Below are 54,686 nucleotides of genomic sequence, written 5' to 3' on the forward strand. Positions count from 1 at the left end.
TTTTTCTCATAGCGATCATCCTTTCTTTGATAACACTATTTTACCATACATCATCTCAAAAATATATAGCAGAAATTTAATTTATTCTATACTAGTATCTAACATGAAAAACACTGCATCAAATGCGGTGAACAACGTTGTTTCGTTTATTGGCCAAATGCCTGGAAAGGTAATGGCTAAATTGAGCAATGTGGCAAGTAACGTTAGAAGTTGGGGATTGAATCTTGTAAGTAGCTTCTCCAGCATTGGTCGAAATGTAATTCAAGGTCTTATCAATGGTATTGGAAGCATGGTTTCAAGCCTGTATTCCAGCATTAAAAATGCACTTAGTGGATTGGTAAACAGAGCTAAATCAGCACTTGGTATTCATTCACCTTCCAAAGTATTTGCCGAAGAAATTGGATCTTGGATTCCACCTGGTATTGGCGAAGGAATTAAGGCAGAAATGCCTGAATTAACAAAAGAAACTCAGGCCGAGATGGGAAATCTTACAAAGAAGATGAAAGCGGCTGTAGCTATTGAAACTGGAACTATAAAGATCAAAAAGCAAACAAGCGAGAATTACAAACTTGAAAAAGAAAACGGTCAATCATTTGACGGAAATAAGACGGAAGTAAATATTAGTGGAGATACTCATGTTCATGTAGACTTGGATGGAGAAGAAATCGGACACGCTACTGTTCCTACTGTCGATAAAGACATGGCAAGGATTGATACGCATAAAAAGAGAGGAGGTTAAGTGATGGCGAAAGTTACAGGAGTACATTTTGGAGAGTTCCACACATGGGATAATTGGCATCTGAAAATGAAAAGCATGAAAATAGGATTGCCAAAGGTAAAAACCGAATATCTGACTGTGCCTGGGATGAATGGCTCACTTGACCTCACAGAAGCACAGAATGGTGGAGTAAAATACGAAGATAGAGAGCTTGAATTTGTGTTTGATGCAAGAAATTGCAATTACGCAAATTGGGATATGCTCATAAGCACTATATCTGCAGCTATTCACGGACAGAAAAGACGTATCATTATTGATATTAACCCCGGATATTATTATCTGGGGCGTTGTACTGTCGAAACTAGTAAAACAAATGAAGTCAATGCTGAAATAGTGATTAAGTGTATATGCGAACCATTCAAGATTGATATTGCTGCACTTAATGAGCCTTGGGTATGGGATAGTTTCAGCTTTACTGATGGAGTCATAAGAAAAACTCATGAGGTAGATATTAATAGTGCGACAGGATGGCAGAAAGTAACAATTGATGGATGGATTCATAACGAAGTACTGAAAATTATTACAGATACTCAGATGCTTGTACGTTTCGAAGATCAAGAGTACAGGCTAGAATCTGGGGAAAACCGAATGTACGAAATGGAGATTACAGAAGGAAGAAATGATCTTTACTTCCAAGGAGTAGGAAAAATTATGATTCTGCAGATTGGAGGAATGATCTAATGTATACAGTAAAAGCGTGGATTGGGAACGAATCTTACATAATTCACGACCCCAGAAAAAAGAAACTATTATTAGGTGAACCTTATTTTGAAACTGGCGACAATATTAATGGCCAAGCTGAATTTAAAGTATATCCGGACCATCCATATAGGGACAAAATCAAGCGTCTGACTACAGATATTGTGTTTTACAAAGATGGAAAACCGGAATTTTATGGGCGAGTTCTTTACGATGACGAAGATTTTAATGGTACGAAAAGAATCTTTGTTGAAGGAGAACTTGCCTTTTTATGCGACAGCATACAGCGTCCGAAGGTATATCAAAATTATTCTGTACAAGCTTATCTGCAGGACATTATAAATATTCATAATTCACAGGTTGAACAGCGAAAGCAATTCACTCTAGGGCTTGTGACTGTAACGGATCCGAACAATTCGTTGTACAGATATTCAAATTATGAAGATACCAGAACGATTTTGAAAGATAAGTTATCTAGCCGTTTGGGAGGCCACTTTGTTATCCGGCACGAAAACGGACTTAGAATTTTAGATTACTTGTCAGACGAAACCTACTACAAGAAAAATACTCAAAAAATTGAGTTTGGAAAAAACCTTCTAGATTTTGCTAAAAATATGGACGCATCCGATTTGGCAACGTGCATTATCCCCCTTGGAGCAAAATTAGAAGAGGAAGAACAAGACGAAAATCTTGGAGCAATCAAAGAACAAAGGGTTACCATTGCAAGCATTAACGGCGGAGTGGATTATGTTACTGATGATGCTGCCGTAAAAGAATACGGAAAGATATATAAAACCGTTACGTTTGATGATGTGAAAACACCTGGGACATTAAAGAAAAAAGGTGAAGAGTATCTAAGGTCTACACAGTTTGAAAAAATGGTGTTGAACTTAAAGGCAATAGATTTGAATTTCGTAGATGCTTCTAAGCAAGAGCTAAAAGTAGGAGATAAAATCCGTTGCGTTTCAGCACCTAACGCTATGGACAAGGAGTTCCCTCTTACAAAAAAGAGGATATACATAACTCAGTTTAAAAAGAATACTGTAACACTTGGAGAAGAAGCTAGTGACAATACCTATACATCTTCAAATCGGCAAGAGAGTGCTCAGATTGAAGAACAGATCAATAGCATTCCAAGCAAATCTGAAATCCTGGAAGAAGCGTTAAAAAATGCAAAAGACTTGATTAATTCTCAGGTTGGAAATGGATATGCAATTCATGTTCCTGAAGAATTTATTATTGCTGACGATAAAGACTATAAAAACAAAGCAACAAATCTTTGGCGCTGGGGAATGGGTGGACTTGCTCACTACAGTAACGGCTATTACGGACCTATTGACGGCGTAGCAATCACTATGGACGGAAAGATTAATGGCAAAATGCTACTTGCTGGCTCTGTGACAGCCGAAACGATTGATATAGGCTACCGTACAGAAGTAGAGAGCACAATTACGCAAACTACAACACAATCGAAGCAGGAGGCTATAGCAGCTTCTCAAGAGTATGCAAATAATATCCGTGATGCTGTACAAAAAGAAGTTGATGATGTAGAGCTTATCGTAAGGAATATGAACAATGAGCTTGAGTATATAGCATCCGATGGAATTATTACTGAAGCTGAAAAGGCTGCTATTAACAAGATGCTTCAAACAATCCAGAAAGAGAAGCAAGAAGCGGATCAGCAATATAACGAATTGTATAATAATGCTTACTTGACAGGAAGCGAGTCATCAAACCTGTATCAAAAATACCAGGCATTATACGGAAGCTCTAGTACATCAAAATATAATGTTTTGATACAGAGAATCAATTCTGTACTACAGTCAACAACGGCTCCACAGATACAGTCTAATATGTCTGTTTACAAAACAGCATTTTCAGCATATTCAAGCGCACTTGCTGACTATAAAAGGGCTATTGAAGCCGCTATAAACAAGATTGCTAAAGAGCACGCAATTGAACAAGGGTCAAGAGCTGAACAAAATGCACATAATTATACGGATAATACCGTTAGAGTTGCGAAAGAGACAATTCAAACATCCATAAATAACTTGGAAAATAAGATTAATTTATCCGTAACTAGCGTAAAAGAAGTAGCTGCTAGAAAGAATTATGTAAAAAACGGAGAACAAGAAACACTGCAACAAGGTTCGTTTAGCATATCTGGTCCCGCAAACGTGTCTGTATCTGAATATATGAACATGAAATGCCTTCGAATTGAATTCTACAGTTCCGGAGGTGTAACGATTGAACAGTATCTTGGAGAATTAGAAGCTGGGGAGTACACTATCAGCGTTGCAACAGCTTATCCTAGTAATGGACAGCGACCAAATTATATCGGATACGGTTTTTCTGGAAATAGAACAACTGAATACTACAGTAATTTCAAACCTGAGCAATTCAAAGTATTTAGCAAAAAAGTATCTATTACAAAAGCTACGAAATATGTGTCTAATTACATTTACGGATATTCAGGCAACGTATGTTACATCACAAACATTCGTGTACTGAGAGATATGCAAGAGCTTTTAGATGATCTTGACGCAAGAATCAAGCTTGAAGTTGGGAAAGTTACAACTTCTGTGGAAAATATTTATAAGAACACCATGTATAACTATTGTGCGAATGGTGCTTTCTCCAATGGATATGATGGCTTTGAAGGATGGGATAGAAGTGATTCTTACCAAATTGTTAAGACGAATTTCAATGGAAAGAATTGCGTACAGATGGCAAGCAACTCTTCAACGCAGTATGTGAAATATAGGGTTCAACCGTTTAATAAAGCCGGCCCGATTACGGTGCGTTTTAAGGCTGCATGCGCTAGCGGACATGAAAACGCCAGAATGCAAATAAGAATTGACGGAGGGTATTTCTACACAAATAGTGGAGATCTTTCTACGGCTTGGAAAACATTCGAGTTTAGTGGTAGAGCTACAGCACCTTATTTTGATGTGTACTTATACAGCTATACCACATATTCAACAATTTATATTACCGATGTCGAGATTCTTGGTGGATATGATGGTTATATGTCTAGTGAACTAAGTCTGGTAAAAGATGAAATCAAAGCTGAAGTACAGAGAGCTGGAAATGCGGAGGAACAGCTTAGGGCTTCTATTCGTGTTACCGCTGAAAAAGTACAGAATGTTGTACAAAAAGGAGATATCGCTTCGTACTTGACGCAATATTATGACCGAGTCATTGTTGCATTTAATAATAACAGCAGGTATGTACAGATCAGCGCCGGAGAAATTGCTATTTATGATGCTAGTGTAACATCATCGAAGAAGCGCTCTTCATTTGATAGGAGCGGTAGCCATTTTTGGCGAGATGGTTACGAAATAGGGAACATCGGAACGAACTACTATTCTGGAAATAGTAGTTTAAGAGGGCTTGTGTTCGATTTGGAATATGACGGGTCATATATGACATGGTCTGTTAAGAAAAACCAAAGTGACGGTTATTACACTATGATGTGGGCTTATACGCATAGAGCGATAGGAAACTGGGCTGCTAATAGATTGCATGCAGGATGCGATATAGACTTACACGGATATACTCTAAGAAATCCTAGCTTTGAAGGCGGAGGAATTACCGGAACAATTAATTTTGTGCAAATCAAAGCTATGGATAGAGATGGTACTGTGGCTACTTGGGTAAATGGATGCAGAATGGAGTTCAAAAACGGTATATTAATATCTGGTACATGGAACAGTTAGGAGTGAAAATGATTCATAAATTCCCTAAAGGAGAAAAGCAGAAAATAAAGAATAACAAACAAGCTGAAGAAGTTCATAAAAAAGTGACAAAAACATACACTGAGGAAGAAGTGCTAGCAATACTAAACTTGATTCAAAATTCAGGAGGGACAGAAAATGGAAAATAAAAAAGTGCAAGAATCTATCAGCATGATATATGCTGATGCAAAAACTACCACAACTTTGGCAGTGCGGAACGTAATGAAAGCGTTCCCTCTGCCTGTTTTTATGTTCGAGAATATTCTTGAAAGTATTTTGCTTGAAGTAAGAGGCGAAAAAGACATGGAATTATCTACCGAACTACAAAAATACAAAGAGGAAATTCTTAAGCAGCACGAAGCCGAGATGAAGGAACTTGAGGAAAAGTTTAATGCTGAAAAAGAAGAGCTAATCAGACAGTTTGAAAATCCGGAAGTTGTTATTGAGAGTGAGTGCCATGAAGAGAATCCTGAGTGCGAAGGAGTGGAAGAACAGGAGGTGTAAAGATTGGCTGATATTTCAAAAGAGTTACAACAGCTATTGGAAGCTAAATACGGCGAGGAAGTTCGAGGGGCTTTCAAGTCATGTATGGAAAAGATTAACAAGGATAACGAGGGTTATATTGGAATTAAAAATGAGGTAAATCAAAAGGCTGCTGAAATAAAACAGTATGTAACAGAATTTGATGCAAAATCTGTTGAGACTGAGCAGAATCTTAGTAATCTTACGCAGAAGATTCAGGACGCTGGCAATACCGGAACAGAACTGAAAAAGACAGATGATAATGCGAAGCAGACAAATAAAACGCTCGGAGAGACTATCAATAATGCTAATACAGCAAAAACGGCATTGGAAGAGTCAACCGGTACGGCAAATACAGCAAAGCAAAGCCTAGATGGTTCTGTAGAAAAAGCAACTTCTGAAAAAACAGCTTTGGCAGGGAAAATTGATGAAGCATCGAAGCTGAAAACCGATATGGATACAGCTCAAAATAATCTTGCTGGAATTAAAGAAAAAAATGCTGAAGCTGAAAAGAACATCGAGACATTGGATGCAAAAATCAGGACTGCAACAAGTACCGGAGATATCCTTGGAAAGGTCACTGAGCAGGCCAATCAAGCAAATACACAGTTGGCTGGTACTGTAAAATTATCCGGAGAATCCAAAACTGCATTAGAGGAATCGATTTCTAATGCTGGAACGTCAAAAAGCGAACTTTCACAGAAAATCCTGGATGCAGAAACGGCTATCGGCAATGCGAATTCAGCAAAAACAAACCTTGAAAATGCTGGAGAAGCTGCAAAAAAAGTAGAAGAGGCTGTAAACACAGCTAAACAAAATGCTGAAAATGCAAAAAGCACATTAGAAGGGACGATTACGACATCAGGAGAATCGAAAACAGCCTTGGAAGGCACAATCACAGAATCCGGAACTGCGATTGAAAAGGTAAATGAGGCTATAAAAAATGCTGGAACTGCGAAAGATGCAGCCGATTCGGCTACATTAGAAACAAACAAAGCCACAGAAACAGCTAATACAACAAAGACAGAGCTTGACAACGCTGCCACGCAAGCAAACGAGCTGAAAGTTGCATTAGATAAATCTATGGGGGAAGTTGCTAAGGATGCAACAGGACTTCTGATTCTTACCGTATTGCAAAAGGAGTCTGATTTACTAGGTCAGATTGCAAAGATTGTAGAGGATACGGCTGGCAAGGCTGGAAGTCTTAATGGGTTCGGGCTGAATTTATTAGAGGACGGATCCGTGTCTCTAACCTATACTAACCCAGACACGAACCTACTGGAAGCTAGTGCAATCTTCCCTAAAGATAGTACGGCCAAGAAGTTAGATCAGGCTCTTGGAGAAATTAACGAGAGTCTTAAAATTATAGCACTAAGAGAAGGAGGAAAAGTGTAATGGCATTAGATATTATGACAGATATGACGCTACAAGAAATTCTTGAAAAGGTGCAGTTGCAAAACGCATATCTAGCAGCTATCGCTGGTGCGGATCCGGGAACGGTAACAGTATCTGGATGGCAAAGCGTATCAGAAATTGTAAGGGCTGGGTTGGCGCCTAAAATCTTTAAGATTGGAGATCAGCTCATCTGTCCTTGGACAGACAAAGCAACAGAAAAGGCTTATAGCTGGGTGTGGGATATCGTCCACATGGGACAAGTTACATTGGAAGATGGGAGAGAAGTTCCTGGGATGTATCTGCAGGCGCATTACCTAACACCGTTTACTATTCAATTTGACCATGAAGAAAATGAAAGGGCTACAGAGCCTACTTTTTCTGGGGACTATTCATATTACACGAAAAACCCAGATGGGTCATACAAGTTGGAAGAGGTTGTCGTGGGGCAGCAAATTCCGGCGGAAAAGGAATACTACCATTCGGCAATCAAGGACCCGACAGGAAATATCTGCAGATATGGGTACAGCCGTTGGAGCCACAGCGCATATCGACAGTGGTTAAATTCCGATTCAGCAGATAAAGGAACTTGGTGGAAAGCACAGCATCTTGGGGATGTAGCACCAAATGAATTGAAGAACAGGGCCGGATTCCTTAGTGGATTTGAACAGGACTTCCTCAGCGTAATCAAAAAAGTAAAGATTCGCACACAGCTCAATACGATTACCGATAAGGAAATTGGGACTGACGAGGAAACAGTAGACTTGATGTTTCTTCCATCAAAGGAACAGTTATACGGAACGCTGGAAGGATCTGTCTACAACGATGAGGCATTTGAATATTACAAGCAGGTAGCTGGATTCGAAGCGCCAAACAATGGAAACAGCACTGGAAGAATCAAATACAAGCTAGAGGCTCAGACGTCTGCCGACTGGCAACGGCTGCGTTCCCCGAATCGAGGCTACTCGTACAACACTTGGTATTGCTACGGCGCCGGCAACCTCAACGGCCACGGCACCGCATTCAGCAGCGGTCGGTGCGCCCCGGCTTGCGTAATCGCATAAATCTTTAAAATCCACGCCTCGTAAGAGGTGTGGGATAGAAAGGAACAAAGAAAATGTCAGTACCGGAAGGGAAAAGGACGAAATCAAAATTTGAAGTGATTGTAAAGGCTAGAAATATAGTGGTGCATACAATCAAAATAACATCGAATGAAAAGGTATTTCCGAAGCGGTATCGTTGGAGCTTTACCGGCAAGCTGGTAGATGAAACCGTTGATATGTACAAGAATTTATTCTTTGCAAATTCGATTAGAGTTGTGACTAAAGAAGATAAGATTCTGAGAAGGCAATACCAAGTGAAAGCCCTAGCTCAAACGTATAGTATTCTTGCCATGATTCAGATAGCATACGACCTATTTGGATTGAGTACGGACAGGGTTAAATATTGGACAGAACTTCTAATGGAAGAACAGAAACTTATAAGAGATTGGAGGGACAGCGATTCGTCCCGGTATAGGAATCTTTAAAAAGTGAATATATGGCTGCAAGCTATGAAGCGCTCGGAGGCTGCGTTCCCCGAATCGAGGCAACTCGAACAACACTTGGAATTGCAACAACGCCGGCAACCTCAACAACAACAACGCAATCAACAGCGGTCGGTGCGCCCCGGATTGTGATAACGTGAGAATTAGTAACCTGATAAGGCGAAAACAGTACATATCGCAAGGAGTTTGTAGCCAGCCGTAAGGCGAACAATACTGTTGCGATGCTGTTTACATTTTTGTAAGTACAGCTATAAACGCAACAGAAGGAGAAGAGAAAAATGAATAATGAGCATCTTGAAGTTATAGGGTACGAAGCCTTATACAGATCGATGATGAAATGCAAGAAGGGTGTAATGTGGAAAGACAGTACAGCCCATTTTTGTTTGAATGGACTAACAGAAGTAATGAAGCTGGAACAGTCGTTAATGGATGGAACATATAAAGAACGTCCCGGAAGGACTTTTACAGTATACGAACCTAAGAAAAGAGATATTTTAAGTATCAGCTTTCGGGATCGTATTTACCAAAGGAGTCTGAATGATAATGCGGTTTATCCCATGATGGCGAAATCATTTATCTATGATAACTGTGCGTGCCAAAAGGGAAAAGGAACTGATTTTGCAATGAATAGATTAAATGCACACCTTCAACAGTATTACCGAAAGTGCGGTAAAGATGGATGGGTGCTGCAATGCGACATAAAAGGGTATTATCCCAATATGCCACACGAGGTTGCCAAAAAGAAATTCGCAAAGCACTTGGATGAGTGGACGTTTGCGGAAGTGGAAAAGATTCTTAACAGCTTTGAAGGAGAAGTCGGGTTCAATCCAGGTAGTCAGCTAATACAGATTGCCGGTATATCGGTATTGGACGAAATGGACCATTTCGTTAAAGAGAAGCTAAGAGTTAGACATTACCTGAGATACATGGATGATTTCTTACTGATAAGTGATGACAAAGAATTTCTTCGAAGCTGTTTAGAAAATATAAAAGAATATTTGAAAGAAAGGGGGTTCGAGTTAAATGAAAAAACATCTCTTTACAGGATAAGCCAGGGAATTAAGTTTCTTGGCTTTCGTTTTATCTTGACGGACACCGGAAAGGTTATCCGACTGATAAAAACAGAGAGCGTAAAGCGTGAGCGAAGAAAGCTCAGAAAACTTGTCCGATTAGCAAAGAAAGGCAAATTGACACGGGAGAAAGTAGACCAATGCTACGAATCCTACAAAGCTCACGCAAGAAGAGGAAATACGTGGAAGATGCTAAACAGGCTAGACAAGTTTTATGAAAGCTTATGGAAGGAGGACTGACTATGCAGTGGGTAAGATTAGAAGGAAGCCTACAGGACAAAGTTAAGATTGAAGCTTTGGAGGCACAGCTCGCAGAACAGAAAGAGAGCGTAGAGCTGCTTAATGCTTGCGTGCTTGAAATGTCAGAACTTGTTTATGCGTAAGATTTTTAGAAAAATAGTACGCATTGCAAGAAATTGTATTTTATTAACAACAACATTTTTATTATTTGGAAAGGAAGGAAAGAATATGATGGCAAAATTATGGGCAATTGAAATTATGACACAGGAGACTATGGAAGGAGCAAAAGAGGTTTACGGAAGAGTTCCTCGCCTGCTCAAAGAAAAGGTTAAAACTATCTTGATTGAGTCTGGTATGGAGGAAATCACACAGGAGTAAGATGTCTAAGCTAAAAATCATTGCAAGACTGTGGTCACACATTACAGATCTGCAGCTATATATCGCCGGTAACCGGAAGAAAAGCCTAGAGCAGATTGAGAAAGAGCTGGATCTTACCGAAATGTATTGTAGACCATACGCAGATACAGATGATGTAGAGGAGGCATAATGGAAAGAAGAACTATAAGAGCTGAGCCCGGGAAACTGGGCTCAAAAGGAGGGAAAGAGTGGAAGCGTTTTTGAAAGTTTGCGGAGAACTAAGAGTCGCTAGCGTGGTTGCTGTAATAGCAGCTATTGTTTTCATGGTAAAAATTCTTTCCGTAGTCAGGGATTATCTACATGGAAAGTGGGAAATCGAAAAGCAGAAGAAGGAAAAATTTAATGAGGTGCTTGAGTATGTTGAAAAATACCCTAAATGGCATCAACAGAGCATAGAAATCCGAGATAATCTCGCTGAATCCATTTATTTACTGTCTGAGGAGATGAAGCAAATGAACAACTCCATGCATGAATTAGAAAAGACTAGCCATGAAGGTCTAGCTCTTACGTGGAGATACAGAATTTTGCGTTTTAATGATGAAATCAAGCAAGGAATCAGACATACAGAAGAACATTTCAATCAGATATTGGAAGATATCACGAAATATAATCGTTATTGCAAAGAGCATCCAAAATTCCCAAATGACAAAGCGGTATGCGCCATTGAAAACATAAGACGGGTATATCAGCAGTGTTCAGAAGAAGGCTCGTTCTTGTAAGGCAACTAAATATCGTATAAAGCCTGTTTTTAGGGCTTTTTCGTGTTAGATACATAAATCTACACTTAACTCATTTAAAAGCCACCCAGAAACTATCAGAAGCTCACAGAGCTATTCAAGAGAATCAATCAATATAAAATGTGAGAGGAGAACATAATGGAATTATTAGAATTTTTAAAACAGATACCGGTGCCAGTTTTAATCCTGGTAGCGGTTGTTTTGCTTATCGTAACAATCGTAATCGCAGTTCAGTACCTGAAACAGAAAGGTCTTAATGGAATCCGGGCAGATGTATACCAGCTGATCCTGAAAGCGGAACATATGTACAATGAATCTGGAACCGGGAAACAGAAATTTGAATGGGTAATCCAACAGGCTAGAGGGTTGCTGCCAAAATGGCTCCAGGTGTTTGTGACTGAGAAAGCAATGAAAGAAGTTGTTCAGAAGTGGTTTGTAGGAGTAAAAGATTTGCTGGATGATGGAAAAGTAAATAACTCACAGAAATAATGATTCAAAAGCGGCCGGAGAAATCTGGCTGCTTTTTGGAGGGAAAATGAAGAAAAGAAAATATATTGCATTTTTATGTATCGGGTTGCTTTTCTCATTCCTGCTTTATGGATGCACCGAAGAAACGGGAGAAAAGACTTCAAAAGAAGTCCATGCACTGGAACCTCTGGTGATTGAAACGGAATCACAATACAGGAATAAAAGTGCAAGAGTGCAAATTTACAGAGATGAAGAGCTTGTGTATGAATATGACGGAGTAGTGGAAATAAGTCGGCAGAACGGAAAATATTATGTCATAATCCATACTGCTTCATGCTCGTGTTTTGAAAATGAAGAGGTAGAAGATGAAGAGAGGAATTGATATTTCTTACTGGCAAGGGAAAGTGGATTTTTCCCAAGTAGCCAAAAATGCAGAATTCGTGATTCTCAGGGAAGGGTACCGGAGAACGATAGACAAACGGTTTTTAGAATATGTGCAGGGCTGTAAAGAAAATGGTATTCCGATTCATGGAGTTTACCATTTTTGCTATGCGACTTCAATGGTAGGAGCAAAAGAAGAAGCTGCTTCCTGTATCGCAAATATGCAGAAAGCAGGATTAGGGAAAGACGTAATCGTATTCTTTGATTTTGAATATGACACAGTAAAAAAAGCCGCAGAGCAGGGTATCACGTTAGGAAAGCTGGAATGTATTGCTTTTACAAAAGCGTTTTGTTCCTATGTGGAGAGCCAGGGCTATAAAGCTGGAGTATATACGAACCTGGATTATTACCGGAATATGTACGACAAAGAAACTTTGGATAAGTATGTACTGTGGCTGGCAGATTACACCGGAGGTCCGGATATAACATGCACATACCAGCAGTATACAAGCAAAGGGAACGTTCCGGGAATTAACGGTAACGTAGATATGAACTATTTCTTCGGAGAAGAGAAGGAGGAAAAACCAATGGGAAAAACAGCGCAAGATGTTTTAAATGTTATGAGAAGCTGGCTGGGTTACAGCGAAGCAAACGGAAAGTTCCGGCAGATTATCGACCTGTATAATTCTATAAAACCTCTTCCAAGAGGGTATGCAGTACAGTACCATGATGAATGGTGCGATACGACAGTATCAGCTGCCGGAATCAAGGCAGGGTGTACAGAACTGATCGGAAGGGAATGTGGCTGTGAACAGCACGTTAAGATTTTTCAGGCAATGGGAATCTGGATTGAAGATGGAACGATTACACCGAAGCCTGGGGATATTATTCTTTACAACTGGGATCAGTCTTATCAGCCGAACAATGGATACTCAGATCATATTGGATTTGTGGAAAGTGTTTCTGGTGGACAGATTACCTGTATTGAAGGGAATAAAGGAGAAGCAGTTGCAAGACGTGTCCTCTCTGTTGGAAATGGAAACATCAGAGGATATGCAAGACCGGGATACAGTGGTGTCGGAACTGCTCCAAGCAATCCGGTAACACCGCCATCATCTGGGGGAGGAAGCCTGAATAAAAATGTAGCATGGTATGGAGTGGTAAATACCGGAACACTCAGTGTCCGTACATGGGCTGGCACAGAGAACCCGCAGTTAAAATCTTATCCGACACTTTCACAGGGAACAAAAGTAGGTGTATGTGAAACGGTGAAGGATAAAAATGGAGATCCGTGGTATTATGTGAAAATCACAGGAAGCCAGGGAGAAAAGTATGGATTTGTTTCCGCTGCATACATTACAAAGCAGTCCACAAGTAAACCGAATGACACTACGGAAAAAGATGATGGCGTAATTTCCAAAACGCCTCAGTGGGTTGGAAAAGTAACGGCAGATGTTCTCAATGTCCGTACCTGGGCTGGAACGAACAATCCACTGATTAAGTCGTATCCACAGCTTAGGAATGGCAATTTGGTAGATGTATGCGATGTGGTAAACGCAACAGACGGTTCACGCTGGTACTATGTCCGCATTGCAGGAAAATACTACGGATTTGTACATTCTGCATATATTGAAAGGAATTGATGAATCACGATGATAATAGTGCTTATTTTGTGTATCATTCTCTTAGGGGCAGCCTTGGCGTTTTTCGCCGGTATCCCTAAAAGTAAAGAAGAACAAAGAAAAGATGATGAAGCGCAGATGCATTATTTGAAAGACTGGAAAAATAGAAAGAAGAAATAGCCTTTGAAGGTCAATGGCAAAGCAAGGAATATATCACACACCCTCTGTCGGGAAACCGGCGGAGGGATTTTTTTATTTGTGTGAAAAGTGTTGAGTAAAAAATCATATCTTCATCGCCTCAGTTCTTATTGCTTCGTAAATCCCGAAGTAATCAACTTTTTGGGGACGGAGAGATAGCAAAGAATTAAAAGTTATAGTTTTTTGATTCGGAATCTTTTCGTCTAAAGTCTTTGTTGCAATTACATAAAAATCCCACAATGACAAATCAAGAATGTTTTGAGATTTACTCTTTGCAGTCCATACGCAGAATACATATATATCTGAGTGTCTGCAGTATTTTGAAGCAGAGGAATAGTTTCCACGACCATCTACAGCTTTTGCAGGTGCTACTCTAAAAGAAATTTTTGCAGGACGATTACCGGTCCAAGATTGTATGTATGCAGAAGATTTTACCTCTACACGTATACCTTCTGGGCTAAGTAAATCATATGCATCCATAGAAATGCGACAATTCAAACGTGGAGAATCCTCTTTGCATTGAGAGCTCATTGCCTTCAAAACGATAAATTCCGCAAAGGCTCCACGATTCATATTCTGGATTAGGTCAGAATAAGCCCATGACCAGAAATCAAGTATTGAGCCATCAAGCTCCTTGTTTTTAAAAGTCAGTTTTTCATTACCATCGTACATAATGTCACCTCACGCATTTTTGATAAGCATATCAAAGATGGCTATAAATAACAATCAGGGTAGCCATTTTCAGAGAAAAAAGTTAATTGATTTTTGCGTCCGCCGGACAATCCTATGGACGGTCACTAGGAAAATCCACTGTAACCAGTATCAGTACCATTACCATCATCAGTACCATAATAATAAAAAAGAATATACGCAAAACCGCCGTCTGCGGTGTTGCTTCTGCATATACATCTGAAATGTACAAATTGTACAAAAACGGAAAGCATTTTTTGACGTATCGAGTCCCAGTCGATTCTACAGAAATTTTCAATATCTCCTTCGGAAAAATAATAAAATCAATTTAGAGGCAATTCAGAGGCTTTTAAAGCAAATCAGAAAATAGTTTCTACCTATTATATAAAGCAAATCGTTTATTCGTAAAATATTCCAACAAAAATAAATTTAAAGATTGACATATTACCGAACGGTAAGTTAAGATGATGATAAGATAAAATTACCGGTTGGTAAGGAGGATAAAACCATGAAGAAAGAATATAAAGAAATCAGAAAAATCAATGCGAATTCTCTCCAGAGTCTTTGCATTTCAAAACGCTGGTACACCAGAGGGGACAATGCGGCGTATAACCATTTACTGTATGATCTGGCAGATGATAAAGAAAATATTACCACAGAAGACATTGTAGAAATCGCTCAGGACATCATGGAACACAGCAATACAGATCAGGATTTGACAAGCATCTGCTTTGATGTGGCGAGAATAGCGGCTACATATTTTGAGGAGGTGTAATTGTGAGTGCGCAGAGAACATTCTATCAGGACCGATGGAATCCGGATAAAACATGGGAGGTGGTAAAGCTGGTCGGCGGATACTACCTCCGGCAGTACATTAAAGGAAAACAGTTTGGACGTGGGACTCGGGCCACAAAGAAATATATTCAAAGTATTGGGATTTTTGATTTTGAGAAAAAGGAGGCAGTAATGTGAGCGCAGAAAATAGATACGGCGATTTATACATCTTCGTTCCAGTGATGAAACAGATTATCCGCATTGCGGAAGGAACTGGCGATAATCTTCTTCCAGAAGATATTGAAGAAGGCTATGTTGATTATATTTATTACGAACAGTATGAGTTGAGCCAAGGTTTTCCGGAAATAGATGGCGGACAAGTCTTACTGGAAGAGATGTTCAGAAATAAATTTGGTTGCACAGAAGATGCGATTGAAGATGTGCTTAGTATGGCATATGGGAATTTTAAAATTGATTATGTGATTTTGAAAGGAGAAGAAAATGGAAATCATTAGACCGGCACATACAGAGTATCACGAAGAATTGAACTTAGAATACAGATTCCGGAATGATCCGGAAGCAGGGTTTGCTTTTCCCTGGAAAGATGGAAAGGTAGTTCTCAATAATCTGTCTGAAAAGAATTTTATGTGGTGTTTAGAACATCCGGAAGAGGTGGAAAGTCTTGGGGTGGTTAAGAGAAAAACATCATGTAGCGTTCCGGCACTTGCAAGATGCGAATGTGGAGAAGAGATTTTCTTGGAAGACAGATATTATGGCTGCTGTCAGTGTCCGAATTGCGGGAAATGGTATGCGGTAGCTGGCTATGAAGTGAATCCACCAGACGAATGGGAAGAAGATTTGGAGGAAGACGAATGGTAAAGTGGAGCTTAATGGATTCGACTGGCTGTAAACAGCGGGGAGAAATAGAACTGGCTCAGATTCCCGGTGAACTTCTACGGTTTGAACGTGAAGCAGCAAGGGTTATGAAAAAGACTGGAGCAGATCATGTGCTTTATGGGATAAAAATTTATGGCACAGATGACCGATTGAAAACAGTGCAGTTTTATATGAATCCTATGGAAGACGAAGAATTTTATCGGCTTACAGGTCGAGTGAGAAATGCTATGATTTATGCCCTGCATAATCACAGTAAAAATCCATAGAGAACAAAACGGAATAATATAAACTTTCCGATTGACACCAGAGGTGGGTAAGTTAAGATAAGATTATAGAAAAACTTACCTGTTGGCAAGTTGGAAAGGAGGAAAAACCTTTGAGCAAGAAAAAGAAGCAGAAGAAAAAAGAACTGCTTGAACAACAGCTTCTCAAATACCAGAAAGTTGAATGTGTAACGAACATTATTCTGGCTGTTATCACTATCATTTCTGTGATAGTAACAGCAATTCTTAACTGGTTTAGCTGATTGAACAAACAGTTCTGTGGAGGGGAGCTGGAACTCCCTTCCGTCTGCTTAGTATAGCATAGAGAGGAGCGAAAGTAAATGAGGAAAACGAGAAGGACTTTGGTAGTGTTATTGGTGCTTCTGATTTGCCTGACAGTGCAGAGAGGGCTGAACATCTTGAATGGGATAGCGCTGATAATTGATGCAATCATGATAATTGTTTTAGCAACAGTAGAGTTAAGGAGGAGCAGAGATGGAAAATAATAAGACAATAACAGAGGAACAGTTTAGAGGAGTATGCAAGCAGACTTTACCGCATCTGAAAGAGCTGATTGAAAACCTTCGTGAAATCGGCTTTGATGGAATGACATCCATTACGGTTACTGGTGAAGGCTATATTTCATTGGATGCCTATGATAGTGGATGGAGTATGCTCAAAACAAGCAAAGAGAACGATGCACGAATCAGAAAAGAGTTTGATGAAGCAGTATAGGAGGGAGCAACGTGAAATATTGTATAGCAGTTCAGGAAACTTTGCGTAGGGAAATTGTTGTAGAAGCAGATAGTTTGCAAGATGCCTTAGATCATGTGGAAAATGAATACGACAAAGAAAATATCGTTTTGACGGCAGATGATGCGTGTACAGAACCGGATATTTTTGAAGTGGATTGGCATTCGAAAGAAGAAGTAGAAGAAATGGAGGAAGATTATGACATTAGGAAAAGCGGCGACAAGAAAAGTGAGGACTGGAGGAGGCACTTACAACATCGGTTTCAACGATGGGGATGAAACACAATTTTATGCGTATGATCTGGCAGAACTGTTAGAATGCTGGGTGGGATTTTGTGCAGAAAATGGATTTCAGACAAACAGCGTAGACTATGTGGAAAGGGTGTGTGAGTAATGGAAGAAGTAAAGAAGAGTGGGATTAACCATGTATTGAATATAAGTTTTAGCGTAATTGTGACTCCGGAAGATATAGATGACATTATGATATCAGCCCTGGAAGGTGGAATTACTCATTGGGCAAATTTGGCAAAAGTTCCAGAAGAAAAAAGAGTGGCAGAGTGGGGGCATGAACAGATTGCGAGAGATGGAGAGCTTCACATCCATGTAGTTGAACCGTTCGATCAGGATGATACAGAATGGTACATTCTTACGAAAGAAAAGTTTCTGAATGGTTTGGTAAAATATTTGAAGGAACCAAAGTATTCAGATTGCTTAGAATTTGTGAATCATGAACTAAGAATAGATACCTGCTATGTTGATGCAGATGTGGCAGACACTATTGTCCAATACGCATTATTTGGAGAGATTGTTTATGGGTAACGAGATAAATGGACAAATGAATATTTTTGATTTTATCATCACTTCCGAAGAACCACCGGTGCTGTTATATCCTGGAAATGAAGTTTTCGTTGTGACTAAAGGAGATATAGAGAGGTTCTATGTTGAAGAGAGAAAATCTTGGATTTGCGGTAGTGATAATGAAAACAGAGGATACAGTATATCGAATGGTAGAACATACAATGTTGTCACGAATATGGATATCGGGAGTTGCGCTTTTTTAGAACATGACAGGGCAAAGATGAAAGCGGAAGAATATATAAATAGCCATGATGTAATATTGGCTGATGATATACGGATTGTAAAGACAGTAGCGTATGGATACCGGAGAAAAGTAGATGACAGAGATATGGTGTCATTTTATTGTACTTTAGATAATGGGGAGTTGTACATGAAAGAGTTTATGACCTTTTGCCATATCGTGAAAAATACGAAAAAAGCAATAGAAAAATTTATGAGCCAGCAAGAGTTTGAGTTTGAAGATCCCGTTCGAATAAATTGTATTGTAAATCCGAAAAATATGTATAAATGCAAAGGAACAAATGATTGGCTTTATACAGAAGCGGGATGTGCATACGGGATAGGATAAGCACTCAGGAAGGATGTTGAAAATGTTAGAGGATAAGTATTTAGAGATACTTGAAAAACAAGATTGGTCAGTCAGCAGTTATGCAGATGATGGCAGAGTAGAATTTGAAAAATATTCGCCAGCAGGAGAAGATTTTTCCGTGTGCGTAAATGTTGAAAATTTTCCGGAAGCTGTAATGGAATATTATGAAAGTTTTGATATTGACGATCATGTTGAAATGTGGATAGAAGCAAGAAAAAACGGGGTAAGTGGTGTGCCGCCAACCCGTACCCTTGTAGCAGATGCAGAAGCTATTGATGATATGTTAGAACATCTTGCTTATGCGTTGGTAAACACAGAAGTTCCAGAGCAGAGCACTTGGTATGTTGAAAAATGGTACGATGAAGACCTGATAAATGCTTTAAAGGAAATCGGAGTGACAGTGAGTAAAGAGAACATAGAAAGGCTGAAGCTGGAATGCCTGCATATTTTCGATGATAAATCAGTAAGAAATGAAATGTTAGTAGATAAAGCAAGAGAGATTTTTAACTCTCAGATGCACCGTGAGAATTACGAATTGCCTGACTGTGTTTCAAGCAAAGATACTGAAAACGGAGAAAAGTAATGAAAGAAAAATTATGGCGTTATTGCGAGGAAGGAAAAGAAGAGCGATATACATTAAAAGAACTGGAAGAGTATTTCAGTAAAGAGCCTGGATTGCAAGAACAGAAAAATCAGGGAACGCATTTCTCTGATTGGTTAGGGGAAATGGAGCACATGCAGATATTGATACCGGAGGGATGTTAATGGAAATTAAACCAAGGAAAAAGAGTGATTGCGGCGGAATTATTATGATGCCATTAAAAGTGAATATTCCAGATCCTAATGATAAGTCATGGGAGGAGACAAAGTGCCCAGAATGCGGGGCAGTATGCTGGAAACGTCCTCTCCCAAAAGGATTTAGAGAAGATATGTTTAATGGAAAAATGTGTACTATGTGTGCATTAAAAAGAGGATTAAGGTAACAGGAGGGCAATATGGTAAACTTAGAGTTAGGGACTGTTGATAACGGGAAAAGCATGTCAGAGATTCTGAAAGATGCTTTGGAGGCGAAAGGATATTCACAGAGAAGTTTTGCAAAAAAGCTGGGTTATACGCCCCAAAATTTTTCACAAAGATTGAAAAAGAATTCCTTCACGGCAGAGGAGTGGAGAAATATGGCATATGAACTGGGGTACGAAGTAAAACTTGTAGAGATGGAAAGTGGAGTTGAATTTGAAAGCAGAAGAAAAGGGCATGGGCGGAGAGTACGTCAAGTAATCAATGGCGTGCTGTATGATACTTATAAGGCGGATATGCTGTGCGGAGATTTCTTTAAAGATGGGGCAAGCGAGTATACAGATGGCATGGCCTTTGAATTATATGTAGATTATTTTGGACGCTTTTTTGTTGCAAGATATACAGAGTGGGAAAACGGATCAGACAGTATCACTACGATCGGCAAAGAAGAAGCAGGAAAATTGTATAAGAAGTATGGAGATGGCACGTTGAAAGATAGCATCTTTATTTAGTTTTGATCCACGCTTACCATTTGGTAACTGAATTATAATTTGGGTAACATTATGAAATATGATGGAAATTACCAGACGGTAAGCTAGAATGATGATGTAACATAAAACAACCCCTCATGACGGGCATCATAAGGGGTTACAAAACGAGCTGAAAGCTACGGTTTTGATAATAGCAACGTCAGTATATCATAATCGTAGCTCCGGCGCAACAAGGGAGTGAATATATGCAGAATTTAGAGAGTTGCATCATCAAAATGAATGAAGTATCTGTGCTGATCCGCATGATTGATGACGTGTTTGTGAATGGACGCATGGGATTTTCAGACGATGATGACGGTCGCCAGCTGGAACAAGCATTGAACCTTTTGAGGGAACAGTTCGGGAAGAACCTAAAAGAACTTAGAGAAGTGTATTATGGAGGTGCGGTATGAGCAGATATGAATTTGAAGGAAAGAATTGCATGGTATATGCAGATGAACGTTTTGGAGAAATCCGTATGGTATTAGGCGAAAACGGAGAACGTAGATATGTAGGGATTGATATTGCGGAATGTATGGGATTTGAAGCTCCGCATAAGGCAGTGAAGAGGAGCAATATACCTGGGAAAATGGTAAAAGTTCCGTGGGTATCAGGAAACCGACATGGGGAAACAAATGCAAGGTGCTTTGACAAAAAAGAGGCAGAGAAGTTTATCAGAAATGGTATGCTGCCACCAAAAGGTTTTAAAGATTGGTTTTCAAAAGAAGTAGCCGTAGAAGAGAAAGTAGATACAGGTAAGGTTTCGTTGCAAGATACAGAGCCGAAGAGAGGAGAAGAAACGTTCGCTGGCGATAGCACAGGGGTAACTAAATTATTCACAAGATTAGATGAAATTATTTTAGAAATGTTGATGCTTAAAAAAGAATTGGCGGTAAAATTGGAAAAAACAATGTAAGATATCCGGAGGTTAAGCCTCCGGACTTTTTATACTGAAATGTCAATTTGTAAATTGATTTAGCGAAAATTACAAAAAATATAAATTACACGATTGACAATTACCAATAAGTAAGTTAAGATGATGACAAGATAAAAATTACCAAACGGTAAGAAAAGAGGTAAACACATATGATGATGTCAGAATTTATTGAGCGAGTTGGATTTGAACCGACAGCAGTAGAGTATCAGGAAATCGAAAGAGAGTATATGGGATGCGATGTTGACAAAGACCAGTTCTGTAAGGAATGGAAAAAGAATGGCGGCATCCAGCGGTTAATGAGATTGAGGGCCAGACGAATTGAAGAGCTAGAGGCGGAGCTTATGCAAAAGGATCGTCAGTATGATGAGATGGATACCAGGTATTGCAGCAGAATCAATCAGCTCCGGGCAGATATGAAAGACAAGCTGGACGAAGTGACTACGGAATACAATCGGGAAAAAGAAGAAGTGAGCAGAATGAGCAGACTTTATCAGGAAGCCATGACAGCAAAGAAAGAAGCGGAAGAAAAGTTGGAAACTATCAGGAAAGCGCTTGAAATCCTGGGAGTTGGAAAGGGGGTGGCATAGATGGCAGACAGAAGCAATCACCGACTGAACGAAGAGATTGAGAGCCACATCAGACAGTGGGACGGTACGATTCATGGTCAGATGGTAAAAAATATGTATGAAAATGGCACTAGCTACGAAGGGATCTGCGAGGTTATGCAGATTGACTGCGAAGATTATGAGGAGGTTTAAGAGATGTTTAAGTTAGAAATGAAAACCGGAGGTTCAGCATTCTGTGATCCGTATACTGGAGAAGAAGATGAATGGTATGAGGCTAGAGAAATAGCAAGAATCATGGATAAAGTCAGAGATGATTTGCTAGCAGGATTAGATCACGGAGTAATGATGGATACAAACGGGAACAAAGTGGGAGAATGGAGGAGGTAAGACATGGTAGAAGAGAAAAGATGGAAATTAGGAGAGGATATCGACAGGTATGACAATTTGTTGGATAGTATCTCTTTTGACGAACTTATTGTGACAGTTCACTGTAACTGCCGGGAAATCACTCAAGAGGCTGTAGAAAAAGAGCTGAATAGAATATTTGCAATCCGTATTCAGGATATGCAGTGTCTTTTGGAAAAGAATATTGATGAAATTATCGCAGAAGCAAAGAAAGGAAGGGAATCATAATGGGAAAAACGATGGTAAAAGTAGTAAATCCTTGCGTATGCAGTACATATCATGCAGATGTCTATGCGTATGCAAAAATTGAATATGAAGACGGGGGATTAAGTATCTGCGGAGTTGTTGGACCGAAAAGGAACGGCGATTGTACGGGATCGGCCGGACAATGCGTTGATGAAATTAGAAACGGGAAGCCGACAGAAGATTGGACAAATGAAATGCTCCAGAAATTCTGCGATATTTGGGAGAGATGGCATCTTAACGATATGCGTCCCTATTGTAAACATCAGAGAGAGCTTGGATGGGTTGAACAGTCACAAGAAAAAGTAAAAGTTATGAAATGGGATAGGACGAAAGAAACTTGGGAGAAGGCAAGAGCTGCTGAGAAAAGAGCGGTTGAATGTTTGAAAAAAGGAAAAACTTTCGTTCCAACACCGGAAGAAACAATTTATGCAAATGTCAGTTATGGCGTAACAACTTACAACGATGAATTACCAGAGCATCCGGAGTTTTATGAGTTTAAAGAGAGGGATTGTCTTGGACATTCGAACGTGGAATATAAAACGAGAGGTTGGATATCTCACAAAGAACATCCGCTTGGCATTCTTGGAAAACCTTGCCCGGTATGCGGTTACGAGTACGGAAGTTCATGGATTAAAGAGGAAGTTCCACAAGATGTTATAGACTGGCTGTTTTCTCTTCCGGAATCAAGAACGAAGCCAGCATGGGTTTGAGGAGGTGAATGAAATGAAGAGCTTTAAAAAAGTACTGAAAAGCACTAGAAAACTTTTTAAGCAGCTTTTGAAATTTGCAAATTAGATAATATGGAGGGACCTATGAAAAAGACAGCAAGAGTAATCGTAACGCTGAATTGCAATCGGAGATGCCCGGGGTGCTGTAATATAAACCTTCCGGAACACAGGAAAGTGAGTACAGATGAAGAATTGATGGGATATCAGGAGATTGTCATTACTGGCGGAGAACCTATGCTGATTCCAGGGAAGTTGTTGGAATTTATCAATAGAATGTGGGACAAGGGATACAGAGGAAAGATGTATCTTTACACTTCCTTTTGGAACGGAAAAGGAATCAGCAAAGAAATTCTGAAGGAGTTGGACGGATTCACCTTCACACTTCATGCGGAATGTACCGATGCAGATATCACGGCATTAAAAAACTTGTCGAACAGCGGTGTACTTCAGAATAAGGATTTCAGTAGTCGCCTGATTATCGACAAAAGAGTATATGAAAGATACGATCTATCAAATATCAATTTTTCTAGGTGGGACGTTATCCGCAAGCTAGAGTGGAAAGAAAAATGCGATACAGCAGAAAATGAAGAGTTACTGATTTATGCGTTGTAAATCGGCTTTAATAAGGCTGATTTTTATTTAACACACAAACTTACCGAACGGTAATAAAAATGCAACCAGAGGGCAATCAGAAAGCCCTATGGTATAAATATTTTAATCACAGGAGGAAAAAAGCAATGAGTGAAGTATTGGAAATTTTGAAGGAAGCAGTAAGAATTCTGGAAGCAGAAAAAGAAAGAGAGAAAACGGTGTCCGTAGAAGACCTTAAAGCTGGAGAAATTTTTTCAAAAGGAGGAAGGGAATTTATCGTCCTGAATCAAGAATCTGGGAAAACAAGAATCTGTTTGAATGGATATCACGGAGAAGATATGCAGTTTGATGCAGGAAATTGTCCGGATTACAAAAACTCTGATTTGAAAGAATATTGCGATACAGAAGTGTATGAGGAGTTTTCGGAAATTTTTGGCGAAGACAATATTTGTGACGAAGAAGTTCTTCTGATTACAATGGACGGACAGAAAAAATATGGAATCTGTAATTGCCGTGTAAGACCGCTGACATTTGACGAATGGCGTAAATATAACCAGTATCTTCCTGAGGAAGTATTTGACGAATGGTATTGGTTGTGTACTCCGTGGTCCACTCCGGATAGAGGTTGGGAACACAGCGTAGCTGTTTGCAACGCCGCCGGCAACCTCAACGCCAACAACGCATTCAACAGCGGTCGGTGCGCCCCGGCTTGCGTCATCTCATCATCAGTAAAAGTGGAACGAGTATAAAAATAGCGGTACGGGTGCGGAAGCACCTGTACCATTCAGAGGGAGAAAAGAATATGCAGATAGAGAATTGCCCGTTTTGCGGTTGCAGTGACCGTAGAGTAGGAATAAGAAAAATGGGAAACAAAGGTTATAGAGTGGTCTGTAGTAAATGTGGCTCTACCGGACCACATATAAATATTGCAGATCATGAAACAAAGAGTGCAGCTCAAGAAGTCGCAATAGAAAAATGGAATGAAAGGGTTTGAGAAAATGGACAGAGAGGAATTCATGCAGAAATTAGAAGAGTTGTTTGAGAATGAACCGGATAATAATAAATTTAATGCGGTTCTGGAAATGGCAGATGCATATGCAGAGAATGAGCACGAAACGAAAAAATTAGAAGAAAAGATTCAGTGGGGAAAAGACATATGTGCAGCAACAGGTGAAGATACGGATATCCTACCGGATCAGGTATTCATCTCGATAGCGGAGAAACTGGAAGATCGTATGTTGGAAAATAATGGTGACCTTGAATACGCAGTAGTGCAAGAGGTTCTGGCGGAATATGAAAAAAGTAAGAGGAGTTGAAAATATGTCAAATTTTGCAAAGAGATTTGCTCAGAATCAGAAAAACATACTCAGAAGAGAACAATATCTCAGAGTTAAAAAGATGGATCGCCAGCAGATGGAAGAGTTCTGCCGGAACTTATACATGAGTGGCTATGAAGATGGCAGAGAATCTGTTCCTGGTATAGACATTAAACAGATTGAAGAGGCGATTGCTGGTACGAAAGGTATTGGAGAGAGCAGACTTCGTTCTGTTATGCAGAATATAGAAGAAAAGTTTGGAGGCACAGAAAATGGTAGGAAAAGTATATAGAGGAGAAATTTATTACATTCATGAGGCAGAAGGAAGCGGAAGTGAGCAAAGCGGAGTAAGACCGGGAATAATTATCAGTAATAATATCGGCAATGAGTATTCTCCGGTAGTAATTGTTGTGTATCTTACAACTCAGGAAAAGAAGCCGCTCCCAACACATGTTAAAATCAATTCCTCAGTAAAGCCATCTATCGCATTATGCGAACAAATTGAAACAATTTACAAAGGAAGAATCGGCAGCTACATAGGACAGATTACAGAAGCTGAACAGAAAAACATAGATAAAGCTCTCGCAATAAGCATTGGAATTGGTGTCACGGCAAAGTCTGGAAAAGCAATAGAAACCTGGGCTAAAGCCTATACAGAAGACCTTACAGTTCCTATGGCTGAAGCGTTGAAAAAGGTCGTTCCGAAGTTGGATTTACCAGAAGAAGATTCCACGGAGCTTGCTGAGAAAAATGACAATATAGAATTACATGAAAGTGTAATACGTTTGGAAACAGAGCGAAATGTATACAGAGAGCTATACATGAAGTTGCTGACTGATATATCAGGAGGTCGATTGGCATGAACGAACAGAGAATATATTTAGAGGTTCCTGAATTTACGGGAGAAAACGTACCGGTTACTGTAGCAGCAACGGTTATGAAGAAAGATCAGCAGTTTATCCGTCAAGGGATTATCCACGGACTGTTACCTTTTGGGGTAGCCTTTAAAAAAGAAGGAAGCACTCAGTATGATTACTATATCTCTCCCCTGGAATTTTGGAAGTATACAGGATTTGTATATCAAGGCGAAAAAGCATAAGAAAATTACGAGAAGGGTTAAGGCTTGAAGAGCTACGACCCTTCTTAAAGACGAAGGAGGAATAATTTATGTCTGTGGATATTGCAATTTTCAAAAATGAGGAATTTGGTCAGGTTCGTTCGGTGATGATTGGAGATGAGCCATGGTTTGTTGGGAAAGATGTAGCTTTGGCACTTGGATATGAAAGAACAGCTGATGCAATCAGACAGCATGTTGAAGAGGAGGATAAGCTGACTCGGTGTTTTGCCGACTCAGGCCAGAACAGACAAATGTACATTATCAATGAATCTGGTTTATATGCTCTTATCTTCGGAAGTAAGCTGAAATCAGCCAAACGCTTTAAGCGCTGGGTGACATCTGAGGTTCTTCCAGCGATCAGGAGAACAGGGCGTTATGAAATGCCAAAACAAAAAGAGTTAATCAGCGCAAATGAACTGGCTGGAATCTTGAAACGCAAGCAATGCAAAGTGTGTTACCGTATTGATGGACTGATCAGAAAGCACCCAGAATATCAGAAAGACTTTGTGTCTGGGACATTTGAAAATGCTCAGGGAAGGTCCTTCCGGACATATTATTTGACAGAAGAAGGATTGCGTATATTCATCCGGCTATTAGAGGCGGATGGAACACGCAATAGCGTTAATACTGTGAGAGGAATACAGATGATTCGTTCTATGTATCCGGGAATTGTAAAAAACATGCTTACTGAAAGAAAATCAGAAGTTTTTGTGGGAACAGGCACTCTTCGGCAGCGATTCCAAAAGGCAGAAGCAGTTTTGGAGATGTTTGAACAGTATTATCTGGGAAAGGATTTTTCTGAATTTGATGAAGAAGAAAAGAATCGGTTTGATGCAGCCCTGTGTTTGCTTCACGATCAGGTGAAAGAAATTTTAAGTAAGGTAACAGAATCAGAAAGAGGCGAGAAATTATCATTTTGGTAAGTTTTGAATAGAATATTGCCCGAATGGAGAAAGTAGCATATACTGAGGGTGGAATATTAAAACGCAAGAAAAAAGGAGGTGCGATTATGGCAACTGTATTTGATGTGGCAAAATATATTTTGCATAAAATGGGACGTATTAGCACCTGGAAACTCCAGAAACTCTGTTACTATTCGCAAGCATGGCAGCTTGCATGGACTGGCAGAAGTATTTTTGAAGAGAATTTTGAAGCATGGGCAAATGGACCGGTATGTCCTGAGTTATTCTATGAACATCGGGGAATGTTTGCGGTAGGAGAAAGCGATATTTCAAGAGGAGATGCAAATAATTTATCCGATGATGAAAAAGAATCTATAGATATTATCTTGAAGGATTATGGCGAGCTGGAGCCATATACATTAAGAGAATTGTCTCACAAAGAATCTCCGTGGAAAGACGCAAGAGGTAATTTGCCGGAAGGCGCAAAATGTCAAACAGTAATTACCAAAGCGAGCATGGGAGAATATTACGGAAGTTTATAATTATGGCAAAGAAAACGAACCGTAAAGGGTCTTACTCAGCGTCTAAGAAAACGGTATCCAGTGAATCGCATAGCACTGACGGGAAGAAAGTAGTCTGGTGCTTCGATATGATAGACCGTTCTGGAAAATTTGCTTTTGACTTGGAACGAGAAGAATTTCAACATAAAGAATTTATGCAGAAGATGGTTGATTACAGCAGTATGACTTGGAGTGAAGTGAAAAGGCAAACGCATGATAATGGAAAATCCAAGCATCATTTCTTGTCTGAAGATTCATTGTCGAAAGAAGCGCTTGAAAGAATGCAATCAAGACAGCTGGGAGAGTATTCGGATTCCATATTTTCATTTGCGTTGCAGAACAAGTTGAGAATTGTAGGGATTCGGGAAGACGAACACTTCCACGTTCTCTGGTATGATCCGGAACATGAAATTTGCCCTTCCAAGAAGAAAAATACATAAAATGTTGATAATGCTTTTCGTTGTAAAAAAAGTGTTGAAAAGTGCTAAAATGTCATAAAAAACGGTACGAAGGTAACGAGCAGGTAACAAAATACCTGGAAAATGCCGTAAAATTAGGCTTTCCTGTTTCTATTCAGGAAGCAGCTGAGAACGGAAAGTTCTAAGAAACAGCAATACACAAATTTAAATAAAAGAAAATGCTATATTGGGATAATTTCCGGCATAGCATTTTCTTTTTTTATATTTAATTTTTCTATAACTGGTATAAGGAGCAGGCAGGATTTATAAAGAAGCTAAAGAAAATTTGGACTATTATACGAAATAAAGATTTTTATTATTCTGAAATTATACTTAATAAGAAAGATTGGGAAGAGTATAAAAAGTGGGTAAATGAAAAATGAGAAAATGTTGTTAAGGGAGCTTGGAAACAAACTCTCTTTTGTTTTGCCAAAGAGGCAGGAGAGGAGTTTGAGGTGTAAGGTGAGATGTTCCTTTCTACCCCCCCCCTAACGGAGGAAATGCCGGTCATGGACCGGCATGTTATGAAAAAGAAAAAGTTTTATCTATATAAAAAAGGTGTTGTCCTTTGTTTGATTACTATCATACAAAGGAAATGTGACAAAATTGTGATGAAAAAACAAGAAAATGATGAACAAATGGAAAAGAAATTTGCAATCGTGAAAAACGGTGCTAAAATGGAAGAAAAAGCAAAAGATACAATGGGAGGTGGCAGAATGCAGTATGAAGGACAAATTTGCAGGGCGCCGATGGAGCGGGGATCTTATATGCTCCCGGTCGCGGTCGGGTGCTCTTATAACGCATGTAAGTTTTGCACACTTTTTAAACATTTACAGTATCGGGAATTGCCGATTGCACAGATTGAGGAGGAATTGCAAAGAGTAAAAGGGCTGAATGGAAGGCCGAGGAGAGTGTTTCTTGGGGATGGAAATGCATTTGGAATGAAGACGGAGAGGCTTCTTAAGATTTTGAAACTGGTTCGTGAGTATTTTCCGGATGTCACGGAGGTGAATATGGATGCTACCGTGACAAATATTCAGGAGAAGAGCGATGTAGAATTGAAGAAGCTATGGGAAGCTGGAGTGCGGCATTTGTATCTTGGAATCGAGAGCGGACTTCCGGATGTGCTGGAATGGATGCATAAAGATCATACGCTGGAGGAAGCATATACAGCGATTGATAGGATTAAACGTGCGGGAATGATCTATGATGCCCATATTATGACTGGAGTTGCAGGAAGAGGCAGGGGGACAGAAAATGCAGAGAAGACGGCGGAGTTTTTAAATGTGACAAGACCGAGGCATGTAATTAATTTTTCAATGTTTTTGCATCAGGAGGCACCGTTATACCGTGACATCGAGCAGGGAAATTTTTTGCCGGCAGATGAGCTGGAAAATTTGATGGAGGAAAAATGTCTTTTGGAACATTTGCAGGTGAATGGGTTAAAGTATGATGGTTTCCATGATTTTGTACAGTTCCGTGTGAGAGGAACCTTTCCGGAGGACCGGGAGAAGATGCTTCGGAAAGTGGAAGAGGCAATTGAGAAAAATAAAAAAGAAAGGCCGGTTTTTGCAGTGATTTAAGGTGATTTTTCAGAAAAATTATGTTATACTGTATCACAAGTGAAGCGTTGCAGAGGAATTTTATCTGTGGCGATGTGACAAATAGAAAAAGGAGGCATTACAACGATGTATGCAGAATTTGATGAAAGTTTAGTAACAGGAAATGAGATGATCGATTCCCAGCACAAAGAGTTGATCGCAAAGATTAATTCACTTGTAGAGAGTTGTGAGAAAGACGGTGGAAAGGTTGCAGCGATCAAGATGTTAGATTACCTTGCGGAGTACACAGAATTTCATTTTAATGCAGAGGAAAAGCTGCAGGAGGAAATTGAATATCCGGGAATCGAGGAGCACAAAAAGCAGCATCAGGAATTATATCGTGTAGTAGACGAACTTCACGAGATGTTAGAGGAGCAGGAAGGACCGACAGAAGAGTTTGTAGAGCAGGTAAATAGAAATGTGATTCAGTGGCTTTACAAACATATCAAAGGTTTTGACCGTTCCGTAGCTGAGTATAAAAATTTAAGAAAGAGCAGTGAACTTTTGTAGGAACACAGTAATAGAAAGGATTGTAGGCATCGAAATAGTAGATGCTGCAATCCTTTTTGCTGTCTGAAAACTTATTTGAAAAACAGAAAAATATATGCTGCCACGGCGATAATGAGAAGAAACAGAATGATCATGATAGTAAGAATGACTTTGTCCTTTGTCTCGGAAACATCTTCTTCGTCCTCAATCTCAAGCATATTCCGATAATTCTCGCGAATGGTGCGCTCGGATTTTTCACGAATATGCTTTGGTGGAATATTGGAATACGTCTGCTGTTGTGACGGAAGTTTATATCTTTTTTTGCAAGTATGGCATAAGCCGTAGGAGCTGTCTTTTTTACTGATGGCAAGCTCCTTACCACAGTGTGGGCATTTCATAATGACTACCTCTCTTTGCTTTTGTTTATACGAAAATTATAACAAACTTAAATCTAATGTACAAGTTAGAAATCGGATGAAATTCAAAATAGGATATGATATGATTGGAGTACGAAAAAGTGAGGGGGCAAAGAGGATGAGAAAGAATCTGGAACGGTATTTTGCAGAGCGCAGGGAGAAGAAAAAAACAGGGAATATCCGTGTCACCTATGAGGAATTGCTTGAGCAGGCAGCGGGAAACGAAGAGAGAAAGCTCCTGGAGATCAGAACCGGGAGAGTGAGGGAGTTTCAGCAGCTTTTGGAAGCGTTTGTTCAGGAGGGAGTGTTAAGTCCGGTGAAAAGAAGTAAGAAACCAGGATATCTGGCGACGGTCTATGAACGGTATGAGATTGTCGGCAATAAAGAAAAAGTGGTGGAAGATCCGGAATATCTTGCTCTTTTGCATTCATATGTGGGCACGAAGGTGCTTGAATTTTATAAGAGAAACCGGAGAGCGTTTGAGCAGGATCGGGAAGCGATTGATATACTCTATAACTACTATTGCAGGATAGAGAAAGTATGGATGACTGCAAATGAACTTGGCTATTACCTGTTCGGGGATGAGAAAGCATTCGAACAGCCGGAGGGAGAAAAAGAGAAACAAGCGTCAGATGAGCAGGAAATGAGTACGGAAAAGGATGGTGGGGGAAGGCACAGGAAAAAGGCCGGAGCTTACACGCATCTGTTAAATCGGATGGGATTTGACATAGAGACGGATCTACATGCTTTCTATACGAAAGAGCCATTTATTTGTCAGGTGCGCCCCTCTTTTTTTGAAAAGAATATCAGGAAAATTTTGATTGTAGAAAATAAAGATACGTATTTTCGGATCAAGAACGGAATATATGGAAAGGAATATGATTGTGTGATTTACGGGGAGGGGTGGAAGATTATAAGAGCCTTTTCTCTCGCAGAAGAAACTGGTATAATGGAGACAGATACCATAGAATATTTTGGAGATATCGATCCCGAAGGGTTTGCGATTTATTATGAATTAAAAACACAGTATGCATCGTATTCGATCCGGCTGAAGATGGAGTTTTATGAGAAGATTTTAGAGGCAGTCAGAGGAAGTGAGAGAAAGCCCGGGAAAATCAGAGGGAAGATTCAGAATCGGGCGCGGGAGGTACTACCATCTGCCCTTCAGGAATTTGATACAGAGACAGCAGATTTTTTGCAGAGAATGATGTTGAAAGATCTGTGCTATATCCCGCAGGAAGCACTGATTCTTGTCGGGGAAGCAGAGGTGGAAAATACTACAAGGAGAATCAGAAGTAATGGAGTTACATAGAAATTTGCTTGAGGAGATCCGGGCGGAACAAGGGCTTCGGATGGAGAGTATGAAAAAATATTATCCATTTTTTGAGATTGTCAGTCATGATCTGAAGCAGTTTCAAAATGGAAAATACAAGTCGATTGACATAGGATATGTGTTGATGGCAGTGCTTAGAATGTTGATCGAAGAAAATAATTTTAACAATACCGGAGTAACTTATACGGACTATTTAAATTTTGTCATTCCGTTTTTGGAGAGTGAGTTTGCACTGGACTGTACACCGGAAGAGTATGCTCAGCTTGCAGGGTATGTGTTTGATAAGATAAAAAATGACGGAAAGCCGTTCTCCTATGAATTTTATGATCCAGAGGAGAAGATCCGGAAGGTTGCCAGAGTATGGCTGATGAAAAGTCATTTTCAAGAAGGAAATATTTATTATTACATTACGGAGAGTGGGATTGAATTTTATCTGAACACAAAGGAGTTCAAAGAAGAAAGCAAGATTAGTATACAGCAGCTTCTTTTGGAGAAGATGATCCGCACCCAGAACTTCAAAGGCGGTCGTGAGATTGTAAAGAGAATCTGCAATGAGGTACTCAAACTGAAAATGCAGAAGAGAGAAGTACTGCAGGTACTTGTGCATGATTTGAAAAACGGACTTTCTCTCTACCGGGAATTTTTTCAGGAGAGTGTCTGCTGGTTTGATGAGGAACACGATCTGTTTATGAAAAATACGAGGCTGATTGCCGGGGCAATGTCCATGCTATCTCCGGTTGATCAGATCAAAAATAAAGAAGAGATCTTTTTGCTGGATAGCGAACTGAAGCGGGCGATGGCGATGCATTCAGAGTTATTGAGTGAGTGTATGGATTTGAGGAGAAAAGTCGACAGTATGGTGGAACAGGGGACATTAAACGCGATTCGTCCGGTTGTCTATTTCCGTCAGTTTCTTGAGACGGCCCTTAAAAAAGATGATGTGGAACAATTGAAATTGCTTGCGGAGCCCTTGTTTCAGGCGAAAAAGAAGAAGATGTTTGATCTGAAGCGGCTGGATGAAATGCTGGCATTACGCCGCGGTATGGATGAGGAACGTGAGGAGATCGAGTCAGAGGAAGAGGCGGATTATGTCTATGATGACGAACTGGAAGAACAGCGGATCAGCAGCAATTACCGGATCCTTGTGCGGGAATTGTTTGTGATGTTGAAGAAAACAGACTGTTTCACGCTGCGGGAGTGGAATGAGCAATTAGAGGTACGGTATGGACAGAAGATTTTTGCAAATGGAGATTATTATTCGTTCCTCGTCAATCTGTGCCAGAAGCATGAGATTGTAATTCGGGATGCAGTAAGACACCCGGCGACAAATTTTGAGGCAGTTTTGAAACAATATTTTGAAATAGAAGGCACCGAGGAAGAGTTGCAGATGGATTTTTGTCTGGAAACACTGACGGATGAGGAACCAGTTACTTTTCTCGAATGTTTTTCGGTGACGAACATAAGAGTGGAAAGGATGAATGGAGATGACAGAGCAGACGCTGGAAACAGGGATTGAGATTTTTGCCAGACTGATCAATCAGGAGGCAGTAAAATATCAGGGCGAACATACGAAGCTCTATGAGGCATATACGCAGAATGGAGACATATTTGATACGGTAAATAAGATTACAAAGGCGCTGAATCTGGAGATTTATGATTACCGGGGAGGGTTGTATCTGACACCGGGAGAATCGAATCATGTTTTTGGATATACGAATGAAGAACTAAAGGAGATGATCGGACTTCGGCTCAATCGGGAATTGTTCCTTTGCTACTTCATTATTTATCACATCATCACAAAATTTTATACAGATTCAGCGACTTATACTTATCAGGAGTATGTCAAGGTTCCGGAAATTGTGGAAGCAGTAGATGCTTCTTTTCAAGGGTTGGCGGAGAAAGTGGAGACGCTTGCACTGACAGAGGTGGAGGAATACAGTTTTGAGCAGATGGCGCTTGCCTGGGATTTGCCACTTCTCACCAATGAGGACAGTTCCGTGATCCGGGCAGAAAAAGGTTCCCGGGCAGGAATGGTAAAGAAGACATTTCAATTTCTGATCCGTCAAGGATTGTTTCTGGAAGTGGAGGATCGATATTATCCGACAGACCGTTTTTCGGCGCTGATCGAGAGTTATTTTGAGTCGGAGCAGAGTCGTATTTATGAGATTATGACAGGAGGTAGAGACGATGCCGCATATTAACAGAATCCGGGTAAACAACATCAAATATAACGTGGGAACTCAGTTTTATGACGACTTGTGCCTTCGGTTTCAAGGAAAAAACAGCCTTTATGATCTGGCAAATGGAGGGGGAAAGAGTGTTCTGATGCTTCTGCTTTTACAGAATCTGATCCCAAACTGTACACTGGATGACAAACAGCCGGTAGAAAAGTTGTTTCGGGGAAGCACCGGGAGCAGTGTCATCCACTCTTTGATCGAGTGGGACCTTGACAGGCCGGATCAGGAAGAGTGTGGATTTCGGTTTATGACGACTGGATTCTGTGCACGAAAGAAGGCAGATCGGATCAAAGAGGGGGAGGAGGAAGTCTCATCTTCGGCGATTGAATATTTTAACTACTGTATTTTTTATAATGAGTTTAATGATTATGATATTTTAAATCTTCCTCTTGTAAATGGAAAAGAGCGGATTACCTTTAAAGGGCTAAAAGAACTCATCAAACGGCTTCAGGCCGAATCAAACCGGAAGCTTTCAGTGAAAATTTTTGAAAATTCCAAAAGTGAATATCAAAGTTTCATTGCAGGCCATGGATTATATGAGAGTCAGTGGAACATTATCCGCGGGATCAATAAGACGGAAGGTCATGTTCGTACTTATTTTGAGAGCAATTATAGGACAAGCAGAAAAGTAGTAGAGGATCTTTTGATCGAGGAGATTATCCAAAAGGCATACCAGCTTCAGACCGGGAAGGAAAAGGATGCTGAAGAACTGGCACAGACACTGTTGGATATCCGGGAACAGATGGTAGAACTGTCAAAGAAAAAGGAGCAGATTTCTAATTACGACAGGCAGATTACGGTGATTCAAGAGTTTTTGACAAAGTTTGAACCATTGTTACAGAACTTTGAACTGTGCAGGGAAAATGAGCAGAAGACAAGCGTATTTTATCATACCCTCCTTGATGAAAGAGAGCGGATTGAGGCAGAAGCGGAGCAATTGGAGGAAGCGCTGCAGAACATGCAGGAACAACAGCAGGAAACGGAGCGAATCTTGTTGACTTTAGATCTGCAGGAACTGGAATGTCATCTTGATGAAGCCAATTATGAAAGAGAACAGAAGGAAAAGCAGAAAGAGCAGTTGAAAGAGGCAGTCGAAGAATTAAGACAGACTGTGACAGAGAAAGAGTCTGTCCAATATTTTCTTAATTACGCAAAAGCACAGTCGCGGGCACATACTATCGAGGCAGAGATGGAGCGGATGAAGCAGGGAAATGAGGAACTCTACCAGTCTTTGCTGGAGATGACTGCCCAGAAAAAAAGAAAAGATGAGCAGATTTTTGAACAGCTTAACAGGCAGAAAGATGAGGCTGAGAAAAATCGAGAGACTTCCAGAAGAGAAAAGGAAGAGGCAGATAAAAAGGAGCGGGAAAGCGATAATGCCCGTGCTGTATTAGAAAGCCGTCTTATAGAAAATGAGAAAGAGCGCACCGCTCTGCAAAAAGAAATCGGCGAGGGGATGAAAGCATTCCCATTTCTTCTCCGGGAGCAGATTAAGGATACGATCATAGAAAAAGAAAAGGAAGAGGATGCCGAGCGAGAGTCGAAGAGAACGCTGGAACAAGAGTGTGAGACGATAAAAGAACAGCTTCAGTCAGACAGGCTGATGGCTAAGGATCTGGAGCATGAGGCAAAGGAATTGCATACAAAAGAGGAGGAATGTCAGGCACAGCTGGCAATCTATGAGGAGCTGACAGAAAAAGTAGCACAGAGAATGGAAGTATATGGCGAGAAAGATGTCTACCGGTTACTGGAGTTGTTAAAGGAGAAACAGCGGGAGACGATCATTTTGCTCCATGACGGACAGAACCGTCAGTCAGAACTGCAAAAACAGCTGGGGCAGCTTCAAAAAGGAATTTTATTCCAGGTAACTCCGGAAGCAGAGCAGCTGAAAGAGTTTCTTTACCGAAAATACGGGGATGGAGTGCTTGGCACAGAGTTGTTAGAGCAGATGCAGGGGGAGAAAAAGGAAGAGGTGCTTGGTCGGATTCCATACTTGCCGTACAGCATTGTCGTCGGGCACCGGGTCTACGAGAAGATCCTTGCAGAACCAAAACCGGAAGAGTGGCAGAATGTAAGCTGGATGATTCCGGTCGTGGATCAGACATATCTGGAGCATGGACAGTTTGATGCAGGGGACGGAGTGATGTTTGCAGGAAAAGAAACTGCGTATTTTCTGGAAAAAGAGCAGCTGGAAAAAGAAATACACCGGACAGAAGAAGTATTGGATCTGGAACATAAAAAGCAGGAACAGTTGAGAGAACAACAGAAAGTGCTGACAGCGGACACAGATGGCGTGCAAGAGTATGTGACAAACTATTTCGAAAACTATGCCGGCTGGCTGGAAGAACAGCAGGAGAGAAAAGAAAAAAGAGCACAGGTGATGGAGGCACAGGAACAGTTAAAAGAGAAGGAAAAGAAACTGTGTGCAAGAGCTGCAGAGCTGGAGAGAAAGATTCCTGAAAGTGCAGCAAAGATTAAGAAACTGGCAGAGGAGATCCTGTCCTTGCAAAGGCTGGAGGACACATTTGGAAAGTCAGATCTTGTGGAAGCAAATCAAAGGGAGTGGAAGGAAAAGAAAGCAGAGCTGGAACTGGAAAAGGAAACACTTTGGAGACTGGTGCAGGCAAAAGAGCGGGAGATTTCTGAGGCAGACGGACGAATCCGGCAGATTACGGCACAGATTATGGAACGGAAGATGGGATGGGAGAGATATGCTGCCTATTATAAAGAAGAGATTCCGATCCAAGAACCGATTCCGGAACGTCTGGAGGAAGAGTTGGATGGTGCCATCGCAGCATTTGAAAAGGAAAATAAAGATGTAAGAGAAAAAAGCGAGACACTTCAGGTCATCCGGGAACAGATTACATCCTATCTGCGAGAATTAAGAATCAGAAAGGCAGATGTAAAGATGCTGGAACAGCTCTATGAGGAGCAGAAACTTGCGGAAGTGTCCGATGAAGAGATTGAGGCGCAGAAAGAACATCTGATGGAGGAAGAGAAGCTATTACAAAGATGTGAGAAAAAAGTATCGGAGCTGGTACTTGCATGTACGCGATTCCAGTCACAGGCAGATGTGATCGCCGGGCAGATCAGGGAGAGATTCTACCGAATCGAGCGGCTCCCGATTGCAGCAGGGACGATTGAGATAGAGAAGGAACGGCAGAAAGAGCTACAACAGCAGTGCAAGAGAGAACTGGCAGAATTGTTCCGGAAACAGAAGGAAACTGGAAAAGCGCAGGAAGAAATCCAGACGATGATCGGAAAGATTACATGGGTTGCAGAAGAGTATCACATCAAAGATATGTCCGTCAAGACACTTCCAGGATTTGTTATTTTAGACTGGAAAGAAACCGAGCGTCAGATCATGAGTGGATGGCAGAAGATGAAAGCGAGAAAAACAGCGGCAGAAACTGCATTTGGCAAGGCAAAGGCGTGGTGTGAAGAGACGCTGACCGGACTTGGCGCAGGAAGTTTTGCACTGCAGATGAAAGAACAGATCCCGGTTCCGCAAAGTTTTGAGGAGGCAGATAAGACGATTAAGCGGTTGGAAGAAGCATGTGTGATGATCCAAATGGGAAGAGATCAGATTGAGGAAAGCCTTCGTGATATCGAGAAGATTAAAAGTAGTTTTGAAAATCAATGTTTACAGCGGTGTAATACGATCCGCATGGAACTGGATAAGTTTCCGAAACTCAGCAGTATTATGATCGATGAGAAACTGACGCAGATCGTCCGGTTGAAGATTCCATATGTGAGAGAAGAACAGCAGCAAATGCAGATTTCCAATTATCTTGGACAAGTGATTGAAAACCTGGAAAAATACGAGACCGAGCAGGAAAAGAAAAAATATCTCATTCAAGAACTGTCGATGAAGCGGATGTTCTCGGCAATCGTCACAGATATGAACCGGATCAGTCTGGAACTTTACAAAAGAGAGCGGATCAAAGAACAGAGCCGCCACCTAAGATACGAGGAGGCAGTTGGAAGTACCGGACAGTCGCAGGGAATCTATATCCAGTTTTTGATCGCAATCATCAATTACATTGCAAGTATTCATTCCTACCATGCAAATGAGGAGTCTCTAAAGAAAGTAATCTTCATCGACAATCCATTCGGTGCGGCGAAGGATACATATATCTGGGAACCAATCTTTGCGATGCTTGCAGCAAATCGGGTGCAGCTGATCGTGCCGACAAGAGGTGCGACACCGGCGATCATCGGCAAATTTGATGTCAACTATCTGCTCGGGCAGAAGATGGTCGGACAAAAACAGCAGACCGTTATTGTAGATTATCGCAGCAAGATTGATGTAGAAGAAGCTGAGTATGTAAAAATGGAATATGAGCAGGCAACACTGTTTTAACAGAATAGATGCAGGGAAGGTGCTGCAAATGAAATAAGCGTGCAGCATCTTCATGCACAAGAGAGGAGTAGAATGTTAGATAAGAAAGAATTTCTTCAGAAATACAGAATTTCAGAGCAGGATTTTGAGGAGGCAAAGATCAGTTGGGAAGAACTGACAGCAATCTATGAGAATTACCAGTCTATGGAGACGACGCTCCGGGAGATCGGAAAAGATTTTGTAGATGAATACCTCTATGACATCCAGAAGGCGGGGATCCATTCTTACCGTTACCGAACGAAGGAACCGGGACATCTTCTGGAGAAGATCATCCGGAAACGAAGAGAAAATTTCCAGAAGTTTGACCGGATCGACCGCTGGAATTTTCACAAATATTTTACGGATTTGATCGGTATCCGCGTGTTCTTCCTCTACCGTGAGGACTGGATTCACTTTCATCAATATATCACGTCGGTATTTGAAAATGATCCTGCCCAGTATGTGGAAAATCGTCTGGAAGATTTTGATGAGGATGCGGATCACTATTATATTGCAGAGCGGCCAAAAGTGTATAAGCGGGCGGGAGACAGTCGAATTTACGATGATCAGCTGATCGAGATCCGTTCCGGGGGAATTTACCGTTCCTTGCACTATATTATCAAATATAAAGGGCATTATGTGGAGATTCAGGGAAGAACGCTCTTTGAGGAAGGGTGGAGTGAGATTGACCATGATATTGTGTATCCATATTTCAAAGATGATATTATGTTAAATGATTTCTCTACATTGCTGAACCGGCTTTCCGGGATGGCAGACGAGATGAGTTCTTATTTTCGGCGCATGAAAATGATGCGTGTTGAGGAGGAGCAGGAGAAGGAGCATGAGAGATCCGTTTAAAGTACTTGGAATTGAGCCAACTTCAGATAAAAAACAGATCAAAAAGGCGTATGCAAAACTAGCAGCGCGCTACCACCCGGAAGAATACCCGGAGAAATGGCAGGAAATCCACGAAGCATACGAAGCAGCAATACAGTTTGCTTCCGCAATCGGGGAAGATGCTTGGACAGAGGAAGAAGAGCAGAAAAAAAGTGATTCTTTCAGTGGCTTGGAGAACAGGGCAGAAGCTGATTCTATTGTTGTTTGGGAAGAAAACACAGAGCAAAAGACTGCGGTAGAAGTAAGCGCAGAAAAAGAATATATAGACAAAGATGCTGTGCCGGAAAGCGTTCCGGAGGCGATTTCCCTGGAAAAGTCAAAGGATATCGAGGAAGAGGAAACTGCTTTTGATTTTGAGTATATTCTTTCAAAACTGGAGAAAGTTCAGAAAGAAGAGCAGGACCGCATCTTGCAGGAGCTTCTAACCTTTTTGGAACCGTTAAGAGAGGAACCGGAACAGGAAGCAGTGTTGTGGAATGTATTTTTTCAGTCTGCAGTTTTTCGGGAAAATCAATTTCAGCCGGTGTTATGGGAACTTTGTGGAGGAATTTTTGCCGAACGGAATGTTTCTGAAAAGTCATTTCACATCATCTGTCGACAGATTGCGCTGACCAGACAAGAGCTGGAGGAGAAACTACAGTCCTCCGGGTATATTCCGGAACATCTGGAGCAACTGAATCAGACACTGAACAGAGTTGCGCGTGCACTGGAAGCAGCAAGGGAACTTCCTCCGACAGGGAAAAAGAAACCTCAGAAGCACAATGGAAACATCCGAAAAATGATCTATCTGCTAGTGGCAGTATTTAGTCTGCTTGCATTCCTGATTCTTCCAAGAACGAGGGAGGACAGTGAAACATGGGGTCAGCAGAGAGAAGAGCTGGCAGAAACTATGGATGCAGCAGATAAGCTGATTGAGGATACAAAGTCTGCCGAACGTGACCTTCAGCTGGCAAAAGAGGAACTGCAGAAGGAAGGGGAACAGTCGCTGTTAACGTATCTTACGGAAAAATATGCGGGTACGGAAGTTAGCGTTCCGGAATATCATGTCTATGTTTCTTCGGTTTCGGGATGGGATCATACTTACATGGGGGTAGAACTGCGAAAGAAAGGGACCGAGAAAGTGTTTGCGTGGTTATGGAAAGATGAAGATGGGGAGAAATACTTTGACACTTTGCAGGCAGAAGCGGTGGAAGCAGCCATGCAGGCGGAAGTTGTGGCAGTAACTGGAAGTGAGGAAGCATTTGTGAAAACAGAAGTGGCAGAGATCAACAGCACTTATGGGAAACTGCAGGTGCCATGGCTGGGACAGACCGGATATCATACAAAATTTGAGCAGGATCTGGAAAGCTTCTGGAAGCAGGAGAAACAGTATCGTCTGACGAAGCCGGGAAGTGATCAGATGATGGAGGCATTTGCCGGAGAAAATCAGAATACAAGATACTGTAATGACTATTTTGTATTCTGTCTGAAGGATCCCGTGGGGACAACATTGGAAAACTATGTGAATGTGATGCCGACGAGGGCAGAAGAGTTTGCCCGGTATGAGGCAGCGCTTTGGCAGCTACAAGAAAAATACAGTATAGAGCTGGAAGTGGCATTGTACCTTCCGGAAGAACGGATGCCGGTGACGATGCTTTATAAAAAAGGAAAGGTCTCTGCACTGGAAGGAATTATTGTGACGGGAACAGAAGCAGAAACAAAAAAAGAAGACGCCTATCAACTGATTGAGGAAGTCTATGAGAGAAAGGGTGGAGGAAAATGAGAACGATTGGAATTGACCTAGGGACAACGAACTGTCTGGCAGCCGTGTGGCAGAATGGGGAGAGTGTGCTGATCCCGGACAGCAGCGGGGAATATCTGACACCGAGCTTTGTGAGCGTGGATGGAGATCGGATTTATGTAGGAAAGACGGCAAAGGAGCGGATGATTGCACATCCTGATGAGACGGCAAGTGTATTTAAGCGATATATGGGGACGGACAAGCAGTTTTCCCTCGGCGGTCGACGGTTTCGTCCGGAAGAACTTTCTGCATTTTTGTTAAAGAAGATGAAAGAAGATGCGGAGGAATTTTTGCAGGAAGAAGTCGGTGAGGCAATCATCAGTGTTCCGGCATATTTTAACGATAAAGCGAGAGCTGCCACAAAGCGTGCCGGGGAGCTGGCAGGACTACGGGTAGAGCGTATCATCAACGAGCCATCTGCAGCAGCGCTTGCCTGCCAAAATATAGAACAGCGGGAAGATGCCACAATTCTTGTCTTCGATTTTGGAGGAGGAACTTTAGATGTCTCCCTTGTAGAATGTTTTGACAATGTTGTTCAGATTGAGGCGGTCAGCGGGGACAATCATCTTGGAGGAAGTGATTTTGACAGTGTGATCGCAAAATATTTCTGCGAGAAACAGAATCTGTTGTGGGATTCACTGGATGAAAAGTTAAGAGCAGTGATCATAAAAGCGGCGGAGCGATGCAAGATGGAACTGACAGCTGCGAAAGATGCAGTGATGCGGGTAAGATATGAGGAGCAGTCATGGGATCTGAGTCTGACCAGACAAGATGTAGTGCATATTGGAGCAGAGATTTTCCGAAGGATGGAGAAACCGGTGAAGCGTGTTCTGCTAGATGGAAAGGTTTCGCCAAAAGAACTGACAGAGGTTGTTCTTGTGGGCGGTTCCTGCAAAATGGAGATTGTAAGGCAGTATTTAAGCTATATTTTGGAAGGAAGAAAGATTGAGATGTGCGATCCGGACCGGATGATTGCGCGGGGGCTTGGTGTTGTCGTCGGGATCAAAGAGCGGGACGATGAAATCAAAGATATGCTTCTGACAGATATCTGTCCATTTTCGCTTGGAGTCGGCGTTCGGAATCATGATGGAAGCGACAGAGATATGATGAGCATACTAATTGAGCGGAATACTTCTCTTCCTGCCAGCAGAGAAAAACGGTACTATACTTCCCATGACAATCAGACAGAGGTTGTCGTCAATGTCTATCAGGGGGAAAATTACTACGCAGATGACAATCTGCCTCTCGGACAGATCCAATTTCATGTTCCTCCAAAAAGGGCGGGAGAGATTTATATTGATATCCGGTTTACCTATGATATCAATGGTCTTTTGGAAGTACAGTTACATACGCCGGAGACCGGTCAGAGACAGACGATGGTCATCCAAAAGGAGGATGGTTCCATGACCGAAGCTGAAAAAGAGGCGAAGTTAAAAGTGTTTGAAAAGCTGAAAATACATCCAAAAGAAAAGGAGGAAAATCAGTATCTCATAGCCAAAGGGGAGGCTCTCTATGTGCAGTCGACAGGCGCTCTGCGCGATGCTATCGGGGAGTGGCTTGGATATTTTACAAGCCTTTTAGAAGGGCAGGATGAAGGGAAGATTAGAAAACAGCGGAAAAAAGTGGAAGATGCCTTTGCACAGTTGGAACAGATACTGCAATATCAAGGAGTACCAATGGGAATGAATCCTTATACAGAAAACTGGTATGAAAGAGATCCAAAAGAAGCGGTGATTGAGGATTTTGAAGCATGGGTAGAAAGACATCGAGGGGAGTCATAAAATACGCTGTTTTTAAAGAATTCAACAAGATCATGAAGGGTGGTTTTATCTTTGTATAAGGGATTTGCAAAATTTATCCGGGGAAAAGCTTTTTCGATTCTTTTTTTGATCGTATCTTTTCTCTCTGTCGGCTATACTACGGTAAGAATAGGAGCTGTGTTGGAATGCTGTTTTGCCGTCAAAGTATACGGGGTGCTGTTTGGCATCTTTTTGTTACTTTTTGGATATATGCTTTTGTATCATACCAGTAAAAGGAAGATTAAAAAGACAAGAAGCTTTTACGAGTTATGCAGTGTGGTTTTGAGTTTTTTGCTAAATTTGGTCCTTTGTCTTCTGGCAGAGGATTTTATAGGAATGTTTCTCCATTTCTCTGATAGTAAAGTATATATTTTGGCAATCATAGTCTCTGTTTTGTTGACTGTATATGGATTTTTGCATGCGAATCACATTTATATAAAGCATTATGCGATTCCGTTGGAAGATAGGAAAAATCCTGTTAAGGTTGCTTTTTTGAGTGATATCCATACGGGAACGTTTGTAAACAAAAGGCAGCTGAGAAAAATCATAGATCAAACAAATAGAATGCAATGTGATTATGTTCTGATAGCCGGTGATACGTTTGATGTAGACGCATTTGACTATTGCAATCTTTCTGAAATTGCAGAGGAATTGCAAAGATTAAAGGCTGTGAAAGGAGTATACGCTATACTGGGAAACCATGATCCTGTTTCTACAGATGCCAGAATGAGGGAATTCTTTCAAAAAAGCAAGATCAGATTGCTTGTCGATGAAATCATAGAGACAGAAGATTTTATAATTATCGGGCGTGATGATATAAATTCAAATCCAAAACGTAAGGCCCTTACAGAAATTGTGCAGAAAATTTGTTCAGATAAGCCTAAAATATTGATGGATCACAATCCGGTGGGAATTGCAGATGGGATTCAAAACGACATAGATCTAGTAGTATGTGGACATACACATAAAGGACAGTTTTTTCCTGCGAATTTATTTACAAAATGGTCTTATGGAAAGCAGGGATTTTACGGATATTCTAAAACGAACAAGACACACAGTATTGTTTCTTCGGGTGCTGGATATTTCCAAATGCCGATAAGAATTGGAACAAATAGTGAGATTGTGCAAATTGATATTACATAATGTGAGTGGAGAAAAATGATCATAACCGTAGTATGGTATTACATATTAGACGCAGTTATTTGTGTGGCAACTTTTTTTATTGTACAAAAATTATATAAAAAACTGCCTCTCATCAACTGGGAGAAAACATTACGGACAATTACGTCAAAGAAAATCAGAAAATGCATCGAGAGAGGATATCTTGTTTTACTGATTTTCTTTTTCCTGCTTTGTGTAGGTGAAATCGTAATTCCGTCTATGAAGGATTTGCCACTGGTAGTAAGTGGCAAATATATAGAAGATACAGGTACGATTTTCAAAGTTACAAACGACACAATATACATAAGAGGGAATGAGAGGAAGGAAATTGTAATCGGTGAAAGAAGTACAAAAGGTTTTCAAGAAGGAGATTTCGTTCTTGTACATTACTATCCGAATATGGAACGTGGATTTGTATATCAGATAGAAGAATGTGAGTAGATCTTCGATAGAGTATTGTTATGGAGAAAAAGCTGAGGAATGATACCTCAGCCTGAATGGATTTAATGTAAAATTTTTCTCATAATAATGGTCAGCCGCTGCGCAGCAATTGCTGATAACACACACAGGACAAAATCTCCGGCTACAGTTAAAAGGAAGCAGTTGATCAGAACAATTTTCCACGATACGGTGATGTGTGCGATGTAGTTGCTGACAAAGTAGAAATAGAGGTTGCCGGATAAGTACATCACAAAAAGCCCTGCCATGGAAATAAAAAAGTAAGTGAGAAACCGCTTCGGGGCAAATCGGTCGGTCAGCATTCCAACAACACCTGCAGCAAAGAAAAATCCGAGCAGAAATCCAAAAGTTGGTTTTAACAGGTAGGATGGTCCGCCACCGGATGCGAAGATCGGAACACCACAAAGTCCGATCATCAGATAGATGCCGATACTTAAACTGCCAAGTTTTCCCCCGAGCAAAAATCCTGCCAGCAGTGCAAAGAAAAATTGCAGTGTAAAGTGCATCGGAATGGGTTCTACGGGGATATTAATTTGAATAAATGCGCCGATTGCAGTCAGCGCAGTAAAAAGTGCACATAAAGTGAGGTCTTGTACTTTCCAGGTTGTCTTTTTCATTGGTTGTCCTTTCTTATTGTGAAATTTATCGTCATTTCTTTCGGTTTTTATTATAACAGTTTCAGAAAAGTGTGGCAACAGTTATTTTATATGAGGTATGATTATCTTGAAGAGAATAAACGAAGTGGCTAACAGTTGACAAATATCAGATTTGATGATATTTTAGAAACAATTTTCGGATTTAGAATCGGAAAAGAGAAGAGGAAACAGGAGAGTAAGATATATGGAAAAATTGAATCTGAAGCAAATATCGTCATTGACCTTGACTTTGTTTGCTATTTTTTTTGGAGCGGGCAATATGATCTTTCCGCCGGCGATGGGACAGCTTGCGGGAGAAAATTATTTGCAGGCACTTGCAGGGTTTATTCTGACAGATGCAGGGATCGCTCTGCTTGGGATTGTTGCAGTTGTTTTACTTGGAAATAGGATCACAGATTTAGGAAATCTGGTCAGTAGAAGATTTTCATTATGTTTGTCAGTGACAGTATATTTGTTGATCGGACCGCTCTTTGCACTTCCAAGAACCGGAAGTGTATCGTATGAACTGGCAATCCGCCCGTATATTCCACAAGAATATGTGTGGTTGGTTTCTCTGCTTGTGACGGCGGTATTTTTTTCGCTGACTTATTATTTCAGTGGAAATCCGAAAAAGATTGTTGATATTATCGGACAGTATATGACTCCAATCTTGATTCTCAGCATTACCGTGTTGTATTTTGTATGTCTGTTTGCAGATAAATCGGGTAATGTCATACAGTATGGAGCGGTTCAGTCGACCGGAGAATATCAGGATATTGCGTTCTTTAAAGGGATGATAGAAGGTTATAATGCGTTGGACGGTCCGGCAGGGCCTGTATTTGCGATCATCATTATCAATGCAGTTACTGGATTTGGGGTGAGAGAACGAAAAAGCATTGTAAAATATACGATTTTTTCAGGAATGGGTGCGGTATTGATCTTAAGCGGGATTTACTATATGCTGGCATACATCGGTGCAACGACGCAGACTGTTTTTGCAAATGGTGGAGCACTTCTTCATGCAGTGGCAAGTGATCTGATTGGTCCGGCAGGTGGGATTGTACTTGGAATGTCAGTATTTTTGGCATGTATGACGACGGCGATCGGGCTTACGACATCTTTTGCCAATTATTTTCACGAGTTGATTCCGCAGCTCTCGTATCGAAGAATCACGGCAATTGTCTGTCTGTTCAGTTTTGCAGTCAGCAATGTAGGGCTGTCTTACATGATTACCATTTCTCAGCCGGTGCTGATGATGATCTACCCGGTACTGATTGTGTTGATCGTTCTATCCTTTGGACACAAATGGATAGGGAGAAGAAAGATGGTCTATATCTTTAGTATGGCTGTTGCATTTGGTATTGCATTTATCAATGCGATGGAAGGTGTGGGAATTGAACTGGAGATGCTGACGGAATGGGCGAAAAAGCTTCCGCTTTATGAACTGCATCTTGGCTGGATGTTGCCGGCGGCAGGTGGAGCATTGTTAGGTTTGCTTCCGTTTTGGAAGAAAAAGGAAATAGAAAATTAAAAGAAGAAAGCAGGTATGGATATGGAAATCAAATTGTTGGCAGTAGATATGGATGAAACTGTCGTAAACAGCAGACATCAGATGACAGAGCAGACGAAGCTGGCCCTGGAACTTGCGATTCAGAAAGGAATCCTGGTTGTTCCTGTTACTGGCAGATGCCTGGAAGGACTTCCTGCAAAGATTCGTCGGATGGACGGTGTGGAGTATTTCATCACTTCCAACGGGGCAAAAGCATATGATTTTAAGGAGCAGAGGATCCTTTACCGCAGGCTGATCCCAAATCAGACCGCCTGTGCGATCTTGAAAAAGTGTCAGGAGGAAGAAATTGGAATTGCGATCCATCAGGAAGGGAAGTGCTATGATAATTCTTTCCTGCAGGCAGCATACCGCTATGTAGCATATCATAGAGATTTTAAAGCGCATAGGGTACAGAAAGATCTGTATGAGTGGGTGCGGGAAAATGAGAAACCGGTAGAAAAGATCCAGGTGTTTTCCAAAGATGAGAAAAAACTTCTGGTGCTGCAGGAAATGCTGGAACGATTTGTGACATTGGAGATGGCTGTTTCGACAAGTGGATACATTGAAATCACGCAGGCAGAGGCAAATAAGGGGAAGGCGCTGGAAGCTCTTTGCGATTCATTGGGCATATCACTTTTACAGGTGATGGCGATCGGTGACAATGCAAATGATTTTTCCATGTTGGAGCGGGTCGGTTTTCCGGTAGCGATGGGAAATGCGAAGGAGGAACTTAAGCAAATTGCGAAGACAGTCACAACAAGCAATGATGAGGATGGAGTAGCAAAGGCAATCTATGAGTATCTGTTGTAGAAAGATGGATACAGAATGTCTTCCAAAAGTTTTTCAATAAGAATAGAGCACAAAACACAAGATCAATAAAGGATAAAACCTGCCGCAGGACAAGTTTTCATGGAAATTCTCTAAAGAGAGAGACGTGAAAGCTTATCCTGCGGCAGGTTTTTATTATGAGTTTATTTTTCTGGCAGTCGTTCTTTTTTTATGGAAGAGTGTATCTCTCTTGCAAAGGTGTCAAGCATATGGATGGTCGTGCGCATATCATCCCTTGTTGTCTCTGGATGCAGTGCGCAGATCCGCAGTACTTTTTTGCCGTTTAAGACGGTTGTAAAAATAGCGGCATAACCACTTGCAAGAATTTTCTCAGAAACTCTTTCATTGAGAAGATCAGTCTCTTCCTCAGTCAGATCTTCGGAGGTATAGCGGAAATTGACCATCGCAAGCTGCGCTTTGGACACGATTTCCCAGTGGTCAAGATCTCTTAGTGCCTCTTCTGCCCAGACAGCGAGGTCAAAACCATGTTCGATCGCACTTCCAATTAGATCTGTTCCGAGCACCTGCAGTGTGAGCCACAATTTTAAGCCACGGGCAGGGCGTGTCAGTTCCATTCCGATATCCCATGTATTGATGTGAGTTGCATCGCTTTCAATATCCTTTAAATATTCCGGATTTACATGGAAGCTGTGGAATAGATGGCGGATGTCTTTGACAAGTACCATCGCACAGCCGTAAGTCTGGAACAGCCATTTATGTGCATCCCAACTGATACTGTCAGCAAGCGCGGTTCCTTTTAATAGATGGCGGTACTTCGGACTTAAAAGGATCGAAGCGCCGTAGGCACCATCGATATGGAACCATAATTTGTAGTTCGAACAGATTGCGGCAATCTCTTCCAGTGGATCAATACTTCCGGTATTTGTTGTTCCGGCAGTTCCGATGACAACAAATGGGATCAGGCCATTTTCTATATCCGTCTGAATCTGTGCCTCCAGTTCTTCTGTCCTCATCTGGAAATCGCTGTTTGTCGGAATCTTTCGAATTCGGCTGTCTGGGATTCCGATGATTCGCAATCCTTTTGCAACAGAGCTGTGTGTCTGATCAGAGAGATAGGCAACTCCGAGGTGCATCGTCTCATCTGTTAGTTTGTGGTCGCGAGCAGCGGTCAGTGCGGTGATATTTGCCATGGAGCCACCGCTGACAAAGACACCTCCAGGGTTTTCTGTAAAGCCAACCTGCTCGCAGAGCCAGTGGAGCACTTCCTGCTCGATACAGTTGACCATCGGGGCCAGTTTGCTGCCGCCTGCATGGATATTATAGGCAGAAGTCATAATATCTCCAAGCCAGGAGATGGAAGAGGCTGGTCCCGGTACGAATCCGAAGAACCTTGGATGGTTGGCATCTCCGCGGTAACGATAGACTTCCTCTGACATCTCTGCGACGACCTCGTCCACAGGTCTTCCGTCCTTTGGAAATCCAATCTGTCTGATTTTTTCTGACTGTGTCTCGTCGGTATACCAGGTCACTTTTTGAGAATGGATATCGTGTTTTTCTTGACAAAACGTATGTACAAATTTCTTGATTGCTTCTTCCAATTGTGCGCTATTTAAAACATTTTCACTGTTCAGCATAAATGATACTTCCTTTCTAAAATCAAAAATAGATGGAGCAGATCTTGACAGGGATACTGCTGTCATCGTTGTATAGCGATCAGGCAAAACTTTACGCCTGCGTGATTTTATTGTATACTACTTTTAACTATCCGTAAAATTCATAAATTTTATAAGATATATGAAAATAATTCATAAGAAAAACTACCGATATGAGGGAAAAATCATGGAATTAAGAAATATCAATACATTTTTAAAGGTGGCGGCGACTCAAAATTTTTCCAAGGCGGCAGAGCAGCTTGGATATTCACAGTCAGCAGTGACTGTGCAAATCCGTCAGCTGGAGAAAGAATTAGGGACGCCGTTGTTTGAACGGATTGGGAAGCGTGTGTCGCTGACAGAGCGTGGGATGGAGTTTATCTCCTATGCAAATGAGATCATGCGGGTGACTGATCAGGCACGTTTCTTTGCAAAAGATCAACGGGAATTGGACGGGACGTTGCGGATCGGAGGGGTAGAATCCGTCTGCACTGCGCTTTTGCCAGATTTGCTGTGTTCTTTTTATGCACAGTATCCAAAAGTGAAGATTATCATAAAATCAGGAACAACCCAGGAACTGATGGAGATGGCAAAAAGCAATGAGATTGATCTTGTCTTTACGCTGGATCGAAAAATCTGTCATGCAGAGTGGTGTGGGGCGGTACAGAAAAAAGAGAGGATTCTTTTTGTGGCACCGGCAGGGCAGATTTCTGACAGAAAAGCAGAGGTGCCGGCAAGGGAACTGGTAACAAAAGCCTTTCTATTGACAGAGTCCGGTGCTGCCTATCAGTATGAACTGGAACGTCTGCTATCGGATAGGGATCTGGAGATTCTTCCGGTTCTGGAGATTGGAAATACAGAGACAATCATCCACTTGTTGCAAAAGGGGATGGGATATTCATTTCTTCCAGAATTTACCGTGAAAAAAGAACTGAAAAAAGAACAGCTTTTGGAAGTGAGGACAGACCTCCCGACTGTGGTGATGTACAGCCAGCTGCTTTATCACAAAAGTAAGTGGGTGACGCAGGAGATGCAGAAATTTATAGAACTTGTAAAAGACAGCAGTCAGACAGATAAAAGCGAATAAGATGCAAAAAACAGGGAAAAGAATTGTGAAAAGAGAGGAAAACGCGTATGTGGTATCAGAAAGATTGGTTCACCGGAAGTGATTATTATAATTTCAGGGAGCGGCAGATTTCTGTTCAGGAGCTTTGTATAATAAATCCTGTGGAACAGGTGTTTCATGAGCGGACAGAAATTTATTATGTCAGAAGCGGAAAGGCCACAATCTGGGTCAACGGGGAAAAATTTAAAGTCAGACAAGGGAGTTTCCTCTGTCTGTATATGCATCTGTTTTATCGGATTGATGAGATTGAGGAGCCACTCGATTGTGTGAAAGTCTCTTTCCATATCGGACTTTTTATGTTCCTCTGCTTTGAAAAGAGGGAAGTATGGGAAAATGAAATGTTGATCTACCGGGTGGAGCCGCTGCTCTATTTAAATATGGAAGAACAGAAGCGTGTCGAAACGATTTTTGCAGAACTGCTTTTGGAAGAAGAGACGCAGAGGTTCGGGAGTCAAAACATCAGTATCTACCTTGCAATGGAACTTCATGCATTATATTGTCGGTATGCGATGGAAAAAAGAGAGTCGTTATCCGGAGGTGCATCGCAGATTTGGAGTGTGATCCAAAGGGTACTGCTTGATACAAGCAAGACACTTTCTCTTGAGGAGTATGCAAAGGCAGCAGGGATGACAGCGGTGACATTGAACCGGCATATTACGAAAAATTGTGGGTATACGTTTTTTCAGCTACAGAAAATGGGAAAGGTTTTCCATGCCTGTGCACTGTTGCATTTTCCGGATCTGGATCTGCAGTATATCAGCGATTACCTTGGATTTACAAATCTGGAAGACTTTTGCAGGGTGTTTAAGCGATACATGAAAATGAGCGTGAGAGAGTATCAGACACAACATATCGGGGCAGGAGTTGGCATGAGGGGAGAAGAAGAGGCACTTCAGGTTTTGCAATATTTACTATTGTGTTTTCATAAACCATTTCAGATGGAAGAGATGGCGCAGCAGTTAAAAATGAAACCATTTCAAATGGAAAAGCGGAGCAGAGAGCAGTTTGGAAGAACTGTACAAGAATTACTGGAAGAAATCCGAGTACGTATGGCTTGCAGCTATCTTGCGGCGACAGAAAGAAGTGTTACGCAAATCGGTCAGGATGTAGGTTTCGGAAGTATATCGACATTCCAGAGAAGTTTTCAGAAATATATGAATCAGACGCCGAGCGAATACCGGTCGGAATATCGATTGTTTGTAAAAAAATGATAATAATAGTTAAAAATATGAATATCTATTTCTTTTCAACTGACCTATAATGAAAGAAAAAAACAGAGGTGTCAAAAATGTTTGAACATGTATTTGCCCCGATCAAGATTCGGGAGATGGAACTAAAAAATAGAATTATCCTGCCTGCAATGGGAACAAGGATGGCAGATGCAGATGGATCTGTGACAGAAAAACTGGTTGCATATCATGCTGCAAGAGCAAAAGGCGGATGTGGATTGAATATTGTGGAGGTGGCAGCCGTACATACTCCAAGTGCTCCGGCACATTTCGTATCGATCAGTGAGGATAAATTTATAGAGGGTCATAAAAAACTGACTGATGCGATTCATGAAAATGGCGGAAAAGCCGGAATTCAGTTATGGCAGGGATCTATCGCTGCATCTATGGATCCAAAAGCAAAGATTCTTGTAGTTTCCGATATGAACTTTGGTCCGTATACATTGAAAGCGATCACAAAAGAAGAAATCAAAGAAGTGATCGAGTGCTATGGCGCTGCGGCAGAGCGTGCGGTCAAGGCGGGATATGACTGTCTGGAATTCCATCTGGCCCACAACTATCTCCCGCATTCTTTCTTAAGTGCGGGACTGAATCACAGAGAAGATGAATATGGAGGAAGCTTTGAAAACCGGTGCCGCTTCCCGCTGGAAGTAATTGATGAGCTCAGAAAGAGAATGCCGGAAGGAATGCCGTTATTTATCCGTATCGACGCACAGGATGATCTTCTTGAAAATGGAATGAGCATCGAGGAAGTGATTCGTTTCTGTAAAATTGCAAAAGAGCATGGGGTCGATGTGCTAGATGTTTCCAGGGGGAATATTATTACAGCAGCATCCATGTATGAAGTTCCGCCGATCGATGTGCCAAATGCATTTAACGTAGAGAACGCAGCAAGGATTCGAAAGGAAACCGGTATGGTGACAGTTGGTGTGGGACGAATCAATACGGCTGCACTGGCAGAAGAGCTGATCGCAGATGATAAAGTGGATATGGTAGTGATGGGAAGAGCACAGCTTGCAGATCCGGAGTTTGCAAACAAGGCAAAAGAAGGGCATGTAGAGGATATTGTACACTGTGTCGGATGTAATCAGGGATGCTATGATGGATTTTGTGATGTGGCAAACCGCCCGCACATTACTTGTATGAGAAATCCGATGATCGGACATGAGGCAGAATATACACTTGATCCGGCAGAACATACTAAAAAAGTATGGGTGATCGGTGGAGGTGTAGCCGGTATGGAAGCAGCTCAGATCCTTCATAAAAGAGGGCATCAGGTGACAGTATTCGAAGCAGCAGATACACTGGGCGGAGAATTTCTCCTTGCAGGAGAAGCTCCGGGAAAAGGTGAGATGAAAGCAGCTGCACTGGAGATGGGTGCGCAGACAGAGCGAATGGTGACTGTTCATAAAAATACAGTGGTTGATGTAGAGATGATCGCAAAGGGAGATGTGGATGAAGTGATCCTTGCAGTCGGATCTTCCCCAATCCAGATTCAGCTGGAGGGAGCGGATAAGCTTACCCATGTATCTGCACCGGAAGTACTGAGAAGAGAAGTGAAACCAGAAGGAAAGGTTGCAGTAATCGGCGGAGGTCTTGTTGGACTGGAGACCGCTGATACACTTGCGAGCGCCGGATGTGAGGTGACGATCCTGGAGATGAAAGACAGCATCGGAAGTGATCTTGGAAGCCTTAGAAAGATCGCAGTAATGATGAAAATGCAGCAGTTAAATGTAAAAATGCTTACAAATAGTAAAGTCTGCAAGTTTACAGAGGAAGGAATCGTGTTAGAAGATGGTACAGTAGTTCCGTGCAGCTGCGCGGTTTTTGCGGTCGGTTTTCATTCTAATGATTCCCATTTGCTGGCAGAAGCTTGTGAGAAAAAACAGATTCCATTCCATGTGATTGGCGATGCAAAAGCTGCAAGACGTGCGATCGATGCAGTGGCAGAAGGATTTGAAGTCGGACGTCAGATATAGACAGACGGAGCTATGAAAAGAGCGAGAAACAAATCACAAAAGTAGAAAATAAAAAATAGAAAATAGCATTTGCAAAATGAGATGCTCCCTTCTAGGCAGACAAGTAAGATAGTAAAAACTTGTCACTTAGGAGGGAGCATAAATATATCTGCCATATGGGATTCCTAGAGTTTTTGAAAGGGCATCATGGATTGTTCCTCTGTCAAGAATGTGATACAATTCTTAAGTACAATCATTTTGAAGAACGATAAAGATATAATGAAATGAAGAAAAAAGAAAATTTGTTTACACGCTGTTACTATATGGTCATCCAATTCGGGCAGCTTACCTGTCTTCCGTCACAATACTGTGTCAGAATCGGCTGTCTGACATTTGGTCTGGAAAGATAGTTTGCAAATAGTTCATCTACGACGACGGAAATGGTATCATAAATATTTCTTTCCGGAATCCATTTGTGGTCAAATGCAGTGGAGGAGGTGATTGTAAAATCGTATCCTTTGTTCCGGTACCATTCCGTGTATACCCGGTTAAGGGTAAATGACATAATAGCAAGTACATTTGCACGGATAGTATTTTCTGGCCAGGTCGCATAGATTTCACTGGAAGCTACATTTTTGATATAATCTTTGTACTTTACATAATAGTTTTGGGCGGTGGAGTCACGCGGAGAACCATCATGTACAACAATGAATTCCGGGACAACAACACGGCTTAGTACAATCTCACCGGTCTCGTCTGTCGGTTTGATCTCATCTTCGGCAATCTTTGGCGGATATGTGCCGTACAGGGTATGGGCTGGTATGACAAACACTTCCTGTTGAGGAGTAGCAGTGCTCGGGCGCATAGTAATGTTTTGGATAGCGGTGACGTCCGGGAGAATTTCGGTACCAGAAATATTGATCGGTTCAAAACCAGGAGCGGTGACGGAGAGCGTGTATTCCGAATAAGGCTGTGATTCAATTGTGGGATTCAGACTGTATTCCAGTGGAGGAGCAGCGAGTTCTAAAGTTTCGGTCTGACCGGAAGAATCTGTAGTGACTTGCTCTAAAGTTTGTTCAGGAACACCCGTATAGGAGATAGAAATGGAGGCATCGGCAATCGGGAAGGAAGTGATTTCAGAGTTGATCTGGATCTTTAACCTTCCTTTATCCGGTGTGTCTGCCTGCATAGT

Annotated in this window: 69 protein-coding genes and 1 pseudogene (1 of these 70 running past the window's edge); 65 read left to right on the plus strand and 5 right to left on the minus strand. The window is 41.2% G+C overall.

Features of this window, described 5'->3' with window-relative positions; translation table 11 throughout:
* From EDD74_RS15085 to EDD74_RS09450, 16 genes are all read left to right on the plus strand, one after another.
* On the plus strand, positions 1-739 hold a 739-nt coding region (locus EDD74_RS15085; protein ID WP_330572438.1), incomplete at its 5' end, for a phage tail protein.
* A 3-nt stretch (positions 740-742) separates the two neighbouring features.
* Positions 743-1,459: a hypothetical protein gene (locus tag EDD74_RS09400; protein WP_116442410.1), complete on the plus strand. Its 717-nt coding sequence runs from the start codon at positions 743-745 to the stop codon at positions 1,457-1,459.
* On the plus strand, positions 1,459-5,196 hold the full coding sequence (locus EDD74_RS09405) for a phage tail protein (protein WP_116442409.1): 3,738 nt from the start codon (positions 1,459-1,461) through the stop codon (positions 5,194-5,196). Before EDD74_RS09400 ends, EDD74_RS09405 begins: the two co-directional genes overlap by 1 nt.
* Before the next feature lie 8 nt (positions 5,197-5,204).
* On the plus strand, positions 5,205-5,363 hold the full coding sequence (locus tag EDD74_RS15090; RefSeq protein ID WP_165851627.1) for a hypothetical protein: 159 nt from the start codon (positions 5,205-5,207) through the stop codon (positions 5,361-5,363).
* Positions 5,353-5,718, plus strand: coding sequence for a hypothetical protein (locus EDD74_RS09410; RefSeq protein ID WP_116442407.1), 366 nt, complete (start codon positions 5,353-5,355; stop codon positions 5,716-5,718). Before EDD74_RS15090 ends, EDD74_RS09410 begins: the two co-directional genes overlap by 11 nt.
* 3 nt (positions 5,719-5,721) lie before the next feature.
* A complete protein-coding gene (locus EDD74_RS09415; protein ID WP_116442406.1) occupies positions 5,722-7,131 on the plus strand; it encodes a coiled-coil domain-containing protein in 1,410 nt (469 codons plus the stop codon).
* A 23-nt stretch (positions 7,132-7,154) separates the two neighbouring features.
* On the plus strand, positions 7,155-8,192 hold the full coding sequence (locus tag EDD74_RS09420; protein WP_132038446.1) for a DUF6273 domain-containing protein: 1,038 nt from the start codon (positions 7,155-7,157) through the stop codon (positions 8,190-8,192).
* 53 nt (positions 8,193-8,245) lie between these two features.
* Positions 8,246-8,656 (plus strand): four helix bundle protein, encoded by a 411-nt coding sequence (locus EDD74_RS09425; RefSeq protein ID WP_116442404.1) that lies wholly within the window; start codon positions 8,246-8,248, stop codon positions 8,654-8,656.
* Positions 8,657-8,952: 296 nt separating this feature from the next.
* Positions 8,953-9,984 (plus strand): reverse transcriptase domain-containing protein, encoded by a 1,032-nt coding sequence (locus tag EDD74_RS09430; protein ID WP_116442403.1) that lies wholly within the window; start codon positions 8,953-8,955, stop codon positions 9,982-9,984.
* Positions 9,985-9,986: 2 nt separating this feature from the next.
* Positions 9,987-10,127, plus strand: a complete 141-nt coding sequence (locus tag EDD74_RS15095) for a hypothetical protein (protein ID WP_165851626.1) — start codon at positions 9,987-9,989, stop codon at positions 10,125-10,127.
* A gap of 85 nt (positions 10,128-10,212) precedes the next feature.
* On the plus strand, positions 10,213-10,362 hold the full coding sequence (locus tag EDD74_RS15100) for a hypothetical protein (protein WP_165851625.1): 150 nt from the start codon (positions 10,213-10,215) through the stop codon (positions 10,360-10,362).
* Between the two features lies 1 nt (position 10,363).
* Entirely contained in the window at positions 10,364-10,531 is a 168-nt protein-coding gene (locus EDD74_RS15105; RefSeq protein ID WP_165851624.1) for a hypothetical protein, read from the plus strand.
* A gap of 58 nt (positions 10,532-10,589) precedes the next feature.
* Positions 10,590-11,120, plus strand: a complete 531-nt coding sequence (locus tag EDD74_RS09435) for a hypothetical protein (RefSeq protein ID WP_116442401.1) — start codon at positions 10,590-10,592, stop codon at positions 11,118-11,120.
* Between the two features lie 156 nt (positions 11,121-11,276).
* Positions 11,277-11,627 carry a hypothetical protein gene (locus tag EDD74_RS09440; protein ID WP_116442400.1) on the plus strand — a complete coding sequence of 117 codons (351 nt, stop codon included), beginning with the start codon at positions 11,277-11,279 and terminating at the stop codon, positions 11,625-11,627.
* 46 nt (positions 11,628-11,673) lie between these two features.
* Positions 11,674-11,988: a hypothetical protein gene (locus EDD74_RS09445; protein ID WP_116442399.1), complete on the plus strand. Its 315-nt coding sequence runs from the start codon at positions 11,674-11,676 to the stop codon at positions 11,986-11,988.
* On the plus strand, positions 11,972-13,630 hold the full coding sequence (locus EDD74_RS09450; protein WP_116442398.1) for a GH25 family lysozyme: 1,659 nt from the start codon (positions 11,972-11,974) through the stop codon (positions 13,628-13,630). The genes EDD74_RS09445 and EDD74_RS09450 overlap by 17 nt, the downstream gene beginning before the upstream one ends.
* Positions 13,631-13,891: 261 nt before the next feature.
* Here the strand turns inward: EDD74_RS09450 and EDD74_RS09455 are convergent, their stop codons facing one another.
* On the minus strand, positions 13,892-14,479 hold the full coding sequence (locus EDD74_RS09455; RefSeq protein WP_116442397.1) for a hypothetical protein: 588 nt from the start codon (positions 14,477-14,479) through the stop codon (positions 13,892-13,894).
* Between the two features lie 526 nt (positions 14,480-15,005).
* Between EDD74_RS09455 and EDD74_RS09460 the strand changes: the two genes are divergently transcribed.
* The 35 genes from EDD74_RS09460 (at position 15,006) to EDD74_RS09615 (ending at position 30,114) form a co-directional block, all read left to right on the plus strand.
* On the plus strand, positions 15,006-15,272 hold the full coding sequence (locus tag EDD74_RS09460; protein WP_116442395.1) for a hypothetical protein: 267 nt from the start codon (positions 15,006-15,008) through the stop codon (positions 15,270-15,272).
* Positions 15,273-15,274: 2 nt separating this feature from the next.
* Positions 15,275-15,469, plus strand: coding sequence for a hypothetical protein (locus EDD74_RS09465; RefSeq protein WP_116442394.1), 195 nt, complete (start codon positions 15,275-15,277; stop codon positions 15,467-15,469).
* Entirely contained in the window at positions 15,466-15,786 is a 321-nt protein-coding gene (locus tag EDD74_RS09470) for a hypothetical protein (RefSeq protein ID WP_116442393.1), read from the plus strand. Before EDD74_RS09465 ends, EDD74_RS09470 begins: the two co-directional genes overlap by 4 nt.
* Positions 15,773-16,150, plus strand: coding sequence for a hypothetical protein (locus EDD74_RS09475; protein WP_116442392.1), 378 nt, complete (start codon positions 15,773-15,775; stop codon positions 16,148-16,150). Before EDD74_RS09470 ends, EDD74_RS09475 begins: the two co-directional genes overlap by 14 nt.
* Complete coding sequence (locus tag EDD74_RS09480; RefSeq protein ID WP_116442391.1) at positions 16,144-16,434, plus strand: hypothetical protein; 291 nt, start codon at positions 16,144-16,146, stop codon at positions 16,432-16,434. Before EDD74_RS09475 ends, EDD74_RS09480 begins: the two co-directional genes overlap by 7 nt.
* Positions 16,435-16,544: 110 nt before the next feature.
* On the plus strand, positions 16,545-16,694 hold the full coding sequence (locus tag EDD74_RS15110) for a hypothetical protein (protein WP_165851622.1): 150 nt from the start codon (positions 16,545-16,547) through the stop codon (positions 16,692-16,694).
* A gap of 78 nt (positions 16,695-16,772) precedes the next feature.
* Positions 16,773-16,937 (plus strand): hypothetical protein, encoded by a 165-nt coding sequence (locus EDD74_RS15115; protein ID WP_165851621.1) that lies wholly within the window; start codon positions 16,773-16,775, stop codon positions 16,935-16,937.
* Positions 16,927-17,166: a hypothetical protein gene (locus EDD74_RS09485; RefSeq protein WP_116442390.1), complete on the plus strand. Its 240-nt coding sequence runs from the start codon at positions 16,927-16,929 to the stop codon at positions 17,164-17,166. The genes EDD74_RS15115 and EDD74_RS09485 overlap by 11 nt, the downstream gene beginning before the upstream one ends.
* A gap of 11 nt (positions 17,167-17,177) precedes the next feature.
* Positions 17,178-17,462 (plus strand): DpnD/PcfM family protein, encoded by a 285-nt coding sequence (locus EDD74_RS15705; protein ID WP_165851620.1) that lies wholly within the window; start codon positions 17,178-17,180, stop codon positions 17,460-17,462.
* Positions 17,383-17,577 (plus strand): hypothetical protein, encoded by a 195-nt coding sequence (locus tag EDD74_RS09495; RefSeq protein WP_132038447.1) that lies wholly within the window; start codon positions 17,383-17,385, stop codon positions 17,575-17,577. Before EDD74_RS15705 ends, EDD74_RS09495 begins: the two co-directional genes overlap by 80 nt.
* The gene (locus EDD74_RS09500; protein ID WP_116442388.1) at positions 17,577-18,002 is read left to right on the plus strand and encodes a hypothetical protein; all 426 of its coding nucleotides are present in this window, start codon (positions 17,577-17,579) and stop codon (positions 18,000-18,002) included. The genes EDD74_RS09495 and EDD74_RS09500 overlap by 1 nt, the downstream gene beginning before the upstream one ends.
* A 16-nt stretch (positions 18,003-18,018) precedes the next feature.
* Positions 18,019-18,609, plus strand: coding sequence for a hypothetical protein (locus tag EDD74_RS09505; protein WP_132038448.1), 591 nt, complete (start codon positions 18,019-18,021; stop codon positions 18,607-18,609).
* 22 nt (positions 18,610-18,631) lie between these two features.
* Positions 18,632-19,213: a hypothetical protein gene (locus EDD74_RS15260; protein WP_174704859.1), complete on the plus strand. Its 582-nt coding sequence runs from the start codon at positions 18,632-18,634 to the stop codon at positions 19,211-19,213.
* A complete protein-coding gene (locus EDD74_RS09515) occupies positions 19,213-19,395 on the plus strand; it encodes a hypothetical protein (RefSeq protein ID WP_116442386.1) in 183 nt (60 codons plus the stop codon). The genes EDD74_RS15260 and EDD74_RS09515 overlap by 1 nt, the downstream gene beginning before the upstream one ends.
* Positions 19,395-19,613 carry an alanine racemase gene (locus tag EDD74_RS09520; protein WP_242990198.1) on the plus strand — a complete coding sequence of 73 codons (219 nt, stop codon included), beginning with the start codon at positions 19,395-19,397 and terminating at the stop codon, positions 19,611-19,613. Before EDD74_RS09515 ends, EDD74_RS09520 begins: the two co-directional genes overlap by 1 nt.
* A gap of 12 nt (positions 19,614-19,625) precedes the next feature.
* The gene (locus tag EDD74_RS09525; RefSeq protein WP_116442384.1) at positions 19,626-20,159 is read left to right on the plus strand and encodes a helix-turn-helix domain-containing protein; all 534 of its coding nucleotides are present in this window, start codon (positions 19,626-19,628) and stop codon (positions 20,157-20,159) included.
* A gap of 224 nt (positions 20,160-20,383) precedes the next feature.
* The gene (locus EDD74_RS09530) at positions 20,384-20,590 is read left to right on the plus strand and encodes a hypothetical protein (RefSeq protein WP_116442383.1); all 207 of its coding nucleotides are present in this window, start codon (positions 20,384-20,386) and stop codon (positions 20,588-20,590) included.
* Positions 20,587-21,093, plus strand: a complete 507-nt coding sequence (locus EDD74_RS09535) for a BRO-N domain-containing protein (protein WP_116442382.1) — start codon at positions 20,587-20,589, stop codon at positions 21,091-21,093. The genes EDD74_RS09530 and EDD74_RS09535 overlap by 4 nt, the downstream gene beginning before the upstream one ends.
* A 170-nt stretch (positions 21,094-21,263) precedes the next feature.
* On the plus strand, positions 21,264-21,701 hold the full coding sequence (locus EDD74_RS09540) for a hypothetical protein (RefSeq protein WP_116442381.1): 438 nt from the start codon (positions 21,264-21,266) through the stop codon (positions 21,699-21,701).
* The gene (locus EDD74_RS15120; RefSeq protein WP_165851619.1) at positions 21,702-21,872 is read left to right on the plus strand and encodes a hypothetical protein; all 171 of its coding nucleotides are present in this window, start codon (positions 21,702-21,704) and stop codon (positions 21,870-21,872) included.
* A gap of 3 nt (positions 21,873-21,875) precedes the next feature.
* On the plus strand, positions 21,876-22,067 hold the full coding sequence (locus tag EDD74_RS09545) for a hypothetical protein (protein WP_116442380.1): 192 nt from the start codon (positions 21,876-21,878) through the stop codon (positions 22,065-22,067).
* Between the two features lie 3 nt (positions 22,068-22,070).
* Positions 22,071-22,313 carry a hypothetical protein gene (locus EDD74_RS09550; RefSeq protein WP_116442379.1) on the plus strand — a complete coding sequence of 81 codons (243 nt, stop codon included), beginning with the start codon at positions 22,071-22,073 and terminating at the stop codon, positions 22,311-22,313.
* A complete protein-coding gene (locus EDD74_RS09555; RefSeq protein WP_116442378.1) occupies positions 22,313-23,041 on the plus strand; it encodes a hypothetical protein in 729 nt (242 codons plus the stop codon). The genes EDD74_RS09550 and EDD74_RS09555 overlap by 1 nt, the downstream gene beginning before the upstream one ends.
* Positions 23,042-23,143: 102 nt before the next feature.
* Positions 23,144-23,671 carry a hypothetical protein gene (locus tag EDD74_RS09560; protein WP_165851618.1) on the plus strand — a complete coding sequence of 176 codons (528 nt, stop codon included), beginning with the start codon at positions 23,144-23,146 and terminating at the stop codon, positions 23,669-23,671.
* A 125-nt stretch (positions 23,672-23,796) separates the two neighbouring features.
* Positions 23,797-24,399: a hypothetical protein gene (locus tag EDD74_RS09565; RefSeq protein ID WP_116442376.1), complete on the plus strand. Its 603-nt coding sequence runs from the start codon at positions 23,797-23,799 to the stop codon at positions 24,397-24,399.
* 53 nt (positions 24,400-24,452) lie between these two features.
* On the plus strand, positions 24,453-24,644 hold the full coding sequence (locus EDD74_RS09570) for a Lar family restriction alleviation protein (protein ID WP_116442375.1): 192 nt from the start codon (positions 24,453-24,455) through the stop codon (positions 24,642-24,644).
* Positions 24,645-24,666: 22 nt separating this feature from the next.
* Positions 24,667-24,966, plus strand: coding sequence for a hypothetical protein (locus EDD74_RS09575; protein ID WP_132038449.1), 300 nt, complete (start codon positions 24,667-24,669; stop codon positions 24,964-24,966).
* Between the two features lie 4 nt (positions 24,967-24,970).
* Positions 24,971-25,258 (plus strand): glutathione peroxidase, encoded by a 288-nt coding sequence (locus tag EDD74_RS09580; RefSeq protein WP_116442528.1) that lies wholly within the window; start codon positions 24,971-24,973, stop codon positions 25,256-25,258.
* Complete coding sequence (locus tag EDD74_RS09585) at positions 25,239-25,829, plus strand: type II toxin-antitoxin system PemK/MazF family toxin (RefSeq protein ID WP_116442373.1); 591 nt, start codon at positions 25,239-25,241, stop codon at positions 25,827-25,829. Before EDD74_RS09580 ends, EDD74_RS09585 begins: the two co-directional genes overlap by 20 nt.
* Positions 25,826-26,065: a hypothetical protein gene (locus EDD74_RS09590; RefSeq protein ID WP_116442372.1), complete on the plus strand. Its 240-nt coding sequence runs from the start codon at positions 25,826-25,828 to the stop codon at positions 26,063-26,065. Before EDD74_RS09585 ends, EDD74_RS09590 begins: the two co-directional genes overlap by 4 nt.
* A 68-nt stretch (positions 26,066-26,133) precedes the next feature.
* Entirely contained in the window at positions 26,134-27,006 is an 873-nt protein-coding gene (locus EDD74_RS09595; RefSeq protein ID WP_116442371.1) for a BRO-N domain-containing protein, read from the plus strand.
* A gap of 86 nt (positions 27,007-27,092) precedes the next feature.
* Complete coding sequence (locus EDD74_RS09600) at positions 27,093-27,527, plus strand: Panacea domain-containing protein (RefSeq protein WP_116442370.1); 435 nt, start codon at positions 27,093-27,095, stop codon at positions 27,525-27,527.
* Between the two features lie 2 nt (positions 27,528-27,529).
* A complete protein-coding gene (locus EDD74_RS09605) occupies positions 27,530-27,985 on the plus strand; it encodes a hypothetical protein (RefSeq protein WP_116442369.1) in 456 nt (151 codons plus the stop codon).
* A gap of 734 nt (positions 27,986-28,719) precedes the next feature.
* Entirely contained in the window at positions 28,720-29,586 is an 867-nt protein-coding gene (locus tag EDD74_RS09610; RefSeq protein WP_174704865.1) for a radical SAM protein, read from the plus strand.
* A gap of 105 nt (positions 29,587-29,691) precedes the next feature.
* Complete coding sequence (locus tag EDD74_RS09615; RefSeq protein ID WP_008975135.1) at positions 29,692-30,114, plus strand: bacteriohemerythrin; 423 nt, start codon at positions 29,692-29,694, stop codon at positions 30,112-30,114.
* 71 nt (positions 30,115-30,185) lie between these two features.
* Here EDD74_RS09615 and EDD74_RS09620 read toward each other — a convergent pair whose 3' ends face one another.
* Positions 30,186-30,491, minus strand: coding sequence for a hypothetical protein (locus EDD74_RS09620; RefSeq protein WP_008975136.1), 306 nt, complete (start codon positions 30,489-30,491; stop codon positions 30,186-30,188).
* A gap of 136 nt (positions 30,492-30,627) precedes the next feature.
* Here EDD74_RS09620 and EDD74_RS09625 point away from each other — a divergent pair, with 136 nt between their 5' ends.
* The 9 genes from EDD74_RS09625 to EDD74_RS09670 all read left to right on the plus strand — a co-directional run bounded on the left by EDD74_RS09625 (position 30,628) and on the right by EDD74_RS09670 (position 44,538).
* Positions 30,628-31,821: a Wadjet anti-phage system protein JetD domain-containing protein gene (locus EDD74_RS09625; protein WP_242990197.1), complete on the plus strand. Its 1,194-nt coding sequence runs from the start codon at positions 30,628-30,630 to the stop codon at positions 31,819-31,821.
* Positions 31,808-33,358, plus strand: a complete 1,551-nt coding sequence (locus EDD74_RS09630; protein WP_116442366.1) for a hypothetical protein — start codon at positions 31,808-31,810, stop codon at positions 33,356-33,358. The genes EDD74_RS09625 and EDD74_RS09630 overlap by 14 nt, the downstream gene beginning before the upstream one ends.
* On the plus strand, positions 33,327-34,043 hold the full coding sequence (locus tag EDD74_RS09635; RefSeq protein ID WP_008975139.1) for a DUF6063 family protein: 717 nt from the start codon (positions 33,327-33,329) through the stop codon (positions 34,041-34,043). Before EDD74_RS09630 ends, EDD74_RS09635 begins: the two co-directional genes overlap by 32 nt.
* Positions 34,030-38,442, plus strand: coding sequence for a coiled-coil domain-containing protein (locus EDD74_RS09640; RefSeq protein WP_116442365.1), 4,413 nt, complete (start codon positions 34,030-34,032; stop codon positions 38,440-38,442). The genes EDD74_RS09635 and EDD74_RS09640 overlap by 14 nt, the downstream gene beginning before the upstream one ends.
* 72 nt (positions 38,443-38,514) lie before the next feature.
* Complete coding sequence (locus tag EDD74_RS09645; RefSeq protein ID WP_008975141.1) at positions 38,515-39,318, plus strand: RelA/SpoT domain-containing protein; 804 nt, start codon at positions 38,515-38,517, stop codon at positions 39,316-39,318.
* Positions 39,302-41,119, plus strand: a complete 1,818-nt coding sequence (locus tag EDD74_RS09650; protein ID WP_116442364.1) for a J domain-containing protein — start codon at positions 39,302-39,304, stop codon at positions 41,117-41,119. The genes EDD74_RS09645 and EDD74_RS09650 overlap by 17 nt, the downstream gene beginning before the upstream one ends.
* Positions 41,116-42,918 (plus strand): molecular chaperone HscC, encoded by a 1,803-nt coding sequence (locus EDD74_RS09655; RefSeq protein ID WP_116442363.1) that lies wholly within the window; start codon positions 41,116-41,118, stop codon positions 42,916-42,918. Before EDD74_RS09650 ends, EDD74_RS09655 begins: the two co-directional genes overlap by 4 nt.
* A gap of 474 nt (positions 42,919-43,392) precedes the next feature.
* Positions 43,393-44,079: a metallophosphoesterase gene (locus EDD74_RS15395; protein ID WP_243116174.1), complete on the plus strand. Its 687-nt coding sequence runs from the start codon at positions 43,393-43,395 to the stop codon at positions 44,077-44,079.
* 15 nt (positions 44,080-44,094) lie between these two features.
* Entirely contained in the window at positions 44,095-44,538 is a 444-nt protein-coding gene (locus EDD74_RS09670) for a hypothetical protein (protein WP_008975145.1), read from the plus strand.
* A 62-nt stretch (positions 44,539-44,600) separates the two neighbouring features.
* Here the strand turns inward: EDD74_RS09670 and EDD74_RS09675 are convergent, their stop codons facing one another.
* Positions 44,601-45,173, minus strand: a complete 573-nt coding sequence (locus EDD74_RS09675) for a biotin transporter BioY (protein WP_009262197.1) — start codon at positions 45,171-45,173, stop codon at positions 44,601-44,603.
* A 223-nt stretch (positions 45,174-45,396) separates the two neighbouring features.
* Here EDD74_RS09675 and brnQ point away from each other — a divergent pair, with 223 nt between their 5' ends.
* Both brnQ and EDD74_RS09685 read left to right on the plus strand, forming a co-directional pair.
* The gene (gene brnQ, locus EDD74_RS09680; protein ID WP_116442361.1) at positions 45,397-46,722 is read left to right on the plus strand and encodes a branched-chain amino acid transport system II carrier protein; all 1,326 of its coding nucleotides are present in this window, start codon (positions 45,397-45,399) and stop codon (positions 46,720-46,722) included.
* Positions 46,723-46,743: 21 nt separating this feature from the next.
* Positions 46,744-47,550: a Cof-type HAD-IIB family hydrolase gene (locus EDD74_RS09685; protein ID WP_008975149.1), complete on the plus strand. Its 807-nt coding sequence runs from the start codon at positions 46,744-46,746 to the stop codon at positions 47,548-47,550.
* Between the two features lie 161 nt (positions 47,551-47,711).
* Here the strand turns inward: EDD74_RS09685 and EDD74_RS09690 are convergent, their stop codons facing one another.
* Positions 47,712-49,163 (minus strand): pyridoxal phosphate-dependent decarboxylase family protein, encoded by a 1,452-nt coding sequence (locus EDD74_RS09690; protein WP_016440706.1) that lies wholly within the window; start codon positions 49,161-49,163, stop codon positions 47,712-47,714.
* Positions 49,164-49,368: 205 nt separating this feature from the next.
* Here EDD74_RS09690 and EDD74_RS09695 point away from each other — a divergent pair, with 205 nt between their 5' ends.
* The 3 genes from EDD74_RS09695 to baiCD all read left to right on the plus strand — a co-directional run bounded on the left by EDD74_RS09695 (position 49,369) and on the right by baiCD (position 53,515).
* Positions 49,369-50,268, plus strand: a complete 900-nt coding sequence (locus EDD74_RS09695; RefSeq protein WP_116442360.1) for a LysR family transcriptional regulator — start codon at positions 49,369-49,371, stop codon at positions 50,266-50,268.
* Between the two features lie 47 nt (positions 50,269-50,315).
* Positions 50,316-51,518 (plus strand): AraC family transcriptional regulator, encoded by a 1,203-nt coding sequence (locus tag EDD74_RS09700; RefSeq protein WP_008975152.1) that lies wholly within the window; start codon positions 50,316-50,318, stop codon positions 51,516-51,518.
* Between the two features lie 77 nt (positions 51,519-51,595).
* Complete coding sequence (gene baiCD, locus EDD74_RS09705) at positions 51,596-53,515, plus strand: bile acid Fe-S flavoenzyme BaiCD (protein WP_116442359.1); 1,920 nt, start codon at positions 51,596-51,598, stop codon at positions 53,513-53,515.
* Positions 53,516-53,819: 304 nt separating this feature from the next.
* On the opposite strand, the pseudogene EDD74_RS09710 reads toward baiCD, so the two are convergent.
* Positions 53,820-54,686: pseudogene (locus tag EDD74_RS09710) on the minus strand (carboxypeptidase-like regulatory domain-containing protein) (its annotated part continues 15 nt past the right edge of the window); the annotation flags it as partial.

The organism is Faecalimonas umbilicata (assembly GCF_004346095.1).
Lineage (GTDB): Bacteria > Bacillota > Clostridia > Lachnospirales > Lachnospiraceae > Faecalimonas > Faecalimonas umbilicata.

What these genes read in the sequence shown, in the direction of transcription:
- EDD74_RS09650 (WP_116442364.1), top strand. Translation starts at nt 39,302, where the DNA reads ATGAGAGATCCGTTTAAAGTACTTGGAATTGAGCCAACTTCAGATAAA.
- EDD74_RS09550 (WP_116442379.1), top strand. Translation starts at nt 22,071, where the DNA reads ATGGTAGAAGAGAAAAGATGGAAATTAGGAGAGGATATCGACAGGTAT.
- EDD74_RS09615 (WP_008975135.1), top strand. Translation starts at nt 29,692, where the DNA reads ATGTATGCAGAATTTGATGAAAGTTTAGTAACAGGAAATGAGATGATC.
- EDD74_RS09530 (WP_116442383.1), top strand. Translation starts at nt 20,384, where the DNA reads ATGCAGAATTTAGAGAGTTGCATCATCAAAATGAATGAAGTATCTGTG.
- EDD74_RS09445 (WP_116442399.1), top strand. Translation starts at nt 11,674, where the DNA reads ATGAAGAAAAGAAAATATATTGCATTTTTATGTATCGGGTTGCTTTTC.
- EDD74_RS09625 (WP_242990197.1), top strand. Translation starts at nt 30,628, where the DNA reads ATGAGAAAGAATCTGGAACGGTATTTTGCAGAGCGCAGGGAGAAGAAA.
- EDD74_RS09505 (WP_132038448.1), top strand. Translation starts at nt 18,019, where the DNA reads ATGAATATTTTTGATTTTATCATCACTTCCGAAGAACCACCGGTGCTG.
- EDD74_RS09525 (WP_116442384.1), top strand. Translation starts at nt 19,626, where the DNA reads ATGGTAAACTTAGAGTTAGGGACTGTTGATAACGGGAAAAGCATGTCA.
- EDD74_RS09455 (WP_116442397.1), bottom strand. Translation starts at nt 14,479, where the DNA reads ATGTACGATGGTAATGAAAAACTGACTTTTAAAAACAAGGAGCTTGAT.
- EDD74_RS09545 (WP_116442380.1), top strand. Translation starts at nt 21,876, where the DNA reads ATGTTTAAGTTAGAAATGAAAACCGGAGGTTCAGCATTCTGTGATCCG.
- EDD74_RS09595 (WP_116442371.1), top strand. Translation starts at nt 26,134, where the DNA reads ATGTCTGTGGATATTGCAATTTTCAAAAATGAGGAATTTGGTCAGGTT.
- EDD74_RS09520 (WP_242990198.1), top strand. Translation starts at nt 19,395, where the DNA reads ATGGAAATTAAACCAAGGAAAAAGAGTGATTGCGGCGGAATTATTATG.
- EDD74_RS09405 (WP_116442409.1), top strand. Translation starts at nt 1,459, where the DNA reads ATGTATACAGTAAAAGCGTGGATTGGGAACGAATCTTACATAATTCAC.
- EDD74_RS09670 (WP_008975145.1), top strand. Translation starts at nt 44,095, where the DNA reads ATGATCATAACCGTAGTATGGTATTACATATTAGACGCAGTTATTTGT.
- EDD74_RS09450 (WP_116442398.1), top strand. Translation starts at nt 11,972, where the DNA reads ATGAAGAGAGGAATTGATATTTCTTACTGGCAAGGGAAAGTGGATTTT.
- EDD74_RS09580 (WP_116442528.1), top strand. Translation starts at nt 24,971, where the DNA reads ATGTCAAATTTTGCAAAGAGATTTGCTCAGAATCAGAAAAACATACTC.
- EDD74_RS09540 (WP_116442381.1), top strand. Translation starts at nt 21,264, where the DNA reads ATGATGATGTCAGAATTTATTGAGCGAGTTGGATTTGAACCGACAGCA.
- EDD74_RS09685 (WP_008975149.1), top strand. Translation starts at nt 46,744, where the DNA reads ATGGAAATCAAATTGTTGGCAGTAGATATGGATGAAACTGTCGTAAAC.
- EDD74_RS09700 (WP_008975152.1), top strand. Translation starts at nt 50,316, where the DNA reads ATGTGGTATCAGAAAGATTGGTTCACCGGAAGTGATTATTATAATTTC.
- EDD74_RS09645 (WP_008975141.1), top strand. Translation starts at nt 38,515, where the DNA reads ATGTTAGATAAGAAAGAATTTCTTCAGAAATACAGAATTTCAGAGCAG.
- EDD74_RS09475 (WP_116442392.1), top strand. Translation starts at nt 15,773, where the DNA reads ATGGAAATCATTAGACCGGCACATACAGAGTATCACGAAGAATTGAAC.
- EDD74_RS09690 (WP_016440706.1), bottom strand. Translation starts at nt 49,163, where the DNA reads ATGCTGAACAGTGAAAATGTTTTAAATAGCGCACAATTGGAAGAAGCA.
- EDD74_RS09655 (WP_116442363.1), top strand. Translation starts at nt 41,116, where the DNA reads ATGAGAACGATTGGAATTGACCTAGGGACAACGAACTGTCTGGCAGCC.
- EDD74_RS09630 (WP_116442366.1), top strand. Translation starts at nt 31,808, where the DNA reads ATGGAGTTACATAGAAATTTGCTTGAGGAGATCCGGGCGGAACAAGGG.
- EDD74_RS15100 (WP_165851625.1), top strand. Translation starts at nt 10,213, where the DNA reads ATGATGGCAAAATTATGGGCAATTGAAATTATGACACAGGAGACTATG.
- baiCD (WP_116442359.1), top strand. Translation starts at nt 51,596, where the DNA reads ATGTTTGAACATGTATTTGCCCCGATCAAGATTCGGGAGATGGAACTA.
- EDD74_RS15120 (WP_165851619.1), top strand. Translation starts at nt 21,702, where the DNA reads ATGGCAGACAGAAGCAATCACCGACTGAACGAAGAGATTGAGAGCCAC.
- EDD74_RS09560 (WP_165851618.1), top strand. Translation starts at nt 23,144, where the DNA reads ATGAAAAAGACAGCAAGAGTAATCGTAACGCTGAATTGCAATCGGAGA.
- EDD74_RS09605 (WP_116442369.1), top strand. Translation starts at nt 27,530, where the DNA reads ATGGCAAAGAAAACGAACCGTAAAGGGTCTTACTCAGCGTCTAAGAAA.
- EDD74_RS15115 (WP_165851621.1), top strand. Translation starts at nt 16,773, where the DNA reads ATGAGGAAAACGAGAAGGACTTTGGTAGTGTTATTGGTGCTTCTGATT.
- EDD74_RS09495 (WP_132038447.1), top strand. Translation starts at nt 17,383, where the DNA reads ATGACATTAGGAAAAGCGGCGACAAGAAAAGTGAGGACTGGAGGAGGC.
- EDD74_RS09620 (WP_008975136.1), bottom strand. Translation starts at nt 30,491, where the DNA reads ATGAAATGCCCACACTGTGGTAAGGAGCTTGCCATCAGTAAAAAAGAC.
- EDD74_RS09640 (WP_116442365.1), top strand. Translation starts at nt 34,030, where the DNA reads ATGCCGCATATTAACAGAATCCGGGTAAACAACATCAAATATAACGTG.
- EDD74_RS09400 (WP_116442410.1), top strand. Translation starts at nt 743, where the DNA reads ATGGCGAAAGTTACAGGAGTACATTTTGGAGAGTTCCACACATGGGAT.
- EDD74_RS09635 (WP_008975139.1), top strand. Translation starts at nt 33,327, where the DNA reads ATGACAGAGCAGACGCTGGAAACAGGGATTGAGATTTTTGCCAGACTG.
- EDD74_RS09555 (WP_116442378.1), top strand. Translation starts at nt 22,313, where the DNA reads ATGGGAAAAACGATGGTAAAAGTAGTAAATCCTTGCGTATGCAGTACA.
- EDD74_RS09460 (WP_116442395.1), top strand. Translation starts at nt 15,006, where the DNA reads ATGAAGAAAGAATATAAAGAAATCAGAAAAATCAATGCGAATTCTCTC.
- EDD74_RS09515 (WP_116442386.1), top strand. Translation starts at nt 19,213, where the DNA reads ATGAAAGAAAAATTATGGCGTTATTGCGAGGAAGGAAAAGAAGAGCGA.
- EDD74_RS09590 (WP_116442372.1), top strand. Translation starts at nt 25,826, where the DNA reads ATGAACGAACAGAGAATATATTTAGAGGTTCCTGAATTTACGGGAGAA.
- EDD74_RS09585 (WP_116442373.1), top strand. Translation starts at nt 25,239, where the DNA reads ATGGTAGGAAAAGTATATAGAGGAGAAATTTATTACATTCATGAGGCA.
- EDD74_RS09430 (WP_116442403.1), top strand. Translation starts at nt 8,953, where the DNA reads ATGAATAATGAGCATCTTGAAGTTATAGGGTACGAAGCCTTATACAGA.
- EDD74_RS09500 (WP_116442388.1), top strand. Translation starts at nt 17,577, where the DNA reads ATGGAAGAAGTAAAGAAGAGTGGGATTAACCATGTATTGAATATAAGT.
- EDD74_RS15095 (WP_165851626.1), top strand. Translation starts at nt 9,987, where the DNA reads ATGCAGTGGGTAAGATTAGAAGGAAGCCTACAGGACAAAGTTAAGATT.
- EDD74_RS09420 (WP_132038446.1), top strand. Translation starts at nt 7,155, where the DNA reads ATGACGCTACAAGAAATTCTTGAAAAGGTGCAGTTGCAAAACGCATAT.
- EDD74_RS09565 (WP_116442376.1), top strand. Translation starts at nt 23,797, where the DNA reads ATGAGTGAAGTATTGGAAATTTTGAAGGAAGCAGTAAGAATTCTGGAA.
- EDD74_RS09600 (WP_116442370.1), top strand. Translation starts at nt 27,093, where the DNA reads ATGGCAACTGTATTTGATGTGGCAAAATATATTTTGCATAAAATGGGA.
- EDD74_RS09440 (WP_116442400.1), top strand. Translation starts at nt 11,277, where the DNA reads ATGGAATTATTAGAATTTTTAAAACAGATACCGGTGCCAGTTTTAATC.
- EDD74_RS09485 (WP_116442390.1), top strand. Translation starts at nt 16,927, where the DNA reads ATGGAAAATAATAAGACAATAACAGAGGAACAGTTTAGAGGAGTATGC.
- EDD74_RS15260 (WP_174704859.1), top strand. Translation starts at nt 18,632, where the DNA reads ATGTTAGAGGATAAGTATTTAGAGATACTTGAAAAACAAGATTGGTCA.
- EDD74_RS09610 (WP_174704865.1), top strand. Translation starts at nt 28,720, where the DNA reads ATGCAGTATGAAGGACAAATTTGCAGGGCGCCGATGGAGCGGGGATCT.
- EDD74_RS15105 (WP_165851624.1), top strand. Translation starts at nt 10,364, where the DNA reads ATGTCTAAGCTAAAAATCATTGCAAGACTGTGGTCACACATTACAGAT.
- brnQ (WP_116442361.1), top strand. Translation starts at nt 45,397, where the DNA reads ATGGAAAAATTGAATCTGAAGCAAATATCGTCATTGACCTTGACTTTG.
- EDD74_RS09535 (WP_116442382.1), top strand. Translation starts at nt 20,587, where the DNA reads ATGAGCAGATATGAATTTGAAGGAAAGAATTGCATGGTATATGCAGAT.
- EDD74_RS15090 (WP_165851627.1), top strand. Translation starts at nt 5,205, where the DNA reads ATGATTCATAAATTCCCTAAAGGAGAAAAGCAGAAAATAAAGAATAAC.
- EDD74_RS09675 (WP_009262197.1), bottom strand. Translation starts at nt 45,173, where the DNA reads ATGAAAAAGACAACCTGGAAAGTACAAGACCTCACTTTATGTGCACTT.
- EDD74_RS09570 (WP_116442375.1), top strand. Translation starts at nt 24,453, where the DNA reads ATGCAGATAGAGAATTGCCCGTTTTGCGGTTGCAGTGACCGTAGAGTA.
- EDD74_RS09410 (WP_116442407.1), top strand. Translation starts at nt 5,353, where the DNA reads ATGGAAAATAAAAAAGTGCAAGAATCTATCAGCATGATATATGCTGAT.
- EDD74_RS09575 (WP_132038449.1), top strand. Translation starts at nt 24,667, where the DNA reads ATGCAGAAATTAGAAGAGTTGTTTGAGAATGAACCGGATAATAATAAA.
- EDD74_RS09695 (WP_116442360.1), top strand. Translation starts at nt 49,369, where the DNA reads ATGGAATTAAGAAATATCAATACATTTTTAAAGGTGGCGGCGACTCAA.
- EDD74_RS09480 (WP_116442391.1), top strand. Translation starts at nt 16,144, where the DNA reads ATGGTAAAGTGGAGCTTAATGGATTCGACTGGCTGTAAACAGCGGGGA.
- EDD74_RS09425 (WP_116442404.1), top strand. Translation starts at nt 8,246, where the DNA reads ATGTCAGTACCGGAAGGGAAAAGGACGAAATCAAAATTTGAAGTGATT.